The 44,069-nt window shown below is 42.6% G+C and carries 34 protein-coding genes, 1 tRNA gene and 1 rRNA gene; 3 read left to right on the forward strand and 33 right to left on the reverse strand.

Going from position 1 to position 44,069, the window contains the following annotated elements; all coding sequences use genetic code 11:
* Positions 1-9 precede the first annotated feature (9 nt).
* The 5 genes from PGY05_RS08850 to PGY05_RS08870 all read right to left on the reverse strand — a co-directional run bounded on the left by PGY05_RS08850 (position 10) and on the right by PGY05_RS08870 (position 5,927).
* Positions 10-1,540: ribosomal RNA gene (locus tag PGY05_RS08850) — 16S ribosomal RNA — on the reverse strand.
* Between the two features lie 419 nt (positions 1,541-1,959).
* The gene (locus tag PGY05_RS08855; RefSeq protein WP_270475703.1) at positions 1,960-2,871 is read right to left on the reverse strand and encodes a CvpA family protein; all 912 of its coding nucleotides are present in this window, start codon (positions 2,869-2,871) and stop codon (positions 1,960-1,962) included.
* Between the two features lie 9 nt (positions 2,872-2,880).
* Positions 2,881-4,059 carry a DUF5711 family protein gene (locus tag PGY05_RS08860; RefSeq protein WP_270475704.1) on the reverse strand — a complete coding sequence of 393 codons (1,179 nt, stop codon included), beginning with the start codon at positions 4,057-4,059 and terminating at the stop codon, positions 2,881-2,883.
* Between the two features lie 68 nt (positions 4,060-4,127).
* Complete coding sequence (locus PGY05_RS08865; RefSeq protein WP_195368277.1) at positions 4,128-5,261, reverse strand: LysM peptidoglycan-binding domain-containing protein; 1,134 nt, start codon at positions 5,259-5,261, stop codon at positions 4,128-4,130.
* A 66-nt stretch (positions 5,262-5,327) separates the two neighbouring features.
* Positions 5,328-5,927, reverse strand: a complete 600-nt coding sequence (locus PGY05_RS08870) for an HD domain-containing protein (protein ID WP_118219350.1) — start codon at positions 5,925-5,927, stop codon at positions 5,328-5,330.
* 193 nt (positions 5,928-6,120) lie between these two features.
* Between PGY05_RS08870 and PGY05_RS08875 the strand changes: the two genes are divergently transcribed.
* Positions 6,121-6,921, forward strand: a complete 801-nt coding sequence (locus PGY05_RS08875; protein ID WP_195370668.1) for a hypothetical protein — start codon at positions 6,121-6,123, stop codon at positions 6,919-6,921.
* A 171-nt stretch (positions 6,922-7,092) separates the two neighbouring features.
* Here the strand turns inward: PGY05_RS08875 and PGY05_RS08880 are convergent, their stop codons facing one another.
* From PGY05_RS08880 to PGY05_RS08915, 8 genes are all read right to left on the reverse strand, one after another.
* Positions 7,093-8,034, reverse strand: a complete 942-nt coding sequence (locus tag PGY05_RS08880) for a transketolase family protein (protein WP_022220697.1) — start codon at positions 8,032-8,034, stop codon at positions 7,093-7,095.
* Entirely contained in the window at positions 8,022-8,858 is an 837-nt protein-coding gene (locus PGY05_RS08885) for a transketolase (RefSeq protein ID WP_008370961.1), read from the reverse strand. The genes PGY05_RS08880 and PGY05_RS08885 overlap by 13 nt, the downstream gene beginning before the upstream one ends.
* Before the next feature lie 94 nt (positions 8,859-8,952).
* Positions 8,953-9,609, reverse strand: coding sequence for a fructose-6-phosphate aldolase (fsa, locus tag PGY05_RS08890; protein ID WP_008370963.1), 657 nt, complete (start codon positions 9,607-9,609; stop codon positions 8,953-8,955).
* 263 nt (positions 9,610-9,872) lie between these two features.
* The gene (locus PGY05_RS08895; RefSeq protein ID WP_044998858.1) at positions 9,873-10,973 is read right to left on the reverse strand and encodes a LacI family DNA-binding transcriptional regulator; all 1,101 of its coding nucleotides are present in this window, start codon (positions 10,971-10,973) and stop codon (positions 9,873-9,875) included.
* A 67-nt stretch (positions 10,974-11,040) separates the two neighbouring features.
* A complete protein-coding gene (recR, locus tag PGY05_RS08900) occupies positions 11,041-11,637 on the reverse strand; it encodes a recombination mediator RecR (RefSeq protein WP_008370967.1) in 597 nt (198 codons plus the stop codon).
* Positions 11,638-11,653: 16 nt separating this feature from the next.
* Positions 11,654-12,004: a YbaB/EbfC family nucleoid-associated protein gene (locus PGY05_RS08905; RefSeq protein WP_022220696.1), complete on the reverse strand. Its 351-nt coding sequence runs from the start codon at positions 12,002-12,004 to the stop codon at positions 11,654-11,656.
* Positions 12,005-12,025: 21 nt separating this feature from the next.
* Positions 12,026-13,594 carry a DNA polymerase III subunit gamma/tau gene (gene dnaX / locus PGY05_RS08910; protein WP_008370974.1) on the reverse strand — a complete coding sequence of 523 codons (1,569 nt, stop codon included), beginning with the start codon at positions 13,592-13,594 and terminating at the stop codon, positions 12,026-12,028.
* A 14-nt stretch (positions 13,595-13,608) separates the two neighbouring features.
* Positions 13,609-14,685: a 6-phosphofructokinase gene (locus PGY05_RS08915; protein WP_008370976.1), complete on the reverse strand. Its 1,077-nt coding sequence runs from the start codon at positions 14,683-14,685 to the stop codon at positions 13,609-13,611.
* Between the two features lie 306 nt (positions 14,686-14,991).
* Between PGY05_RS08915 and PGY05_RS08920 the strand changes: the two genes are divergently transcribed.
* A complete protein-coding gene (locus PGY05_RS08920) occupies positions 14,992-15,855 on the forward strand; it encodes a methionyl aminopeptidase (protein WP_270475706.1) in 864 nt (287 codons plus the stop codon).
* 73 nt (positions 15,856-15,928) lie between these two features.
* On the opposite strand, the gene PGY05_RS08925 is transcribed toward PGY05_RS08920, so the two are convergent.
* From PGY05_RS08925 to PGY05_RS09010, 18 genes are all read right to left on the reverse strand, one after another.
* A complete protein-coding gene (locus tag PGY05_RS08925; RefSeq protein WP_022220694.1) occupies positions 15,929-17,368 on the reverse strand; it encodes an MFS transporter in 1,440 nt (479 codons plus the stop codon).
* 98 nt (positions 17,369-17,466) lie between these two features.
* Entirely contained in the window at positions 17,467-18,993 is a 1,527-nt protein-coding gene (locus PGY05_RS08930; RefSeq protein ID WP_195548961.1) for a response regulator, read from the reverse strand.
* Entirely contained in the window at positions 18,974-20,665 is a 1,692-nt protein-coding gene (locus PGY05_RS08935) for a sensor histidine kinase (RefSeq protein WP_055249316.1), read from the reverse strand. The genes PGY05_RS08930 and PGY05_RS08935 overlap by 20 nt, the downstream gene beginning before the upstream one ends.
* Positions 20,662-21,885 carry an ABC transporter substrate-binding protein gene (locus PGY05_RS08940; RefSeq protein ID WP_243000058.1) on the reverse strand — a complete coding sequence of 408 codons (1,224 nt, stop codon included), beginning with the start codon at positions 21,883-21,885 and terminating at the stop codon, positions 20,662-20,664. Before PGY05_RS08940 ends, PGY05_RS08935 begins: the two co-directional genes overlap by 4 nt.
* Before the next feature lies 1 nt (position 21,886).
* On the reverse strand, positions 21,887-23,776 hold the full coding sequence (locus tag PGY05_RS08945; RefSeq protein ID WP_008370998.1) for a fructose-bisphosphatase class III: 1,890 nt from the start codon (positions 23,774-23,776) through the stop codon (positions 21,887-21,889).
* Between the two features lie 15 nt (positions 23,777-23,791).
* A complete protein-coding gene (locus tag PGY05_RS08950) occupies positions 23,792-26,305 on the reverse strand; it encodes a hypothetical protein (protein WP_270475707.1) in 2,514 nt (837 codons plus the stop codon).
* Positions 26,306-26,341: 36 nt separating this feature from the next.
* Positions 26,342-27,508: a class I SAM-dependent methyltransferase gene (locus tag PGY05_RS08955; RefSeq protein ID WP_270475708.1), complete on the reverse strand. Its 1,167-nt coding sequence runs from the start codon at positions 27,506-27,508 to the stop codon at positions 26,342-26,344.
* A 108-nt stretch (positions 27,509-27,616) separates the two neighbouring features.
* A complete protein-coding gene (locus PGY05_RS08960; RefSeq protein WP_270475709.1) occupies positions 27,617-30,223 on the reverse strand; it encodes a histidine kinase dimerization/phospho-acceptor domain-containing protein in 2,607 nt (868 codons plus the stop codon).
* An 8-nt stretch (positions 30,224-30,231) separates the two neighbouring features.
* Complete coding sequence (locus PGY05_RS08965) at positions 30,232-30,930, reverse strand: response regulator transcription factor (RefSeq protein WP_008371016.1); 699 nt, start codon at positions 30,928-30,930, stop codon at positions 30,232-30,234.
* Between the two features lie 236 nt (positions 30,931-31,166).
* Entirely contained in the window at positions 31,167-31,424 is a 258-nt protein-coding gene (locus PGY05_RS08970) for a hypothetical protein (RefSeq protein WP_022220688.1), read from the reverse strand.
* Positions 31,425-31,446: 22 nt separating this feature from the next.
* Complete coding sequence (locus PGY05_RS08975) at positions 31,447-32,517, reverse strand: galactose/methyl galactoside ABC transporter permease MglC (RefSeq protein ID WP_008371023.1); 1,071 nt, start codon at positions 32,515-32,517, stop codon at positions 31,447-31,449.
* Between the two features lie 30 nt (positions 32,518-32,547).
* Complete coding sequence (locus PGY05_RS08980) at positions 32,548-34,044, reverse strand: sugar ABC transporter ATP-binding protein (RefSeq protein WP_022220687.1); 1,497 nt, start codon at positions 34,042-34,044, stop codon at positions 32,548-32,550.
* A gap of 137 nt (positions 34,045-34,181) precedes the next feature.
* Complete coding sequence (locus PGY05_RS08985; RefSeq protein WP_055155997.1) at positions 34,182-35,315, reverse strand: galactose ABC transporter substrate-binding protein; 1,134 nt, start codon at positions 35,313-35,315, stop codon at positions 34,182-34,184.
* Between the two features lie 232 nt (positions 35,316-35,547).
* On the reverse strand, positions 35,548-36,567 hold the full coding sequence (locus PGY05_RS08990; protein WP_022220685.1) for a substrate-binding domain-containing protein: 1,020 nt from the start codon (positions 36,565-36,567) through the stop codon (positions 35,548-35,550).
* Positions 36,554-38,278, reverse strand: coding sequence for a sensor histidine kinase (locus tag PGY05_RS08995; protein WP_215651659.1), 1,725 nt, complete (start codon positions 38,276-38,278; stop codon positions 36,554-36,556). The genes PGY05_RS08990 and PGY05_RS08995 overlap by 14 nt, the downstream gene beginning before the upstream one ends.
* Positions 38,265-39,860, reverse strand: a complete 1,596-nt coding sequence (locus PGY05_RS09000) for a response regulator (protein WP_117835912.1) — start codon at positions 39,858-39,860, stop codon at positions 38,265-38,267. The genes PGY05_RS08995 and PGY05_RS09000 overlap by 14 nt, the downstream gene beginning before the upstream one ends.
* A 197-nt stretch (positions 39,861-40,057) precedes the next feature.
* Positions 40,058-40,546: a QueT transporter family protein gene (locus PGY05_RS09005; RefSeq protein ID WP_008371036.1), complete on the reverse strand. Its 489-nt coding sequence runs from the start codon at positions 40,544-40,546 to the stop codon at positions 40,058-40,060.
* 463 nt (positions 40,547-41,009) lie between these two features.
* A tRNA-Gly gene (locus tag PGY05_RS09010) sits at positions 41,010-41,080 on the reverse strand.
* Between the two features lie 148 nt (positions 41,081-41,228).
* Between PGY05_RS09010 and pepI the strand changes: the two genes are divergently transcribed.
* Positions 41,229-42,110, forward strand: a complete 882-nt coding sequence (pepI, locus tag PGY05_RS09015; protein ID WP_022220301.1) for a proline iminopeptidase — start codon at positions 41,229-41,231, stop codon at positions 42,108-42,110.
* A 224-nt stretch (positions 42,111-42,334) separates the two neighbouring features.
* On the opposite strand, the gene PGY05_RS09020 is transcribed toward pepI, so the two are convergent.
* Together PGY05_RS09020 and PGY05_RS09025 are read right to left on the reverse strand one after the other, a co-directional pair.
* Positions 42,335-42,916, reverse strand: coding sequence for a xanthine phosphoribosyltransferase (locus PGY05_RS09020; RefSeq protein WP_022220300.1), 582 nt, complete (start codon positions 42,914-42,916; stop codon positions 42,335-42,337).
* Positions 42,917-42,996: 80 nt separating this feature from the next.
* On the reverse strand, positions 42,997-43,875 hold the full coding sequence (locus PGY05_RS09025) for an aldose 1-epimerase family protein (protein ID WP_270475710.1): 879 nt from the start codon (positions 43,873-43,875) through the stop codon (positions 42,997-42,999).
* Between the last annotated feature and the right edge of the window lie 194 nt (positions 43,876-44,069).

Below are 44,069 nucleotides of genomic sequence, written 5' to 3' on the forward strand. Positions count from 1 at the left end.
CTTCCTTAGAAAGGAGGTGATCCAGCCGCACCTTCCGATACGGCTACCTTGTTACGACTTCACCCCAGTTATCGGTCCCACCTTCGGCAGCTCCCTCCTTACGGTTGGGTCACTGACTTCGGGCGTTACCAACTCCCATGGTGTGACGGGCGGTGTGTACAAGACCCGGGAACGTATTCACCGCGACATGCTGATTCGCGATTACTAGCGATTCCAGCTTCATGTAGTCGAGTTGCAGACTACAATCCGAACTGAGACGTTATTTTTGAGATTTGCTTACCCTCGCAGGCTCGCTTCCCTTTGTTTACGCCATTGTAGCACGTGTGTAGCCCTGCTCATAAGGGGCATGATGATTTGACGTCATCCCCACCTTCCTCCAGGTTATCCCTGGCAGTCTCTCCAGAGTGCCCATCCAAAATGCTGGCTACTGAAGATAAGGGTTGCGCTCGTTGCGGGACTTAACCCAACATCTCACGACACGAGCTGACGACAACCATGCACCACCTGTCACCGGTGTTCCGAAGAAAAGGCATCATTACATGCCGGTCACCGGGATGTCAAGAGCAGGTAAGGTTCTTCGCGTTGCTTCGAATTAAACCACATGCTCCACCGCTTGTGCGGGTCCCCGTCAATTCCTTTGAGTTTCATTCTTGCGAACGTACTCCCCAGGTGGACTACTTATTGCGTTTGCTGCGGCACCGAAGAGCTTTGCTCCCCGACACCTAGTAGTCATCGTTTACGGCGTGGACTACCAGGGTATCTAATCCTGTTTGCTCCCCACGCTTTCGAGCCTCAACGTCAGTCATCGTCCAGTAAGCCGCCTTCGCCACTGGTGTTCCTCCCAATATCTACGCATTTCACCGCTACACTGGGAATTCCACTTACCTCTCCGACACTCTAGCTGCATAGTTTCCAAAGCAGTCCCGGGGTTGAGCCCCGGGCTTTCACTTCAGACTTACACAGCCGTCTACGCTCCCTTTACACCCAGTAAATCCGGATAACGCTTGCACCATACGTATTACCGCGGCTGCTGGCACGTATTTAGCCGGTGCTTCTTAGTCAGGTACCGTCATTTTCTTCCCTGCTGATAGAGCTTTACATACCGAAATACTTCTTCGCTCACGCGGCGTCGCTGCATCAGGGTTTCCCCCATTGTGCAATATTCCCCACTGCTGCCTCCCGTAGGAGTTTGGGCCGTGTCTCAGTCCCAATGTGGCCGGTCACCCTCTCAGGTCGGCTACTGATCGTTGGCTTGGTAGGCCGTTACCCCACCAACTACCTAATCAGACGCGGGTCCATCTCATACCACCGGAGTTTTTCCCACTGAGCCATGCGGCTCCGTGGTCTTATGCGGTATTAGCAGTCATTTCTAACTGTTATCCCCCTGTATGAGGCAGGTTACCCACGCGTTACTCACCCGTCCGCCACTCAGTCACAAACCTCTTCATCCGAAGAATCAAAGATAAGTGCTTCGTTCGACTTGCATGTGTTAAGCACGCCGCCAGCGTTCATCCTGAGCCAGGATCAAACTCTCGTTAAAAATGTTTGTATCCGGGTCAGAATCGCTTGGCAATTCTGTTCCTGTTTACTGTTCTGGTTCGACATCTTTCGATGTCCGTTCTTGAAAAATCTCTTTAAAGAATTTTCAGGGTTTGTTGTCTATTGTTCAGTTATCAATGTTCTTTTTTGTTGTTGCCGTTTCATGCGACAGCTTTTATATTATATCAAAGCGTTTCATGTTTGTCAACAACTTTTTTAAATTATTTTTTGTCGCTTTTTATTTTTATCAGCGACAACCTCTATATAATATCATGTGTATCTTGTTTTGTCAACACATTTTTTGAGGTTTTTATTTTTATTTTCAAAGGCTACCTTACATCCCTTATTATAAATAAAAATCCATCACTTTTCCGTGACAGATTTTTATAATACCATTATCAGTTTCTATTGTCAATCCTTTTATCTCAACATTGTTGCAATTTTCATAATTATATTATTATCATATAAAAAACTAAGAATCTGATCTTCTCTGATCATTCCCATTGCCTGCTTTCCTATCGTTGTTGTATACAGAAGCGTAATTACGATAAACAGGATCCCTACTATAATAAATGAAATCGTCGACCCTACCAGAACTCCTGCCAGCCTGTTCAGAATTCCCAGAACCGGAAGTGCTGTCACAAAATCAAGCGCAAACACAACCGCTCTTATCACAATGGTTGCAAACAGGAATGTTACCAGAAATGCGACAATCTCGATAACCAGCTTTGCAAAATATTTGCTTACATATTCCGCAAATGTCGTTACCCCAAGCTTCTGATAAACTTCACTGTTATTATTTTCCAGAAGAAGATTCTTAAATACATCCGGAAGATCTGCCCCCTCGATTGCCACTATCTGCATTTGCTTTGGAACCTCAGCCTCCATGATCGACTGCTCTGCCTCTTCCGTTGACACATGTCCATCGAAGATATTTGGTGAAATTCCATACTGTTGCAGCATCTCATCTGACACATTACCATTTACAATATCTTCCACGGTAATTCCTGCTGCTTCCAATGTCTGCTCAGATACACCTGCCGCTGAGAGGATTCCCCGTACCTGCTCTTCCGTAAATCCCGAATTTGTATCCGCTTCTCCCGCGAAGGCTTTTGTCATCGTTTTTATACACTGCTGTTCTACCATCTCATCAATCGGTGTAAGCGAATAAATTGCTTTGCTGACATACGGCGTTGCAAAATACACAACCGCCAGCGTAAGGATCGTCGCCCCAAGCGATACAGCAATCCTGACAGCACCTTTGGCAAATCCTACAATGGCTCCTATTGCTATAATGCCCCCGACAATTACCAATAAAATATTTACTTCCATACTCTACTCCTATTTTACAAGCCGTACCTCTGCAAGTCCGTCTGCATTCATCACCAGGTACTTATTGATTCCGAAAATCGGAATTACTTCTTTTATCTCATATTCTGTCGTTCCTTCAAATTGCTTCACACCAAGCTTGGAATAAATCAGGCAGGAAGTCCCATCATACATGATAACATTTCCATCTGCAATCTTTACATTTCCATATTCCCCGGTAAATGTTTTAGATAATTTCTGATTTCCTTCCATATCATACAGGCGAAGCTCATATTCTCCGCTTTCTTCTTTCAGTATGAACCCAAGATATTCATCGTCATGGAAAAAGCTTTTAATCTGCTTATCCAGCTTTACTGTTTTAGAAAGCTTCGGCTTGTCCGTTTCCTTATAGATCATAAACGACTGGTCTCCGACCAGAACAGACTTCTTCTCATCTATAAAAAACGAAGTCGGAACAATTGTGTTTTTGTAAACATCATCAGCAACCTGATATTCTTTGTTTGCTTCTTCTGTATTATCAAAATTCAGGTATCCGACTCTTGTTGCCTCGACACCATCCGCTACACACAAATATGAAATCTGAAGTCTCGTTCCGTTCGGCGAAAGTGCGATTCCAATCGGGTATCCGGTTCCGGTAAGTGAAGCTCTGTGCTCTACCAGTACATTTCCTGTCGCATCATAGCACACAACCATTGGTGAATTTTCGTTATTTAAAATCGTACTGACAATTCCATTTTCCGCAACAGCTATCTTCTCGATCGGATAATTCGTATGGATTTCTCCCTTCGCGCCTTTTTCATCCATAACATAAATATCATTCCCACCGCGCTCTGCGACCGCCATCGCTTTTCCCGACACATTGATAACCGGATCCTTAATCTGATAAGACTGGTTCCACTGCTCTACACCTTTTTTATTGATATACGCAATTCCATCCCGTCCGTATTTGAGCATTCCGTCTGCATATTGCAAATATTTCAGATCACTTGATTCTGTCTCTTTATTTTTATAGCTTTGCAGAGTCCGTAAGCTTGTATATGTCTGCAATTTCACAAGCAGATAGCTGCTGATCAGTGCAAACACAAACGCTAAAATCGTTACCGCCGTCTTTATTCTCTTTTTTACTTTGTACGCCTTTATCTTCTCTTCCAGGTTTTCGTCCGGATCACGTACCTTTACTATCACATCCATAACCTGTCCTTTTCCTGTCGTTAGTTTGTTGTTAGTATACCACAGTTTTTATTCATATGTACAGAAAACTACGGCAGAATCAATTTCTGTCCGATAAAAATCAGGTTTCCGTCCGACAACCCGTTCATTCTGCAGATCGCATCTACATGTCCACTGTCCCCGTATACTTTCTTGCTGATTTTGGCTAGCGTATCGCCTTTTTCTACAATATAAATATCTTCACTCATTTCCTGCATTGTGCTCATCGAAGAATCATCGACCTTTTCTTCCTCTGTCGAAGCAGAATCAGAGCCCTCTCCCTGCTGTGGCATCGGATCCTGCTGTTCCTCTGTCTGCGGATCATTCGTCTGCTCTGACTGAACGGTATTCTCATTTTGTTGCTCATTTACTGCTTTTACTGCGCCACTGGTTTTCTGCGTTTTTTCCTCGCCCTGCTTCATGATCGAATTACGTATAAATTCCAGGGATGACTGGACACTTTTCATTTTCCCATAATTGTTCAGGGTTGTCACGCCCATGATCAAAACCACAATTACCAGAAACACGCTCGCCACGTATGTCAGCCTGGAAGTTTTCTTCTGCTCCTGCGCCTCAAATCTTTCTTTTACAAGGTTGCGAAAGTCTTTTGCAGCCTTATCTTCCACAACTTCGCTGGGTGTCACGCCAATCTTTTTCCGTGCCGTAATCATATAACTCTGCATTGCAGCATTTTTTTCATAATAAACATAATGCCCGCCAATCTGCATCAGCTCTTTATATTTGTAACAATAATACTGTTCTTCCATTTCTGCATTATCTTTTAATATGAAAATAGTATTTTTTTCGGAAAAATATTTTTCATGGGTATTGAATATCTTCGTATCTATCACCATTCGCGCGCCCGGTCTGCAGAGCATCCAGCCAATCATCGTACCCTCTTCAAAATATTCCTTTTTCTCCTGCTCTGCTTTTTCAAAATTCTCCTGTGAAATGATTTCATTTTCATCATCGGAAAATTCCATGCAGATCGCGCCAAAAATATAGAGACACTCCTGTCCTTCTGTTACTTCTTTTTTACCGACCAGAAATGCACCTGCCTGTTCCTTATCTGCTTTATCACAAATCTGATTCAGAAATGTATCTACATAATCTTCCACGTAAATCTTCGGAGTATCACTCACATTTCCTATCTGACGTACATTTTTTGGAAATTTGTTTTCCATAATACTCTCACCTCATTCTGCATATTTTGTAGTTTAGGCTATCGTATCATATGGAAAGCACACTTTTTATCGCTTTGTGTCTACTAAATAGGAAAATCGTTCGACAATCCTGTCCATTCCCCGTTTTTTCTTTATCGGATCGCTCTCCTTCCGCTGTGCAGTCTCAAAACTGCCGCAATACTTGTCAGCAAGTGTCGTAATCCATCCTTCTTTTGTCCGCGGCACAGAAAAAAGTGTGACCGGCCACATATGGTTGATGATAATATCCCGTTCGATGCTATTCAGATCAAAAAATTTCTCTGCGTTCATGAGCGCTCTTTTCGGATGTGTCATCCCATGAAAATGATCCCCTGTCCGCTTTGCATGGGTATGCCAGTCGTACAAAAACAAATCATGCAGCATTCCCGCACGCGCTGCTGACCTTGCATCCAGTCCAAGTGCCTTACACCAGATATAATTATAGTAAGAAACATGAAGACAGTGCTGATAACAGTTTGTCACTCCATGATGCGGATAAAGCTTCATTCTCAGCACTACCGGATGGGTTGCAATATCTTTGATGCATTCATAAAACTGTTCAAATTCTTCATCCTGCTCCTCCGGTGTTTTATTTTTCTTTTTTAATTTATCATTTAATTCAGTTATCGTTTTCTGTAATTTTTCCATTCTGGTTACCCTCTTTTTTCTGCCGTGTTCCTTTTCCCGGCATACTTTAAGTATACCAAAATTTCTTTTGTTCCACCTCATTCTTTTCTAAAGAATTCCTTATGATTTTGTGATGTTTCTGTGATTCATATTGTTTCTTTCAAATTCCTGGTATAAAATAGGGCGGAACAAAAATGAGGAGGCTGATTGTAACATGAAACAGATTTATGAAGACCTGTCAGACGATACTGACTTTGATATCATTGATCTGGATGACGTACCGGATCGGGATACCGTAAAAAGGCGTAAAAAGAAATCTCAAAGAGATGTAAATAAAACTAACAAAAGTGAGGAAGTAAAAAAGAAGGAACACTCTTCCACCGAAGATTCTTCAGAGGATTTACGAAAGGAGCGGTCTAAAAAAGCCCGGAAACGTACTTCCGGAAACTCTGGAAACGGCAGTTCAAAAGCTTCCGGGAAAAAGCGTTCCACTCCATCCGCTTCGATCATCACCACTCCGGTGAAAAAGACTGTGCAGACAGGCGCAAAAATAACCGGCAAACTCCTGCAGACCGGAGCCCGTGGCGTAACGCTTCTGATGATCGCCATAATTGCATTTAATATTTTCAAGAATTTCTGGAGTTGTTATCCGGTATATGGTTCACTTGCCACAGCGGTAAATGCCAAGAATTATACGCTCGGTGCCTTCCTTGGCGTCGCAGCATTTCTGCTGATTATGGAGATTATTTTCTTCCTGTGGGCGCTGACCGGACCATGTGCTTATGGAGACAGGGGAACAAAACGTGTCGATACCGGACGGGGGCTTTTCTCTTTCCTGTTCATCGGTATAACTGTAGTTGCTGCCGGAATGTTCTGGAATCTAATTCCTTCTTCTCCATCACCACTGACCGGTCTTGCCGGCGGTCTGCAGCTGTATGGAAGTCTGAAAGGAATCCTTCTTCCATTATGCGGAATTGGACTTGTAAGCTGTATTATACGGAAAATATTTTCCTAGAACGGGAAATATGCCACTCTCAAAATATAACTGGTTATAGTGCCACTGGTCTGGTGCTGTATCCTTCTCACTCCCACAGCGGATCAATAACTTTCATCCATAACAAAAATGCCAGTCCCGATTTACACCGGTTCTGGCATTTTTATTATAGATTCTCAGAATCCTTTTTTATTATTTTACAAATGCTTTTACTTTTTCGCAGATGCTGTCTGCATCAAGTCCGTATTTCTTGATCAGTTCAACTGCCGGACCAGATTCCCCGAACGTATCCATAACACCAATCTTCAGAACAGGTGTAGGAAGTTTTTCAGAAAGCACATCACATACAGCACTTCCAAGTCCACCGATAACAGAATGTTCTTCTACGGTAACAACTTTTCCTGTCTCTTTTGCTGCTGCAACAATAAGTTCTTCATCAATAGGTTTGATCGTATGAATATTGATTACTTTTGCATCGATTCCGTCTGCTGCAAGCTTTTCAGCTGCTGCAAGAGATTCGCTCACTTCAAGTCCTGTTGCAACGATTGTTACATCTTTACCTTCGCGAAGTACGATTCCTTTTCCGATCTCAAACTTATAATCCGGATTATCATTGATTACCGGCACTGCAAGTCTTCCGAAACGCATATATACCGGTCCCTGATGTTCATATGCTGCAAATACAGCTGCTCTTGCTTCTACATCATCTGCCGGGCTGATCACTACCATACCTGGGATTGTTCTCATAAGAGCGATATCTTCGTTGCACTGATGGGTAGCACCATCTTCACCAACGGAAATACCTGCATGTGTAGCACCGATCTTAACATTGTTCTTCGGATATCCGACAGAGTTACGAACCTGTTCGAATGCACGTCCTGCTGCAAACATTGCAAATGTACTTGCAAACGGAACTTTGCCTGTTGTAGCGATACCAGCTGCAACTCCGATCATGTTGCCTTCTGCGATACCACAGTCGATAAATCTTTCCGGGAATGCTTTCTTAAACATTCCTGTCTTTGTAGCTCCGGCAAGGTCAGCATCAAGTACTACTACATCATCATGCAGTTTTCCAAGTTCAACTAAAGCATTACCATAGCTTTCTCTTGTTGCGATTTTCTTTACTTCTGACATAATGCTTCACCTGCTTTCTCTAAATCTTCCATAGCGATCTTGTATTCTTCATCATTCGGAGCTTTTCCATGCCATCCAGCCTGGTCTTCCATGAAAGAAACACCTTTACCTTTTATGGTCTTGGCAATAATAGCTGTCGGCATTCCTTTTGTTTCTCTTGCTTCTTTGAAAGCAGCTGCAATCTGATCAAAATCATGTCCATCGATATTGATTACGTGGAAGTTGAATGCTTCAAATTTCTTGTCGATCGGGTATGGTGAGTTAACTTCATCAATACGTCCGTCAATCTGAAGGTTGTTATTATCTACAATTACTACCAGATTGTCCAGTTTTCTGAAGCCTGCTAACATAGAAGCTTCCCAAACCTGTCCTTCCTGAATTTCTCCATCTCCAAGAAGTGTGTATACACGATAGTCATCATTACTCAGTTTTGCAGAAATAGCCATACCTACTGCTGCTGAGATTCCCTGTCCCAGAGATCCGCTTGACATATCAACACCCGGGATGTGCTTCATATCCGGATGTCCCTGAAGGTAAGATCCTGTATGACGAAGTGTCTTGAGGTCTTCTACCGGGAAGAATCCTCTGTGTGCCAGTGCAGAATAGTATCCCGGAGCTGTATGTCCTTTGGAAAGAACGAAACGGTCGCGGTCTGCTTTCTTAGGATCCTTAGGATCGATATTTAACTCTTCAAAATATAAATATGTGTAGATGTCTGCTGCTGACAGAGATCCGCCCGGATGTCCGGATTTGGCAGCGTGTACTGCTGTCACGATGCTCTTACGGATTTCATTTGCAGTTTTCATAAGTTCTGACTTGTTCATGAAAATATGCCTCCTGAAATAGTTTATTTTTAGTCACTTTGTCGGAAGCGCAGATTGGTGCTCTTCCGACAGTAAATTATTCCGATTGTAAATTTTATTCTCCGAATACTGCTTTGTAATCAGCCTGGAATTTTGCGATACCAGCATCTGTAAGCGGATGATGTGTCATCTGTTCAATTACTTTGTAAGGAACAGTTGCAATATCAGCACCTGCAAGTGCACATTCTGTAACATGCATTGGGTTACGGACGCTCGCGCAGATGATCTGTGTATCAATATCTCCGGCCGCTGCAAACATCTCAGCGATTTCTTCGATCAGTTCTGTTCCACGTACAGAAATATCATCCAGACGTCCAAGGAACGGCGATACATATGTAGCCCCTGCTCTTGCTGCAAGAAGTGCCTGGTTTGCTGTGAACACCAGTGTTACATTTGTCTTGATTCCTTCAGCTGTAAGAGCTTTACAAGCTTTCAGTCCTTCTACAGTCATCGGAATTTTAACTACCATGTTCGGATGGATCTTAGCGATTTCTCTACCTTCTGCAATCATACCTTCTGCATCAGTAGTTGTTGCTTTTACTTCTCCACTGATCGGTCCGTCTACGATAGATGCGATCTCTGCGATAACTTCTTTAAAATCACGTCCCTCTTTTGCGATCAGTGACGGATTTGTTGTAACTCCGCAGATAACTCCCATATCGTTAGCTTTTTTAATGTCTTCCACATTTGCTGTGTCGATGAAAAATCTCATTTCGTTTTCCTCCTTATGAACATGAAAATTCGTATTTCCCGTTATCAGGAATCTCTCTTTTTATCTGATTGCCTGACTTGGTTAAATTATATCGCAATTTACTCTGACAGGTCAATAGCCATATGTTTTTATTAGTAATTTTTCACGTTAATATTAACTATTTTATTAGTAATTTTTTGATACCGTTTTTGGATAATCCTTTATTTTATAGCGTTTTCAGAGACATAAACTATGAAATATTACTAATATTTTTTGAATTTAAACTAATTTTTCCCTTTTTTTGTTTTCGCATAAGACGTCGTTCCACGCACGATCAGACGAGGTTCATATTCTACATGGTAGGTGCTGATCGGCTGGATCTCTGAATACTGGCTGTTCTGAGAAAGAATCTTTTTCATAATGATATCACAGGCATCCCGCCCTTTGAAAACGACAAAATGCTCGATCGTTGTCAGCGACACCTTATGCATCTTCGCAAACAGTGTATTATCACATCCCATTACGGAAATATCTGCCGGAACTTTATATTTTTCTTCGTGAAGTGCATCCAGGATTCCAAATGCGATCATATCATTTAATCCGACGATCGCAGTAATATCATTATGCTCTCTCAAAAGCTCTTTCGTCAGATCATATCCGATCTTATACTCCGAATCGATATTCGGGATGCTCATATCGATCGACTCATTTGCTGCCTTGATGATCACATTGTCTTTTAATCCAACAGCATCAAATTCTTTCAGAAATCCTTCCACCCTTTTGGAGCGCTGCTTCTGTCTGGTTGTAAGAGGTGGTGCAATATACGCTACTTTCCGATGCCCCAGATCCAGAAGATGCTTTGCCATCATCCTTCCGAGTTTGGAATTATCCAGTTCCACTGCATCTACATTCAGATGCTCATTCTGGTTATTGATAATTACGATCGGAATTTTTTCTGCCAACTCTTCTATCGTATCCATAAAGCAATGACTTGGATTGCAGGTATAGATAATGCCAAGCGGTTTCAGCTCATGCATCATCCTGAGATACCGCTCCTCCATCTTCAGATCCCTCTGGGTATTGCACACAAACAGTCCATATCCCTGCTCCTTTGCACGGGATTCAATCCCCTGAAGCAACATAACATAATAAGGGTTCGTGAGGTTGGAACAAAATACGACGATCAGTTTTTCTTTCCTGCTTTCTCTGCGTGTCTTTCTTTTCGGTACTTCGTATCCCATCTCTTCTGCGATCTGTTCCACTTTACGGATCGTTTCTTTTGAAAATGATACATTATATTTTTTATTCAGGATCATGGATACCGTTGCCTGCGACACACCTGCCGCATGTGCGATATCCGAAGAGGTTACTTTCTTCTTTCTCATATCTTTACTTCTTTCAAATGCATACGTTTCCGGCACTCCTCACAGTCCTTAAGTCACGTTAAGTCACTTAAAGTGCTGTACGTCCTTCCAGTGCACGCAGAAGCGTCACTTCATCAATATATTCCAGATCGCCGCCGACCGGCACGCCGCTTGCGATCCGGCTGACCTTGATTCCTGTCGGCTTGATCAGTTTGCTGATATACATCGCAGTAGTCTCCCCTTCCAGGCTGGAATTGGTTGCGATGATCACTTCATCCACATCCCCCTGAAGACGCTCCATCAGCTCTTTTAGCCGGATATCTCCAGGTCCGATCCCAAGCATCGGGGAAATTGCGCCATGAAGTACATGGTACACACCGTTATATTTTCCAGTCTTTTCATAAGCTGCAAGATCTCGGGAATTTTCCACAACCATAATCGTCTTATGATCCCGCTCCTCGCTGGCACAGATCGGGCATAATTCTTTGTCAGTAAGCGTGCAGCATTGCTTGCAGTATCTTACATTATTTCTTGCATCTACCAGTGTCGCTGCAAGCTGTTCTACCTGTTCCTTCGGCATATTAATGATATGAAAAGCCAGCCTTCCGGCTGACTTTGCTCCGATACCAGGCAGTCTTGATAATTCTTCGATCAGTTTACTGATCTGACTGCTGTAATAATCCATCTTTTACACTCCCGTTCTAGAACATTCCCGGCATTCCGCCAAGTCCGCCAGTCAGCTTGCTCATAGCGGAAGTATTTGCCTCATCGACCTGACGAAGTGCTTCATTGACTGCTGCCATGATCAGGTCTTCCAGCATCTCTACATCATCCGGATCCACAACTTCTTCCTGAAGTTTTACTTTCTGGACTTCTTTTTTACCACTTACGGTCACTTCTACAGCTCCGCCGCCTGCAGTTGCTGTAAAACTTTTCTCTTCCATCTCTTTTGCCTGCTCTTCCATCTGCTTCTGCATCTTCTGAGCCTGCTTCATTAAATTTGCCATATTTCCCGGCATTCCGCCTCCTGGAAATCCTCCTCTTTTTGCCATAACTATAAATCCTCCTAATTATTATTCATCTTCAATCGTGATCTCCATATTGATCACTTTTTCTATATCCACAAAACTGTCTTCAAAATGGCGTCCGTTCTCCACCTGACGCACATCAATCTCCACAGTCTTGCCGATTTTTTTCTCAATCAGATCTTTTAATTCCTGCTTATGTTCTTCGCTTCCTACCACGCTGGCGCTGATCTCATCCGGCAGAACGATCAGAAGTCTGTCCTGATTGTCCACGCTGAGTCTTGCCTGCTTCAGATAGCCTCTAAGCATTCCTGATGCTTCGTTTGCAATCTTCCGGAAATTGGATGTCACCTGCTTTACATCTTCCTTCAGTGCTTTCGGAAGCTGCGGTTTTGGCTGTGGCTTCGGTGCTTCACCATTTACATAAACAACCCTCTCCTGTGGCTGCGCAACTGCAAAACTTCCTTCTTCTACCTGTTTTTCCAGTGCACGGATCCGGTCCAGAAGACTGTCCTTCGTACTCTCCATCTGCGGTTTGCAAAGCTTGATCAGTGTTACTTCCAGAAGCACTCTTTTCTGTGTTGCGTATTTGAGCTGATTTGTCAGCTCGGAAAAAATACGGATATACCGGAGCAGCACCCCGGATTCGATCATCTGTGCTTCCTCTTTCAGCTGCGCCAGATTCTCCGTCGATACATCCAGCACATCTTCCATATTATCCGAAGTCTTCACCAGAAGAAGGTTGCGCAGATACCAGGTAAAATCTGCCGCAAGCTGCGTCAGTTCTCTTCCCTGCATCACAAGCTCTTCTACGGTAGCAAGTACCTTTCCCACATCCTGGCTGATGATCTGTCTGAGAAGCCGGCTGAATACATCCGTATCCACCGCGCCAAGAACCTCAAGAACATGATCGTAGGTCAGCTTCTGTCCGAGGTAAAACGCAATGCACTGATCCAGAAGACTTAGTGCATCTCGCATGGATCCGTCCGCCGCTTTCGCAATATAGCGGATTGCTTTTTCTTCTACCTCAACTTGTTCTTTTTTCATCAGTTCATCCAACCGCGCTGCGATCGTATCGATCGTAATACGCTTGAAATCGTAGCGCTGGCATCTGGATAAAATCGTGATCGGAATCTTATGTGCCTCTGTCGTTGCAAGAATAAAGATTACATATTCCGGGGGTTCTTCCAAAGTCTTTAACAGAGCATTAAATGCACCTATTGAAAGCATATGCACCTCATCGATGATATACACCTTATATCTTCCCTCCGTTGGACGGTAGGATACCTCTTCCCTGATCTCACGGATATTGTCCACACCGTTGTTGGAAGCCGCATCGATCTCAATGACGTTCATGGAAGTACCGGCTGCAATATTTTTGCACATGGTACATTCCCCGCAGGGACTTCCGTCTACCGGATGCTCGCAATTGACTGCCTTTGCAAAAATCTTCGCTACTGTTGTCTTTCCGGTTCCTCTTGTGCCACAGAACAGATATGCATGTCCGATCCTGTCCGCCTTTATCTGATTCTTCAGCGTTGTGATAATATGATCTTGTCCTTTTACGTCTTCAAATTCCGCAGGACGGAATTTACGATACAGGGCAGTATATGACATGTTAAATTACTCCTTTACTCATCGCCAAAACTGATTCCGACAATCTTGGCTTCTTTGATGATATCCGCTTTCGGATCTACCATCTTCAGCTTTCCGGCAACCTCTCCAAGCGGAACCTTGCGGATGTTGCCGTTCTTGATTCCTACCATATATCCGTAGTCCTCTTTTAAGATCAGGTCTGCTGCTGCTGCTCCAAGTCTGGTTGCAAGCACACGGTCATACGGACACGGGCTTCCACCTCTCTGCGTATGTCCCGGCACTGTGATACGAACCTCCTGATCCATACGGTTCTGGATCTTCTCTGCAAGCTCATATGCCACAGACGGATAGCCCTTCTTTTCCTGTTTTTCTTTTAATTTTTTCTTCGGAAGGGCTGCATCTTCTTTTGTGATCGCGCCTTCTGCAACCGCGATGATCGTAAAATGCTTTCCTGCCTCTGTACGGCTCTTGATCGCACGCACTACGTTATCCACATCATACGGGATCTCCGGGAGAAGAATAATATCTGCTCCGCCTGCGATTCCGGCATGAAGTGTTACCCATCCTACTTTATGCCCCATAACCTCTACAATAAATACACGGCTGTGTGAAGTTGCAGTTGTATGGATTCTGTCAATTGCTTCCGTTGCGATATCTACCGCACTCTGAAAGCCAAATGTCATATCTGTTCCCCACAGATCGTTGTCGATCGTCTTCGGAAGTGTAATCACATTCAGTCCTTCTTCTCTTAACAGATTCGCAGTCTTATGTGTTCCATTTCCTCCCAGTACTACTAGGCAGTTCAGATTCAACTTGTGATAAGTATGCTTCATCGCTTCGACCTTATCGATCCCATCCGGTCCAGGTACGCGCATCAGTTTAAACGGCTGTCTGGATGTTCCGAGGATTGTTCCACCCATCGTCAGTATTCCCGAAAAATCTTTTGCTGTCAGCATCTCAAAGTTCGAATAAATAAGTCCTTTATATCCATCCTGAAATCCATAAATTTCCACATCGTTTCGTTTTGAACAAAGTCCTTTTACGACACCTCGCATGGCTGCATTCAGTGCCTGACAATCCCCACCACTGGTAAGCATTCCAATTCTAAACATAATTGTCCATCCTTTCCCTGTTCATCTTTTCCAGATCAGTCTGTTATTTTCAGTTATAATCCCTTTGTATTATAACCGATTCCCGAGTCCTATACAAGCAATAGTTCTACTGCAAAACCGATACATACCGCATCCTGGTCTGTCATTTTGAATCACATCTGGCGAAATGCACAGCACAGATTGACTTTTTGTTCCGGAATGGATATATTATAGAAGTGAAACAGTTAGTGCAGGCATACATCTGATTTTTTGTGATCACATCAGACTCTGCACGTAAAAATTTATAAAAGAAAGTCAGGTATTCTCATGGAAAGAAATGAATTGTGCTGGTGTGGCAGCGGAAAAAAATACAAAAAATGCCATCTTATGATCGAAGAAAAGATCGCATATCATGCAGATAAAGGAGAAATCGTTCCGACAAGAGATATGCTCAAGACCATTCCTCAGATTGAAGGAATCCAGAAAAGTGCAGATCTCAATACTGCCGTACTTGATCATGTAGCTGCTCATATCCACGCAGGCATGAGTACAGCCGAAATTGATAAATTAGTTTATGACTATACAACCGAACACGGCGGAATCCCGGCACCGCTTAATTATCAGGGATTCCCAAAGAGTGTGTGTACTTCTATTAACAACGAGATCTGCCATGGTATTCCGGATGAAAATATTATTCTGGAAGAAGGCGATATCATCAATGTGGATGTATCTACCATTCTGGACGGATATTTCTCAGATGCATCCCGTATGTTTATGATCGGCAAGGTCAGCGAACGTGCCGAAAAACTGGTTCGTGTCACACAGGAATGTGTCGAACTTGGACTTGCGCAGGCAAAACCATGGAACCATCTCGGAGACATTGCAGATGCGATCAATTCACATGCAAAAGCAAATGGCTATTCTGTTGTAGAGGAAATCGGCGGACATGGTGTTGGTCTTGAATTCCACGAAGAACCTTGGGTAAGCTATGTTACACCAAAGGGAAGCGAAATGCTTCTGGTTCCGGGTATGATCTTTACCATCGAACCAATGATCAACGAAGGCAGTCCGGAATTCTTTGTTGATGAAAACAATGACTGGACGGTTTATACCGAAGATGACGGACTTTCTGCTCAGGTAGAATACATGGTCCGCATTACGGATGATGGCGCTGTCGTTATGACAAAATAATTTTCTATTACAAAAAGGACCGAATGGCGAACTGCCATCCGATCCTTTTACTATTACTATTTATCTTATATTTCTAATTCTGTTTTGCGTTTTTTCTACGTTCATCCAGTTCTTTTCTGACTGTCGGATATACCTTATCGATTCCCATAAATAAATACCAGATGATTAAAACAACGACTGTGATAGCCAGTGGCAGATATAAGAACAGACTCTTAATTGCAAAAATCGCACTGTCCGGCTGAACAGCTGCCGTTCCATTATAATTTCCTGCCGCAAGGATCCATCCAAGTGCTGCTGTCCCAAGACCTGTTCCGATTTTCTGTCCAAAGCTGGTTACACTGTAAGTAAGTCCTTCTTCTCGGATTCCGTCTTTCCATTCACTGTAATCCACTACGTCTCCAACAATTGCGAACAGGCAGGAATACAATGCCGCATGACCAATTCCCTGTAAAACCAGTCCTCCATAAATCATCGGAAGATTGACCGGTCCTGCAATTTCAAGAATAAGTCCTGCTCCATAGAACAGGAATCCCACAAATAGTGCTTTAATCTTTCCAAATTTTTTTGCAAAAATAGGGATCAGCATGATCGTAAGGATCGTTGGGATATAGTTAAATAATGTCATTGTACTGTTGATCATCTCATTGCCAAGTACATATTTTGCATAATAAATTCTTGATCCACCGGTAAGTCCGAGTGATGTATAAATAATTGCAAATGCTAATGTGATCAGAATAAAGTATTTATTGCTGCAAAGAATTTTAATAGTCTTAATCGGGTGTTTTTTCTTCTTTTCAGTCACTTCCGGTTTGATCGGTTTATATCTTTCTTTTGTTCCGGCAAATGTTGTAATAAACATTCCAAGTGCTACGATCGCATAAATAATACTCATGCAGGTCCAGCCCTTCTGGCCGTTTCCAAGGAAATGTACCAGCGGAATCGTAATCACATTGATTACCAGCTGTGCGATCATTGTAAATTCAAACCGGATTGTATTCATTACATTTCGGTCATGCTGCTCGGTTGTTACCAGCGAAAGCATAGTATTGTAAGAAAGATTTGATGCAGTAAAACAAACTGCTGCAAGGAAAATATATACAAGCAGCATATAAATTGCTTTTCCGTTTGCTCCGATATTCGGAACTGTAAAAATCATAATCAGACTAACAACAAGCGGAGGTGCACTCCATAATACCCACGGACGAGCCTTTCCCCATCTGGTATTTGTCTTATCGATAATAACACCCATAAAAAGATCGGATACTCCATCAAACAATCTTGCGATCAGCATCAGGGTTCCGACTACTCCTGCTGCAATTCCTGCCACATCTGTACAGTAAATCGTCAGGAATGAAGCTACCGTTGTCCACACAAGGTTTGCTCCGATATCACCAACTCCGTAACAGACTTTTTCTCTGGTGGAAACCCGCATACCTTCTGCTTCTTTTTTGACTGCTTTACTTTTTGTTTTTTCTTTAATTACTCCGACGGAAATTTTTTCGGCTGCTTCCATCTTACTTCCTCCTCTTCTCAATTTCTGAACCTACTATAGCAAATTCAGATTTTTAAAAAGGAGAAATTTTTTATAAAAAGAGGAATTTTACAAACTGATTATGTATTCATCCTCCGATATTCGTTCGGAAGCATCCCTACTTCCTGTTTAAACACCTTACTCATGTACTTGGGATCCGAAAAACCTGCCATTGAAGCAATCTGATTCAGCTTTAATTCCGTATCCAGAAGTAATTGTTTTACATGTGCGATTTTATATCGCCTTATGATCTCCGTAAAAGAAGAGCCTGTTTCTTTTTTTAACTGTGTACCCAGATACTGTTCGGTAACATGCAGTCTCCTGGCTGTTTCCTCCAGATTAATTCCGTCACTGTAGCATTCTTTAATAATAGAAAGAGCTTTCTGTACCAGAAGCTCTGCCGAAGTCTGTTTTTTTTCATCATTTTCTATGCAGACAAATAATTCCAGCATTGCATCCATGATTTCTTCCCAGAAAACAGCATTTAAAATCGTATGTAATATTTTTTGGACAAGCAGATCTTCATCCCGTAATGTTCCACACTCTTTTGCCGTATTGATCACAGCGTAAGCAAAACGGATACAAACCTCTCTGATTTCCTGCGGGCTGTGGACTTCACGTAATCCTGCCTCCATAAATTGCTGAAAGCACCGGGTAAACGCAGGATAATCCAGATGGATTACCGCACTCCTTGCCTGATTCTCCAGATCTGCCGGATAAGTAAAACGATTTGTCCTCAGTTGCGCGATTTTTTTGCACTTGATCAATACCCGGTTGCCAAGTATTAAATGCCATCCGCATGCTTCGGTCAGCGCATTTTCAATCTCCGCCAGTTCTCCCAGCCCTTGACACTCTTTTCCCGCAAATGCCCCATGATCATGGATTCTCATAGAAAAAGCCGGTACTACCGATTGCTTCAAATACTGTATAAAATTTTTTTTTGCTTTCACATCATAAAAACAGATAAAAACAGACTGCCTCTTCTCTCTCCATAACCAGCACATTTTTTTGTCCGGATTATGTTCCCGGAATTCTTCTAAAAAAAGCTCTGCTTCTTTTTGTTCGGAATCATAATACTTTCCCATAAAAAGATACATACAGTAAATTTGTTTTCTGCCGGAGAACCCATATTTCTCCAAAAGCGTCTCCTCTAACCTAGAATCCTCTTCATACTCGCCTTCTAACGCATCTTTTATGACCGTTTCAAGTGAAAGAGAATTTTTCCCTCTCTGTTCTACGAATATCTCTTCCTTGATTTTAGAAAGGGTGTTCTTCAGTTCCGTAAGATTAACCGGCTTTAGCAGATAATTTTCTATTCCGAGTGCAATTGCCTTTTTTGCATAATCAAAGTCAGAGTATGCCGTAAGAATCACAACCTTAGTCATACTTCCTCTTTCTCTTGCTTCTTTTAACATCTGCAGACCGTTCATATCCGGCATCTGGATATCAAGCAGGATCAGATCCGGATCCTGTTCTTCAAGAAGAATTAAACCTTCTCGCCCATTTTCCGCGCTTCCTACCACCTGGTATTCCGGACTGATTTTATTCAAAATATGTACAAGCCCCTCACGAATCGGTCTCTCGTCTTCAATGACTGCTATCCGCATCGTCATTTCCTCCCTGTATCGGAATAAATAAATGTACTTTCACGCCACCCGAAAGAATATTTTCAAAATAAACTGCTGTATCTTCTCCGTAATAGAGTTCCAACCGCTTTCTCACATTGGAAATTCCGAGATGATTCTTTATCTTCGTTCCTTCATTGAGTTCTTTTAATCTGACTTTCTCAATACACTGCCCATTATTTACAATGATCAGATGTAATTGTTCTTCTGCCTTCACAGCTTCGATGGTAAGCCGGTGTTCGCCCTTACATCCGCGGAAACTGTACTTGATCGCATTTTCCACAAAAGGCTGAAGTAGCATTTTATGAATTTTATAAGTTTCCAATTCCTCCGGTATTTTAAATATCAGCTCGATTTTTTCTCCTAATTTTTCCTGCTGCAGAAGAATATACTTTTCCAGCCATACCTTTTCCGCTTCGATCGTTGTCAGTTCCCCTGCATCATTAATGGCATAACGCAGGATTTCGGCAAGCGCCACTAACATCTCACTGATTTCATACTGCTCATTTTCAATGGCTTTCCAGTTGATGGTATCCAGGATATTATATAGAAAATGAGGATCGATCTGTGCCTCCAACGCTGAGATTTCTGCATTCTTCTGCTCCAATGCAGATTGTTTCACCTGACCGATCAAATGATAGATCCGTTCAGTCATATCATTGAAGCCTTCCGATATCTTCTGTATTTCTATACTGTCATTTTCTTTGATTGCAAGCTTCTCCCTGAAATTATCTTTCTCCAGATTTTTCATCGCATCTACAATCTCATTTACCGATACCATGACCGGTTCTGTAACTTTATAGATCAGAAATACAAAAACAAGCAGCACTGCCACTGCCAGCAGCAGCCAGAATACGATCTGTTCTCTGATTGCTCTCTGATATTCACTCAGCGACTGGCACAATACGATTTTCCAGCCGCTCCGGGTATTTGTAATGGATTTTTGACTGACCCTTTTCGTCTCTAAAATATCTTCCGTCCTGCCCAGTAATTTTTCATTTTCCGCTCCGACGATCCTTCCGTCATCTATCAGATATATTTCCGATCCTTTTCCAACATCCAGCACGGAACTCAGTTCATCTGCATCGACTGACAGAATCACTTCTCCCAGATCTTCACTGATATCCCAGTAATTTACTACCTTACGGCTGATATGAAACATCCTTTCCGGATTTTCATTCTCTTGATCCATCGTATAAGACAGCATCTCTTCTGTCTCCGGAACTGCAACCTTTTCAATCCAGGAACTGTTCACCGAAGAAGAAGAAAGCCTGTCATAAAAGATTCTTTTTCTATCTGCCAATACCAGCTGAATCCCGTCCACACCCTGATTCCTGTTACAGATATGTGAAAATTCACTTCGCATATTATAGGCATCTGTCTCCATAATATCAGCAGATTCTTTCGCGGTAACCGCAAGATTTAAAAAGTCTTCAGCCGTAGTGATATCATACAGAATCGTCTCATACTTATCCAATGTCATATTCAGACACTGATTTGACTTCTGAAGATCTGCCTCTGCCTGATTGTTCATATTATCAAGGGTGCTTTTTTTCAGACGTGCCTGCGATATCACTGTAAAAATAGTGATCGGAATGCATGCCGTAATAATAAATGCAGGAATCAGAATCTGTCTCAGATTTTTCTTTTTCATTTCTCTGCTCCGATTTTCTCTATCTTTTCTGCACTTTTATTCAATATTGTCTGCGGATCCTCTTCCTCCACCAGTATCTGTCTCAGAGTATCGGAAAGGGTCAGGGAAATCCGTGGCCATTCCGGAGAAATCTCACGAATCCCGGCAGCCTTATACATTTTTATAAATGTTCTCTTTTCCGGATCTTCGGCAAATTGTTGTTCCATAATATCCTGACGCGGTGCAAGAAAACCAAATGCATCAATATATTCTTTCATTCGGTCTTTATCTGCCAGAAACTTTAAAAAACGGATTGCATACTCTTTCTTTTCATTCTCCGCTACTGCCAGAATTTCTCCTCCGGCTACCGAAACCGATGTCTCTCCTCCCGGAATCGGTGCAACACCGAATTCCAGATCCGGATTTCCTTCCCTGATACTGTCAATCGCCATAGAGGAATTGAACATGATCCCAATTTTTCCTTTTAGAAACTGATTTGTCAGATCTCCCATGGTAAGAGAAATGCTCTGCAGACTCAGACTTCCTTCTTTTTCCATCTGATCCAGCAGAAGAAATGCTTTTTTACTGTTTTCTTCTGCAATTCTATACACGTCCCCTCCCATTGACCATAAGATCGGCAGAAATTCATACATACTTTCTTCTGTCTGTAAAGCAGTGATCGCAAACCCTTTTACATCTTCATTGCTGATCTTCGCCGCTGTCTCTTGAAATTCTTCCCAGCTTTCCGGAACTTCGCATCCATTTTCTTCCAGGAGTTTTTTATTATAGAACATCCCTGTACAGTTCACACCAAAAGGCTGCCCATAAATTCTTCCATCTATCGTACATGGTTCCAATGCTTTTTCGTTATATTCCTTTAATTCCGGAATAGCATCTGTAAGATCAGCAAACGCTTTCATATGATGTAGAAATTGAAAGTCCGAGGAGTCCACTACGGCAATATCCGGCATCTTTTCTTCCGACATCGCCAGGGCAAGCTGTTTTTTAAAATCTTCATCCGGAATATAAGATACTTCTATCTCAATATCCTCCTGCATCTTATTAAACTGCTCTACCAGCTCTTCCAGATGTCTCTGATTATCCGGTATATCCCAGTAATGCCATAATTCAATGGTTTCTTTCTCTTTCGCTTTTGTTTCTTCCTTTTTCCGGCATCCTGCACAGCTGCATAAACTAACTGTCATGACAACACATAAAGCGCATGCAAAAATCTTTTTCACTCTATTCCAACTCCCCTTCACGGTATGCACGGAGCAGCATTTTAAGTGCCTCAATATCCTCCTTGATCTTCTTTCCGCTATCTGTATCCCGCACCATCAAACGTTCTTTTTCGGTCTCGACCAGTTCTGATTTTGACTCGATATCCTTATTTTCCGTAAGTGCCGCATACACACTCAGGAAAGGCTGGTGGGATTTGATCCGGATACCATGGGAATTGAAGATCAGTGTATACCCGGCAATTCCGGTAGTCTTATGGTAGCTCTTGCAGAAACCTCCATCAATGACCATTAATTTTCCATTCGCACGGACCGGATGCTCTCCTTTTGAAGTTCTGACCGGTGTATGCCCATTAATGATATGAGCACGCTCGGAATAAAGACCAAACTCATGCAGAATCATATTGCAGACCTTTTCTTCTTCGTAAAATTTATAATATGGATTTGATTCTTCATACCATGTCGACTCATCCAGCACATAAGTACGCTCAAAGGTTTTCGTATTTCTTCCGGAAAGTGGAGACTTTCTTCCGCACCATAGATACCACATAAAGTCTCTGTCTTTTTCTTTCGCCTCCTTCGACCAGGCTCTTCTGGCAACATGCTCTGCATAGTCCAGATATTCTCTTCCTCGATAGCATCTCTTCCCAAATACAACGCCGTCAAAGTTTCCGCTCTCATCCAGCGGCACACAGCCGTGATACAGAAGATTATCGTTGAAGATCCGGTACATACTTCCTTTTTTATACAGGAAATCTATATGCTGTCGCAGACGGATACTGTTCACAAAAGCCATCTGAAGACCTTCCATTACATTTTCTTCCTCTTCGGTCAGCTGATAGACTTCTTCCACGCTTTCAGCTGCAAAACTTACAGTTGGAAATTCTTCCTTCTTGATCTTATATTCTTTTCCGCCAATTTCAACAACCTGACGTTTCACATCCACTTTATGAAGCAGCAATTTATCTTCCATCTTGTAATCCGGATTACGCAGGATCACCTGGCCTTCCAGCTTAAAAAGAAGTACAGAAATTGCTTTCAGTGCCGCTTCCATCGGATCGATCTGCGGGTATATCTTTTCTGCAAATAAGGTCAGATTTCGCAGACTGATCCCATAGCTATTCTCCATGATCTTCATATTATCATATTTCAGATTGTTACGGATAACTGTTGCGATGCAGGCTCTGCTTCCTGCCGCTGCCCCCATCCACAGGATATCATGATTTCCCCATTCAATATCAATGGAGTGATAAGTCGTAAGCAAATCCATGATCCGGTCTGCACAAGGACCTCTGTCAAAAATATCTCCGACAATATGTAGATGATCGACTGCCAGCCGTTTAATCAATCCGGCAAGCACCTCGATAAATTCATCTGCATTCTGTAGTTCAAGGAGCGTATTCAGGATATTGCGGTGATACACCAGCTGATTATCATCTTCATCCTTCTGTACATGGATCAGTTCATCCAGAATATAGGCATATTCCTTCGGCATCGCTTTTCTTACTTTTGAGCGGGTGTATTTGGATGAAAATAATCTTGCGATATCGATTAGTTCTCCTAAGATCACACGATACCACTCTTCATTATTTTTTCCTTCCTTTTTTATCATTGCAAGCTTTTCAACTGGATAATAGATCAGCGTACAGATTTCTTCCCGGTCCAAATCTGATAAAGTATCTTCAAACAACAGATCTACTTTTTCCCGGATCACACCGGAGCAGTTATTTAATATATGGCAAAATGCCTCATATTCTCCATGCAGATCACTCATAAAGTGCTCTGTCCCTTTTGGCAGGCTGAGGATTGCTTTAAGGTTAATAATCTCTCGGCAGACCGCCTGCTCAGTTGGGTATTTTTCTGCCAGAAGTTCTAAATATTTCTCGTCTCTCATTTGCGTCCTCCAAATTTATTTTACATAACCAAAAAATACATTTCCGCTGCCACTTACCATTTGCGCCATCTCTTCAGGCGTAGCCGAATGACGTTCTCCGTCAGCCGGATCAATATAAGCATATTTTTCACTGGTATAGCCGATTACCAGTACTGCATGATCTGCACTTAACATGGCAACGACCGGTGTCTCGTGACTGATGGTATATTGAATTTCTTCCGGTGTACATCCTGTCAGATCAAAACCTTCTCCACCGGTTGCTTCTGTCAGGATTTCTGCCGGCGACTTTCCGTTTTCCAGCTCTGTTGATGCATTTATATCTTCTGCGCCTTCCAGCTTCAGGATCCGGTTCAGGCACGCTGCAAGTGTACTCTCACCTTCTCCTGTCCGGAACTCATCCATATTATTTACTTCATAAATATCCGGCGTATTTCCGGACTCCCATACATATTCCTGTGATGAAGAAATGACCACACCTTTTATCTTCTCCGCTTCCTGGATCGCATAAGATGCTTTTTCATACACCCCCTGCAGACTGCCAAGTGCATATACATAATACTGATTCTTTACCTTCGGTTTATCAAAGCTGACAACCATCGGTTTATCAAACAGTACCTGCTTTGGTTTTAAAATTTTTGCTTTGCTGTCTTTGATCCCATTTTCATAAGTAAGACGAACCAGAGTTCCCCGCAGATCATCATTGTAGGTCTCAACTGTGATATTGCTCTCTTCCTTCTCCTGATTGTTGGTAATATAATCTGCCGTTGTTGAAATATAGGTATTCTCATTTCTGTTCACCCGATTAAGTGTCATCATATTGTCTGCCACATAGCCATCCAGAATGTAAAAATCCTGTACCTCATAGGTCTTGGCTATCTCCTGTTTCTGCGTGATGATATCCACTTTATACATCGGGTACACACTCTGTCCGGATATATTGGTTCCTGCATCGCTTCCACGCAGCATGCCATAGGCAAAATCATTCCGGATAAATCCGATCGGTTTGACATATTCGTCTCCTTCGGATGTAATATCAAAGGATTTGCCCGTCTTCAGATTCAGCACGATAATTTTCTGCGACTCATTGATCTTTCCGCCCTCACTCTGGTAAGCAAGCAGATGTCCGTCTGGTGAAACCTGATACTGCCCTTCCTCCAGATCTTTCACCAGCACCTCTCTGGTGTTGTCCTTCAAATTCACAAGATACAATGTACCATCTATCATTACATAAAGATTTTCATCAGAATTGCTGTAATATACAAATTTACCCAGATCCTCTTTCATCAGATAATATCCGTCTTCGCTAGGGACAAATGCTTTTTCCGTAACGGAATTTTTTTCTGCGTCAAAATAATAGACTGCTACACCTACCTGCCCTTCATGTACACCGCGATTCATATAACCCACTACAGTAAATGTGGTATTGCCTTTTTCATCTACTGAAATCAGGCGGATATCATGCAGGTCGCATAATGTACGCACATCCATGTTTTCCGCATCTGCGAAGCCGAATACCAGTGACATTTCATCCTCTTTTTTATCATAATGCCAGAGTTGGTTATCCTCTATAAATGCTACAATGGTTCCATCTGTATTAGTCTCATACTCCAGGTCCGTCGGCGCAATCCCAACAAGAACACCTTTCTGGTTCAGCGCAGTTGTCTTACCATCAAATCTCTGATTCATCGTGCGATCATAATCAAGCAGATACTGTTGTGCATCTTCCCCGGTGCGGATCCGGAAGAATTCCTTTACACTGTAAAGCCGATCAGCATAATCAGTATCCCCGGTGCACTTTACCTGGTATTTGAGGACAAGTGATGTGTAATTCTCATTGCATTCCTTAATTTCCCAGTATACATTTCCCGATACCTGCGGTGCAAGCGAACCCCATGTCACCTGTGACTGTGTCGATGCAAGTGTGACCTCCTGATAGGTGGAGCTGTCCTCACTGGAATCTGTTTCCAAATAGCTTTCGACCTTATCACCCTGATTTTCGAGTGCCGCATTGTGGAAATCATTTGCGAAATCCAGGCTTTTCTTATAGTTGCAATCTGCCGAATTCTTGATCCTGGTATAAAAATAAATATTCTGATTATCTAGGTACAAGGTTACTTTCAAAATCCTCTCTTCTTTCAGGATCTTCGTATTCTTGAAATTTAAAGTTACTGTATCCTGAACATCTTTAATGGTTCCCTCCTGGATACATTTTTTCCCATTCAGTGTATATACCTGCCAGTAAACCTTCTGGATCTGATTATCATATTTTGCAATGTTCATATCCAGCTGGTTATTTGTGACGGGTGTCAGTGTATCACGCATTGAAGTAAGCGTCATATCGCTTTTATATCCCGGCAGTGAGTTCACTTCATATCCTTCTGTCGTAAAGGATATTCTTGGCAGTGTCGCACCTCCCATATCTGCACTCATATCAGTGTTGCCTCTGTTCGTCACATAACTGGATACGATAACTGCAAGAATAAATACAGTAGTCAGTACCCCTGTCTTTATTGCTATCTTTTTAAACATTGTAATTATAGTCCCCTTTATCTTAATCTGCTAAATTTATACTCCTTTTTCTCCCTCTTCATTCTGCTGATCCAATAATCTCCCCAGCATTGGATCGATGTGAAGCATTTCTTCACATGTGCGGATTGCCTCTGTATTTTTTCCTTTATTTCCCGTGTAAATGGCCCGTATCAAAATATTCTTCGGTGTATGCTCCATATCGATAAACTCCAGGATCTGTGTGTCATATCCCTCCCTCTTGAGATATTCTGCACGTATCGCATCTGTGACAAGAGCTGCCATTCTTTCCTTTATCAGTCCATAAGAAAATAACGGTGCTAAAGTCTCATTTTCCATCTGGCGATTCAGCTCATGTTGACAGCAGGGAACGGAAAGAATGACTTTCGCTTTCCACCCAACTGCCTTTGCCAGTGCAAAATCAGTAGCCGTATCACAGGCATGCAGCGTCACGACCATATCCACTTCATCAGAGCCGGTATAATCTGCAATATTTCCTTCCATAAACTTCAGTTTTCTATAGCCATATTTTTTTGCAAGCTGGTTGCATGCATAAATGACATCCGTCTTCAGATCCAGTCCGATGATCCGGATATCATAACCTTTTAACTCATGCAAATAATAGTATATTGCAAATGTCAGATAGAATTTACCGCATCCAAAATCCAGAATCGTTACTTCCCTGTCCTTCGGAAGCTCCGGAAGAACATCCTCGATAAACTCCAGAAAACGGTTGATCTGGCGGAACTTATCAAACTTTGTCCGCACGATTTCCCCTTCTTTTGTCATAACTCCCAGATCCTGTAAAAATGGAACTGCTTTTCCTTCCTCCAGGATATAATGCTTCTTCCGGTTGTGTGACAGATCAATCTCTTTGAACCTCCCGGTCTGAAGCCGTCTCTGAATCGTCATTTTCCCTTTTTTGCTGACCAGAACCTGATAGCGGAATTTTCTGGTCTCCATCTGCATCTGTTTGAATTCCTGCATGGCATTTTCAATATATCCTGCTGCTTCTTCTTCATTCAGATTGTGGTGAAATACCTGATTGTTCCGGTGTTCTTCGCACTGGTACAAAATATTGTCTTTATGCTCCACAGGGCGGATCTTAATCTTTACAATTCCGCCTTTTTCACGTGGATTGCTGATTATTGCTGATAAAAATTCTTTATTTAAACTCTTTTTTAAGATATTATTCAATGATTCCATTTTAATTTCCCCTTACATTTTAGGTTATATGTACGAATCCAGTTTTTATTGTAAAGCGAAATAAAATAGAGCGCAAGGGAAATTTCCCTTACGCCCCATATTTACCTGTTACTGTTCGACTTCCTGATAGACATCTTCCGTTTCTTTTGGAACCGGGAAACGGATCAGTACCTTGAACAGATCTCCGTCGAGATATAACTCGAATTTTCCCCCTTGAAGCTTTGTCAGATTCTGTGCAATCGAAAGACCAAGCCCGCTTCCTTCCGTGCTTCTGGATACATCTCCGCGGATAAATCTTTCTGTCAGCTCATCTGCCGAAATATTCAGCGGCTGCTCTGATACATTCTTGATCGTAAGCTGTACTTCCTCACCTGTCTGAACCAGATCCACGTATACACGGCTTCCCTCCATTGCATATTTTGCCGCATTGTTAAATACATTTGCAAGAACTCTCCACATTCGTCTGCCGTCTGCGTAGATTGTTGCCGGTTCGGTCGGAAGATTCATGATCATTTTCAGATTCCTTGCCTCAAATTTTTCTTCAAACTCTGCACTGGTCTGGTTAACCAGCTCAACCAGATTCAGATTCATCATTTCCAGGCTGATATTGCCACTGCTTACCTTGGAAGCTTCTACCACATCCTCGGTAAGTGTCTTCAGACGATATGCTTTTTCTTCCAGAACCTGAAGATAATTCCGGATCTTCGGATCCTCAAAATCCTCTCTCTTTAAAAGGTCCACATAATTAATGATTGATGTAAGCGGCGTTTTGATATCATGGGATACATTTGTGATCAGATCCGTTTTGAGGCGTTCATTTTTTACGCTCTCTTCTACCGCCCGGTCCAGTCCATCTCCGATCTTATTGATGCTGACTGCTGCTTCAAGCTGTCCGCCTTTGAGTCCATTTAACGGAATCTGATAATCAACCTGACCGTCTGCGATTGCTTTTACCCCTTTGATGATCCGCGCTCTTCCGATGGCTCTGCGCATCAGGCAGAAAAATGCCCCCGCCTCTGCCGCAAGCATTACGAACAGCCAGATTCCCGGCTCCCACATGGCGATCGCGATCCAGTGAACTACAACCAGTACTCCAAACAAAATCGCAGCTTTCCAGACCTCCCCCAGATGCCGGATCCCAATCCGGATGTATTTGATGATCAGACATAAAATACTGTTCTTCCACAAGGTCTTTGCCTTGATCCTTCTTACCATTCCAAGCCAGAAAGTAAGTCCTGTCATGCAAACGCTTACCGCAACAATCCCTGCAAAAATCAGTACCGATGTGCCATTGAAACCATCTCCGCTAAACCAGACTCCGTTCAGCAGACCGTAACTTAAACTGATTTCCCCATAAATACATATCACCATAACTGCAACCGACAAAAGAATAAAGATTTCTGTCTTCATTTTATCGACCCGATTTAACACAATGCCTTCTTCCCGGTTTGATCTGCCTGCAACAATTGTCAGCCATGCCAGAATTACAAGCATTGCAAATCCGGTTGCAATCGCAATCCAGAAAGTAAATCTTACCTGCGGTGCATACTCCTGATAAATCTTGCTCTCCTGATAAAAGTCATCCTGGATTGGATAGGATGTATCTACCGCGAACACGCATTCGTAATTATCCATCCACATATTGCCACCGATCAGTGATTTCCACTGTGATCCGTCCATATCAATATCACTCTGGTACTCAGTAAGCTTTGGTGTGGCAACCGCATATACTCCCAGCTTTTTCATACTTTCCAGATTCTTTTCCCATTCATCAAATCTCTGATATGCAAGACGGTTGGTATAAACTTTTTTATTGTCCAGATCTACAATCATATATGCAAGATTGGTATTACCTTCTTTATATTCTTCCGTTACATACTGCCACGTCAAAAATTCATTCCGTACACTGTCCACAGTATTTCCAAGCAGGGACATCGCATCACTTAACTTGCCGTTCCATCTGGAATCCTTGTTCACAACTTCCAGAAGATTCTTCGCGCCCACCGGTGCACAGTTTTCGGAAACTTTTTCTCCGTCATACCGCCAGCACTTTGTGTAGACCTGGCGATTTTCACTGTCCAGAATATTGCGGTAAATACTTGCGGAGCTCTCGATCCAGTCATTGATCAGAGAATCGATCACTTCTCCGGTGCTTTCCAGTGAATATTCATCTTTTGCCTCATCCATATTACCAAACTGAAGGTTCCCGTTTTTAAATTCCCGACGAAATTCTTTTTCATAGTAATAATGGTAGGTTCCGTCATCCTTCTGGCAGACGATGATCTCATCATCATTGTCTCCATCTGCCATCTTGGTCCCGTCTGCGTAGTACATCTCCTGATCGTTTTCCCAGTAATTCACAAGATCACCAAGACGGTATGCAAGCCCATTTACATTTTCATTTGAAATCTTACGATCTGAATCATATTCTTTCAGATCTACAATTCTGTTTTCATCATATTCTCCTTCTGTTTCAAAATTGCTGTCGTATCCTTCCGCAGCCGTAATATCATTTGCAGCACTCATCAGCTTGTCGGTAAACCCTTTTGACTGTTCATACTTCTTATGTGGCTTTTCAAACAGGATTCCTGCCAGATTATCGCCCGGATAACTGAATGTAAAAACCAGACATGTGATCATCACCACCGCTAAAATATGCTCCAGTACGATCAGGATTCCTTTACATGGTGCGCTCTGATACCATTTGTTATTCATAAGACCTCCTAACCGATCTTCTCTACCTTATATCCGACACCCCATACTACCTTCAGGTAACGTGGCTCTTTCGGATTGATTTCGATTTTCTCCCGGATATGGCGGATATGTACTGCAACGGTATTGTCCGCTCCGATCGCTTCTTCATTCCAGATATTTTCGTAAATCTGATTGATAGAGAACACCTTTCCCTGATTTTTAACGAGTAACAGTAATATATTGTATTCAATCGGTGTCAGCTTCACTTTTTCGCCGTCCACAGTCACTTCTTTCAGATCATCCCTGATCACAAGTCCCCCGGTCCGGAACTCACTCTGGTTGTCAGATCTCGCCGTACTTCCAAGCTGGGTGTAACGTCTGAGCTGGGATTTTACCCTTGCTACCAGCTCCAACGGATTGAACGGTTTGGTCATGTAATCATCTGCACCGATATTCAGTCCTAAAATCTTGTCCGCATCCTCTGATTTGGCGGATAAAATAATAATCGGGAGGCTCATGTTTTCCCGGATCTTGAGTGTCGCCCGGATTCCGTCCAGCCGCGGCATCATCACATCCATGATCAGAAGATCAACTTCATTTCTTTTCAATACCTTGATTGCTTCGTCGCCATCATACGCCTTCAGGACTTCGTATCCTTCCTGCGTCAGGTAAATATCTATTGCTTCTACAATGTCTTTATCATCATCACATACTAATATTTTCGCCATCTTTTTTCACCTCCTCTATACTATACAAGATTAACAGAGATTTTTTAAGAGATAGGGCGGGATTTTCTTAAGAATTTTTTGAGATTTGAAAATGTGGTGCGAGATGATCTATATTTGTCAGATACAGATTCTTGTGCAAGCACCAATCTGCACCTGACTCATCATATAAGCAAAAAAACTCCCGGCAAGTTTTACTTTACCGGAAGTTTTCTCTTGTGAGGTAATATTTATGATTTCTACTTTTCGTCTTCTCTGTGATCTGCTTTTATATTGCGGTATCCTGCGATCAGTCCAAATCCGATCAGTCCAACACCTACGATCAGAAACAGAATCGTCGCCACAATCATAACAAGCTGTTCATTACCATGACTCGTGGAAATCGCCCTGAACATCTGATATGCCAGTGTCAGCAGATAAAACCCGGCCATTGCATAAATCGCCAGTCTTGCATTTTTCTTCCATCCGTCATTCTCCGGCATCTTATTCTCGTCCATAACATTTCCCAGCCTTTTCTTTTTATTTTCTTACCAGATATTTTCTCATATCAATTGCACATGCGATCAGAATAATCAGACCTTTGATCACATACTGCATATTCTGACTTACTGCCAGGAACTGCAGTGCAACGAAGATGATTCTCAGAATGAACACCCCTAAAACAACGCCGCTAATCTTACCGGTACCACCTACAAAAGATACACCACCGATTACACAAGCAGCAATCGCATCACACTCGTAGTTCAGACCTGTATTTGCCTGGTTGGAACCGATACGTGCAGATTCAATGAATCCAGTGATACCATACATGCATCCTGCAAGTGTATGTACCAGAATGGTTGTTCTCATAACATTTACACCAGATACATTGGCAGCTTCCGGGTTGGAACCAACTGCGAACATATTCTTTCCAAATGTTGTCTTATTCCACATGAACCACATGAATACAACTACGACACAAGCGTACCATACATAGTTCGGTATCGGAACGCCACGGATCTTTAAGAAACTTCCTGTTACAAAATTCTTAAAGGATTTGTCCAGTCCGGAAAGTGGCTGTCCGTTGTTACCGTTCAGCATAATGTACATCAGAAGAATTCCGTATACAATCAGCTGTGTTGCCAGTGTTACAATGAATGGATGTAAGTGGAATTTCGCTACGAAGAATCCATTTACCCATCCAACAATACCTCCGACTACGATTACGATCAGAATAACCAGTGGTATCGGAAGAACCGGAAGATCCGGGAAAATTTTGGTTGCATAAGTTACTGACTGCAAAAGTGATGCAGAAATACATGCTGTAAGACCTACAACACGTCCGGCTGAAAGGTCTGTACCGGTAAGTACGATCGTTCCTGCAATACCACACGCGATCGGAATGTTCGCTGCAGACAGCGAGATAATGTTAACAATAGATGCCACGCTCAGGAATCTGCTGTTCTGTGTGTAAGTGTAAATAACTGCGATAATGATCAGAAGATAAATCGCATTATTGATAAGTCCTTCTTTCCACGCTTTTACCTTGTCTGCGGAATCCAGTGCTTTGTATTCTGCATAGCGTGATTTTATATTTGCAAATGCTTTCATCTGGGAAGCCTCCTTCTTTTTGTTTGAAAATTACACATACTTTGCTGCGTAAGTCATGATCAGTTCCTGTGTCGCCTCTTCTGCGTCAATCTCTCCGGCAAGTCTTCCACCGGACATAACCATGATACGGTCACAGATTCCGAGAAGCTCCGGCATTTCTGAAGAAACTACGATAACTACTTTGCCGCGGTTCGCAAGATCGATGATGAGCTGATAGATCTCATACTTTGCACCGACATCGATTCCTCTTGTCGGCTCATCCAGAAGCAGTACTTCCGGATCGGTAAGAAGCCATCTTCCAAGGATAACCTTCTGCTGGTTTCCACCGGAAAGTGCACGGATCTTTGTCTCCTGCGACGGTGTCTTTGTCCGCAGCGCATCAATATATTTCTGCGTATCTTCTTTCATGGATTTTTCACTCAGATAAAATCCTTTTTTGTGTCTCTTTAAGCTAGAGATAACGGTATTTTCACGAATGTTCAGGATGCCGAAGATACCGGTTGCTCTTCTCTCTTCTGTCAGAAGTGCAAATCCGTTCTTGATCGAATCCTGTGCATTCTTATTGCTGACTTGTTTTCCGTCAAGTTTTATCGTTCCTGATTTCCTGGTTGCAATTCCAAAAATTGTCTCCAGAGTTTCTGTACGCCCACTTCCGTCAAGTCCGGCAATTCCAAGAATTTCTCCTTTTCTTGCTTTGAAGGAAACATCATTCAGGATCGAATACATTCCGGAAAGGTGTTCCACTTCAAGCGCTACATCGCCCGGTTTATTTGTCTTTGGCGGGAACTGATTGGTAAGCTCACGTCCAACCATCAGGCGGATGATATCATCCATCTCCAGATCATCTGCTTTCTCGGTTGCTACCCAGGTTCCGTCACGCATGATCGTGATTTCGTCTGAAATCCGTTTGATCTCTGCCATTTTATGTGAAATGTAAATGATTCCGCATCCTCTCTTTTTCAGCATCTCAATGATATCAAACAGATGCTCTACTTCCTGCTCTGTAAGGGAAGAAGTCGGCTCATCAAATACGATGACTTTTGCATTCACAGATACTGCTTTTGCAATCTCTACCATCTGTCTCTGTGATACCGGCATCGTACTCATGATCCTTTTCGGATCTACATCAATTTTCAATTCTTCAAATACTTTTTTTGTGTCGTCATAGATTTTTTTCTCATTTACCATGACGCCGCCCACTTTCGGGTAACGTCCGAGCCAGAGATTATCCATGACGTTTCTTTTGAGCGCCTGGTTCAGTTCCTGGTGAACCATTGCAACTCCATTTTCAAGAGCTTCTTTCGAATTCTTGAAATTAATCTCTTTTCCCTCCAGCTCAATCTTGCCACTGTCTTTGTCATAAATTCCAAAAAGGCATTTCATCAGTGTTGACTTTCCGGCTCCATTTTCACCCATCAGTGCATGGACAGTGCCTGCTTTAACTGTCAGGGACACATGATCTAATGCTTTTACGCCCGGAAATTCTTTACAGATATCCGTCATCTGCAGTAAAACATCCTGTTTCATAGCTGTCCTCCTGTCTCTCATCTTCTAATCTCGCATACCTTTCGAACCTGCCGCTATGCAGTTCCATCCGGCTGCGTCACAACTTTAGAAAAGGTGGCTGGCCAACCACCTGGCCGCCACCTTTATTTTTTACATTTTTATTTTCCTGAGTATTCCTGGTAAGGAATGAAGATCTTGTTGCTTACTTTTTCGGAAATATTGTAAGAATCTGTTCCATCCATCAGATCTTTTCCACCTGCTGCATTCTTAGCAAGGTCTGCGATACAAGCTGCCATACCATCTGCATCCTGTTTAACAGTTGCTGTCATCTTGCCATCAGCGATCAGCTGTTTTGCTGCGTCTGTAGCATCAACACCAAATACCGGGATCATCTTGCAGTCTTTGCCTGTTCCAAGGTTGTATCCCTTATCATTCAGAGCTGAGACTGCACCCTCTGCCATACCGTCATTGTTGCAGATAACAAGTTCGATCATGTTATTGCTTCCTTCGTTGTACTGGGAAAGGTTGGTTGTCATATAGTTGTTAGCTGCTGTTGCACTCCAGTTACCATCCTGGTCAACCTGATATTTGTCACTGTTAGAAGCGTCAAAGTATTCCAGTGCCGGTTTGCCGGCGTCTGTGATGATCTTATCTGCATCTTCTACAGCAAACTGTGTACGATAAATAGCTTCTGCATTTCCGAGCTGTCCCATGAACATTGCGTAAGAGATCTTTCCATCTCCGTTGAGATCCATTTCATCAAAATGTTCTACTACATAGTTACCGATCATTTCGCCCTGCATATGTCCTGCTTCCGGAGCGTCTGTTCCTACAAATGCACACTTGTCATAGCTTCCAAGTACATCGCCTTCTGTCTTGTCATCTTCGATCGCACGGTTAAAGAAAATAACCGGGATTCCTGCTGCTTCTGCTTTTTCAACGATCTGAGAAGAAGCATCTACAGAACCAGATGTAACGATGTTGACGATCAGTGCTGTAGCACCTGTCTGGATCGCTGTATCAATCTGTTCGTTCTGTGTTGTCTGGTTGCTGTTTCCATCATAGTCCTGATATTCAACACCCATCTCGTCAAGTTTTGCATCGAGTGCTGTACGGACAGATGCGATATAAGTATCAGAATAGGTATAGTAGAATACTGCGATATTAGCGTCTGATGATTTCTTATCACTGCTTCCACCATCACTGTCACTCTTACCGGAGCCCCCGCATCCTGCAAGCATTCCAAGTGCCATCACACCTGCGAGCATCGCTGCTACAATTCTTCTTTTCATAATTTCGTTCCTCCTTGTATAACGTTTACTTGATGATACGAGTATAACAAGAAGGGAATAAAACACCCATGTGAAAAACTACGAGGAGTTTGTGAATTTCAACGTTTATATAAATTTTTACTTAATTTCGTCCATAAATGTTTCAAATGCCCAATTCTTTAAAAAGCTGTAGTCCAAATATTTTTCAGACTACAGCTTCTATACTTCCGAGCAGCTACAAACATTCCACCCGTTACTTTTCTTCAAATGAAAACAGCGCCTTCTGGCTCTTATCATCATACATATTTTCTCTTGTCACCAGAATACTGCTGGTTGCCGTCTCTTTCTTTTCCGGCTTCTGACCATTCAGTAGTGTATTGATCTGCTCAATCCCCAGGTATCCCATCGCATATGGGTTCTGGACGATCAGCGCATCTACATTTCCTTTTTCCAGCATTCCAATGGATTTTACGTTACTGTCAAACGCAACAACCTGCGTCCGCTCTCCGGCGCCAAGTGCTTCTACCGCATCCCCGACTCCAAGTGTTGTCCATTCATTAAATGTCACGATCACATTGATCTGCGGATTGTCAAGCAACATCCTCTCGGTGCCCTCTCTTGCGTCGGTGATCGTAGACTTCACATTGATGGACGCCGTAATATTTGCCCGGTCATCATTAAGAACCGTATCCCGGAATCCCTTTTCACGAAGCTGCCCGTTCTCCGTACTCTTATCAAAATTTACGATTCCGATATTTAGATTTTCCGCCGGATTACCAAGCACTTCTTCTCCTGCCATACATCCGGCTTCATAATTGTCTGTACCAATATAGCATTCCACAGCCTCACTGTTTACCGGACTGTCCACAACCACAATTCTGATTCCTGCCTTTGCCGCACGGTCGATTGCTTCCGCATTCTTTTCAAAATCAATGGCAGAGAACAGAAGTGCATCTACCTGTTCCCGGATTGCCCGGTCTATCATTTCATTCTGCGCCTCATAATCTTCCTCACCGTCTCCATCCGGTCCTTCGCACACCAGATCCAGATTATATTCCGCACTTGCCGCACCGGCTCCCGCATATGCAGACTGCCAGAAAGAAGAATCCATGGATTTTGTCAGAAACACTACTTTTTTCTTCTCGATGACGCTATTTGTACTGCCTTCTTTTCCTTCCCCAAGTCCGTCACCCGTCAGGACAAAAAACAGAATTGCAAGTAGGATCACACCTGCATCAATTGCAATAAATGGTTTTCTTCTACTTTTTCTCATATTCTTCCTCCCTGACCTTCGGCATACGGATCGTCACACAGGTTCCTTCATCCAGCTCACTTGTGATATTCAGTCCATAATTGCTTCCAAAATAAATCTTGATCCGGTCATTTACATTCTTGATTCCGATTCCGGTACGGTCTCCCGGCTCTTTGCGCAGAATCTCCCGGCACTGTTCTTCCGTCATACCGATTCCGTTATCCTCCACCTGGAAAATAATATCTTCTCCGTCCTCAAAAATACGAATCCAGATCTCACCCTCATCGATCATCTGCTTTACACCATGATAAATTGCATTCTCGATAATTGGCTGCAAAGTAATTTTGTTACAAAGATACGAAAGACACGACTCTTCCACCTCAAATGAATAGGTAAATTTGTTCTTATACCGATAATTTTCAATCTTCAGATAACTCTTTGCATGTTCCACTTCTTTTTCGATCGGAATCAGCTCATGCCCTTTACTGATACTGATACGGAACAGCCTTGCAAGTGCCGTAACCATCTCTTCTGCATCTTCATTTTTCCCGTCTTCACACATCCATGCAATCGCATCCAGTGTATTATACAGGAAATGTGGATTGATCTGCGCCTGAAGCGCTTTCAGCTCTGTTTTCCGCAGTGTGATTTCTTCCTGTCTGACCTGCTCCATCAGCTTCTGGATCTTCACAACCATGTGTTCAAACGAGTTGGATAAAGTCGTGATCTCTGTAGTTCCCGCCATCGGCTCAAATACAAAATTTTCAGCATTTTTTTCAAACCGGTGCATGTCATCAGCAAGCTGCCTTACCGGTGCTGAGAACAGTTCTGAAAATGCCCATCCGAGAAGAAAGACTGCTCCCATAACCAGACACAGGACGATCAGAAGTCTGGATACCGCACTGCTTACCTTCTCCGTAATCATTTCATCTACATAGCAGACACCTACAATTTTCCAGTCACAGTTCTCCAGATTTTTCACAGTATAGATCGCCTGTTCCTGAATATGTGTCCCTTCTTTTAAATCCATTCCCTTCTCTTCTTTTAACCCGGAATAAATGAGCTGCTGCTGTGGATGATAGATCAGATTGCCTTTTTTGTCCGCAATATAGACATAGCCGTGCTGCCCGATCCCTACATCATCAACATAATTGGCAATGTCAGAAAAACGGATGTCAATATTTACCTGTATACTGGTTCCGTCTTCTTTCTGAATCTTCTGGTAAACGGTTACAACCCATGGATAATATCCCTCAAACAAAGATTCTACATATGGTTTGGTTATACGCAGCCTGCCATCGTCATCTTCCATTTCGGTACTCTGAACAATGCGATAATTCTCTTTCAGCTTCTGCCCTCTGTTCCAGTAACGCAGAAGCTCCCCATCTTCACCACAGATTGTTACCGCTACTACATCGGAACGGATATTTACCAGATTCTGGATATATTCCTCAGAATGATTATTCTCATGACGCATTCTCGCCACGATCCCTTCCAGTATGATCCGCATATCCTGTGTATAATTCTCAACCGTATTCTGTACCTGTTCACAGCTCTGGGAACTGCTTGTCACTGCACTTTGCTCCATTGCATTCCGGTAAATCTGAACAAAAATAAGCGTTGCAGCCACTACCGAAATCAGGACGATTCCCATTACCATTGCAATAAACACACCGGAAATAGATATATTCCATCCCTTGTGCTGATCTGCTTCTTTTTTACGCCTGTTCATGTTCCCTCCTGTATTTGTTCGGTGATACTCCAGTCAGCTTTTTGAAGCAGTGGCTGAAATAATACTGATCCTTATAACCACACAGCTCTGTAATCTCACCGATCTTCATACCGGTACACTGCAGAAGCTCCATTGCCTTTTCAATTCGTTTTTTCGTCAGGATCTCAACCAGTGAACTGCCTGTCGTCTTTTTTATCAGACTGCTGAGATAATTCGGCGACACCCCGATCTCTTCACTGATGATCATAACAGACAGATCCTGTTGGGCATAGCGGTCCTGTATGATCTGCACTGCCTGCTCGCAGATCACCTCGCTGCTCTTCTTTCTCTGATCCATAAGCATTTTTTTAGCCTCCATACACAGCATTTTTATGATCTGAAAATTCTCTGCCATACGTTCCATTTCACGCATCTGCTGCATGGAATATTTTTTCTGAAGAACTTCTACACCACATTCCCCGATTGCCATATAAATAACCTTATATACTGCCGCCCCGATCTCGGTCAAAAGTATCGTACTAAGTACCAGTGTATTCTTGCCTCCATTTCGCAGCTTCTTTTCCAGATCATCCAGATAAATCTCCAGATCCTCTGCCATTCCACCACGTAAAAAATTCTCCATCGTTGCTGTAATTTCCTGTATTTCTCCCTGTTCCAATCCCGATCCGTGCTCTGCATCGGAAATGAAATAGACACTGCTTTTATCCTTTCTGGAATAACTGAGCGCATTCATTGCCTCCAGATAGCTCTCTCTGCATTTTCCAAGAGTATTCACACTCCTGCTTACCCCGACCTGACAGCAATATCCCATAATACGCTCCACACTCTGAACAATTTCTTCTACAATAATATGTAAATACTTACCCATACCTCCCGGAGTCGTCGCGATCAGCGATACCACTCTTCCTTCCAGATGGCAACTTACATAATGAACATATTTTTTCAGGATCATATCAACTGCATTTACACTGCTATAGCTTGTCTGATCCTTTCCATTTGCATCACGGATTCCGGTTACAAGCACCACATACTGCATATTATCCGGCTTTGGATTACGGATCAGCTCACATTCCTCTGCCCGCTCAAGAAGTGCCTCTTCGGACACCCGTTCATTCTGAAAGCTGTCGAGCAAAAGCGGAATAAGGAATTGCGTCTTGCGGATGTCCAGCTTCTCTTTTCTTTCTTTGGTAAATTCTTCCACTCGCTGATCCATGGCTTTTTTAATCTTTATCAATTCCGCCTCGATCTCTTTTGCTGAAATCGGCTTCAGCATATAGCTTACAATATTATATTGAATTGCCTGCTGCGCATAGGTAAAATCATCAAATCCACTTAAAAATGCGATCTGTACCATCGGGCGAACTTCCCTGACCGCCCGTGCCAGCTCAATCCCCGATAAAAATGGCATCTTGATATCGGTAAGGAGCAGATCTGGTTCCAGCTTTTCAACCAGTTCCAGCGCGTCTGCACCATTTTCAGCTTCCCCGACCACTTCAAAACCAATCTCTTCCCACTTTACCCTGCGAACAAGACTTCTTCGGATTTCCTCCTCATCATCAGCAACAACAACTGTATATTTCATATTTCTCCTTTTTTCACTTACTGTCAAACTTTCATCTGGTTACAGTTTCTCTTTTTATATTATAGAAGATTCTTATCCACTTTTCCATAAATATATCTCCACTCAAATTTGTAAAATTCTACGATTGTATACACAACAATAGTATAAAAAACGGACAGGCTGAATAGCTTTTCAGTCTGTCCGCTTTTTACATCTTCTTATGCTGTTTTAAAAATTACATTTTTATAACGATTCAATGCAGTATAAAGGACTAATCCAAGCACACCACATCCGACAACTTCTCCGACACCAACTGTCAACATCATAAACGGAATCGGAAGTGCTACTCCATATCCGTAACGAAGTACAAACGGAACGATTACTGTGTTAGCAATAATCGGTGGTAACGGTGCAAGGAAACGGTTTTTGTTACGAAGCTGATAAGTAAAAAATGCTCCGATCAAAGTTGCAATGCTTCCGAAAATGATATCCGGCAGGATTGCTCCTCCGAGAATGTTTCCAACAATACATCCAACGAAAAGTCCAGGAATCGCTGCCGGTGTAAATACCGGAAGGATCGTAAGTGCTTCTGCAATACGTATCTGTACTTCTCCGAATGAAAATGGTGCAAATACATAAGTAAGCACCACGTAGATTGCAGCGATCATCGCTGCCTGAGTCATAAATGCTACATTCTTGTTCTTCATATGAAATTCTCTCCTCTAGTTTTGTTTTACGAGTGGAAGGTCACGAACACTCGATTCATTTTCGCGCAACAATGAGTCTGGCGACCATGCTTGCATGGACATCTGACGAATGCCGCGGAAGGCACATACTGTAAGTATATGACCTTACGCCGGAAATCGGCGGAACCCCTTGTACGACCTTGTTTTTCGGGGTTTTGTAACGGGTGTTAGTATAGCATGGGACGGATGAAAAATCAAGATTTGTCCAAAATTTGTCCAAAATTCATTTTAGGTCTCAGAAATAATATGATACAACAGCTTCCTTGTCTGCTGGCAGCAGGACGCAAGGGGTGACCGAAATGTTCACCCTTATAATCGAGCCGACATTTTAATGTACCAGTCAAAAATGACTAAATTTTTCTCTATAAATCAGGAGCCCGGTCACCACTTTGGCGACCGGGCTCCTGATTTAAAACATAACAAAAGCGGGTGATGGGAATCGAACCCACGTATCCAGCTTGGAAGGCTGGTGTTCTACCATTGAACTACACCCGCGTGACTCTTATTATTATATTCATCATTCAACTGTTTGTCAACAATTTTTTTGTTTTTTTTATTTTTTTATTTTTCCACTTTTTCTTTCCCTTACTTCATTCTGATGTTATAATGAAGAGACTCAGTATACTGATAGGAGGGATTAAATATGAAAATTACAGAAGGCTACATGCCTTATCTTGGATACAAAACCTACTACCGTATTGCAGGCGAATGCTCCGGCAATAAAAAACCACTCATTCTGCTTCACGGAGGACCTGGTTCTACACATAACTACTTTGAAGTACTTGACCGGCTTGCTGATGAAGGTCGTGCAATTATTTCCTACGACCAGCTCGGCTGCGGTAATTCTTATGTAGAAGGACATTCAGAACTCTGGTGTTCTAAAACATGGATGAATGAACTGATCGAACTCAGAAAATATCTCGGACTTAATGAACTTCATCTTCTCGGACAGTCCTGGGGCGGAATGCTCTCAATCGAATACTTATGCGATCACAAACCAGAAGGGATCAAATCCGTTATTCTTTCCAGCACCCACCCATCTTCCAAATTGTGGGCCCAGGAACAACACCGTATGATCAAATTCATGTCCCAGGAAGATCAGGACGCCATTGCCAAAGCTGAAGCAACCGGCAATTTTGACGATCCGGCATATCTCGCAGCCAATGAACGCTTTATGCTTCTTCATGCCGCCGGCGTACCAAAAGACACCGATCCTGAATGCCTGCGCCGTCCAAAAAAAATTGGAACAGACTCTTATATCACCGCGTGGGGACCAAATGAATACACGCCAATCGGAAATCTCAGCAACTATGAGTACCGTGACAAACTGAAAAATATCAAAGAACCGGCACTTATCATCAACGGAACCAACGATCTGTGCACTCCACTGGTTGCAAAGACCATGTATGACAGTATCCCGAATTCACGCTGGGAACTTTTTGATGACTGCCGTCATGTATGCTTCGTTGAAGATACCGACCGCTATTGCAGGCTTTTAAATGAATGGATGGAGCAAAACGACTAAACCTGCTCAGCGTGATTGGATATATTGTTATCTTTGGCTCTTCACTTTCCATGTTTTTCTATAACCGCTCGTGGGCCAGCTAAAACAAATATCACTCTCTTTTTGTATATCAAAAAGTGCAGATCCCTGTGAAAATACAAATCTGCATTTAGCTCATCATATACGCAAAAGACGCATATTCCCGACAAAATTTTTGTTCAGGCATATGCGTCTTTTTGCACTTTTTACTGCTCTCTGAAAGTGATCTCACCCGTCTCACTGTCCATAGCTTCTACAATCGCAAGTGATTCCAGCGGATATCCAAGGTTGCGGATGATTCTTCCGCCGGACTGGAATCCTTTTTCGATCACAATTCCAATTCCCTCTACAGTTGCACCTGCCTCTGTAACCAGCTGAATCAGCCCCTGCAGCGCACATCCATTCGCAAGGAAATCATCAATAATGAGCACATGATCTTCCTCTGAAAGAAATTTCTTTGCTACAATTACCTGGTTCTTGCATTTGTGGGTAAATGATTCGACTTCTGCTACATACATCTCCCCTTCCAGATTGATGCTCTGTGTCTTTTTTGCAAATACAACCGGTACATGAAAATGCTTGGCTACAATACAGGCAATCCCGATACCAGAAGCTTCGATTGTCAGGATCTTGTTGATATTCTTATCTGCAAATCTCTTCTTGAATTCCGCTCCGATCTGGTCAAATAATTCAATATCCATCTGATGATTCAGAAAACTGTCCACCTTAAGAACATTTCCCTCTTTCACGATTCCATCTTTGACAATACGTTCTTCCAAAAAGTTCATCTTACGTTCTCCTCTTCCTTTAATATTCCATGTATTTTTTTCATTGTATCAGTCTGAGCCATGAAACGCAACCCTCTGCGCTATTTTACCAGAATCTTATAATCCTTTTCAAAAATATCGCCCGGTTCCAGTTCATTCCCCCACTCCCTGTTTTCCAGAATATGGTCAAAATCTTCTCTGTCACTTCTTCCATACCATGGCTCAATGCATACGAAAGGTGCGTGTTTTTTTGCCGGAGACCAGATTCCAAAAAGCGGTGCATCAAATTCTACTTCCAGATAAACCTTTCCATCTGCATCCGCAAGACCGATCCTCTGTGCCTGATGATTTTCAATAATAAGTGCATCCTCATCAAATAAATGTTCCTTAAGCTTCAGACATTTTCCGAAAAGATTTAAGATTTTTGTCCGTGGACAAAGTGCACCTTCTTCATTCAGGATGCTGCTCGTGAGCGGTCCTTCTGTATCAAATACCAACTGACAATCCTCCTGCTTTTCTCCTTCTTTCAAAGGACAGTTAAATGCCGGATGCCCTCCGATCGAAAAATACATCTTCTTATCATTTGGATTTTCTACTTTCCACATTACTTCCACCTGACGTCCGGAGAGTCTGTATCCTACTTTCAGAATAAAATGAAATGGATATTTTTCCAAAGTACTTTCTGTATCTTTCAGTACAAACCAAATCTCTTCTTCTGTCTGGCTCTCCAGATCAAATTCCATGTCTCTTGCAAAACCATGCTGTGACAGCGTATATGTCTTTCCTTCGTATACCGACTGCTTCTGCACATAATTTCCTACGATTGGGAAAAGAACCGGTGATGTTCTTCCCCAGAACTTTGGATCTGCCTGCCACAGATATTCCTGCTCTGTCTTATTGTCTTTTAGCGATTTCATTTCTGCGCCTGCTGAAATAACAGTCAGTGTAAGTTCTTCATTTTTCAGTTGATATGCTCCCATTTTTATGCCTCCATTCCTTTCTGTATCTACTTTTCTGCCTCTACGCCGGCAAATTGCGTATTTAACAGAATCCCGGTTAAACAAAAAGCAGGAGAAATGCTGTAAATTCAACGTTTCTCCTGCTTTTCAAACACTGCCGCAGACCGGAATCGAACCGTTTTTCTTAATCTCAAATACTGATAGAAAGGGGCTTT

The sequence above is a fragment of the Coprococcus sp. AF51-11b1 genome, assembly GCF_027682785.1.
In the GTDB taxonomy this organism is placed as follows: Bacteria; Bacillota; Clostridia; order Lachnospirales; family Lachnospiraceae; genus Allocoprococcus; species Allocoprococcus comes.

Bases quoted from the DNA above. Each gene is read 5' to 3' on its own strand.
- PGY05_RS08855 (WP_270475703.1), bottom strand. From the start codon at position 2,871: ATGGAAGTAAATATTTTATTGGTAATTGTCGGGGGCATTATAGCAATA.
- PGY05_RS08860 (WP_270475704.1), bottom strand. From the start codon at position 4,059: ATGGATGTGATAGTAAAGGTACGTGATCCGGACGAAAACCTGGAAGAG.
- PGY05_RS08865 (WP_195368277.1), bottom strand. From the start codon at position 5,261: ATGGAAAACAAATTTCCAAAAAATGTACGTCAGATAGGAAATGTGAGT.
- PGY05_RS08870 (WP_118219350.1), bottom strand. From the start codon at position 5,927: ATGGAAAAATTACAGAAAACGATAACTGAATTAAATGATAAATTAAAA.
- PGY05_RS08875 (WP_195370668.1), top strand. From the start codon at position 6,121: ATGAAACAGATTTATGAAGACCTGTCAGACGATACTGACTTTGATATC.
- PGY05_RS08880 (WP_022220697.1), bottom strand. From the start codon at position 8,034: ATGTCAGAAGTAAAGAAAATCGCAACAAGAGAAAGCTATGGTAATGCT.
- PGY05_RS08885 (WP_008370961.1), bottom strand. From the start codon at position 8,858: ATGAACAAGTCAGAACTTATGAAAACTGCAAATGAAATCCGTAAGAGC.
- fsa (WP_008370963.1), bottom strand. From the start codon at position 9,609: ATGAGATTTTTCATCGACACAGCAAATGTGGAAGACATTAAAAAAGCT.
- PGY05_RS08895 (WP_044998858.1), bottom strand. From the start codon at position 10,973: ATGAGAAAGAAGAAAGTAACCTCTTCGGATATCGCACATGCGGCAGGT.
- recR (WP_008370967.1), bottom strand. From the start codon at position 11,637: ATGGATTATTACAGCAGTCAGATCAGTAAACTGATCGAAGAATTATCA.
- PGY05_RS08905 (WP_022220696.1), bottom strand. From the start codon at position 12,004: ATGGCAAAAAGAGGAGGATTTCCAGGAGGCGGAATGCCGGGAAATATG.
- dnaX (WP_008370974.1), bottom strand. From the start codon at position 13,594: ATGTCATATACTGCCCTGTATCGTAAATTCCGTCCTGCGGAATTTGAA.
- PGY05_RS08915 (WP_008370976.1), bottom strand. From the start codon at position 14,685: ATGTTTAGAATTGGAATGCTTACCAGTGGTGGGGATTGTCAGGCACTG.
- PGY05_RS08920 (WP_270475706.1), top strand. From the start codon at position 14,992: ATGGAAAGAAATGAATTGTGCTGGTGTGGCAGCGGAAAAAAATACAAA.
- PGY05_RS08925 (WP_022220694.1), bottom strand. From the start codon at position 17,368: ATGGAAGCAGCCGAAAAAATTTCCGTCGGAGTAATTAAAGAAAAAACA.
- PGY05_RS08930 (WP_195548961.1), bottom strand. From the start codon at position 18,993: ATGCGGATAGCAGTCATTGAAGACGAGAGACCGATTCGTGAGGGGCTT.
- PGY05_RS08935 (WP_055249316.1), bottom strand. From the start codon at position 20,665: ATGAAAAAGAAAAATCTGAGACAGATTCTGATTCCTGCATTTATTATT.
- PGY05_RS08945 (WP_008370998.1), bottom strand. From the start codon at position 23,776: ATGAGAGACGAGAAATATTTAGAACTTCTGGCAGAAAAATACCCAACT.
- PGY05_RS08950 (WP_270475707.1), bottom strand. From the start codon at position 26,305: ATGTTTAAAAAGATAGCAATAAAGACAGGGGTACTGACTACTGTATTT.
- PGY05_RS08955 (WP_270475708.1), bottom strand. From the start codon at position 27,508: ATGGAATCATTGAATAATATCTTAAAAAAGAGTTTAAATAAAGAATTT.
- PGY05_RS08960 (WP_270475709.1), bottom strand. From the start codon at position 30,223: ATGAATAACAAATGGTATCAGAGCGCACCATGTAAAGGAATCCTGATC.
- PGY05_RS08965 (WP_008371016.1), bottom strand. From the start codon at position 30,930: ATGGCGAAAATATTAGTATGTGATGATGATAAAGACATTGTAGAAGCA.
- PGY05_RS08970 (WP_022220688.1), bottom strand. From the start codon at position 31,424: ATGGACGAGAATAAGATGCCGGAGAATGACGGATGGAAGAAAAATGCA.
- PGY05_RS08975 (WP_008371023.1), bottom strand. From the start codon at position 32,517: ATGAAAGCATTTGCAAATATAAAATCACGCTATGCAGAATACAAAGCA.
- PGY05_RS08980 (WP_022220687.1), bottom strand. From the start codon at position 34,044: ATGAAACAGGATGTTTTACTGCAGATGACGGATATCTGTAAAGAATTT.
- PGY05_RS08985 (WP_055155997.1), bottom strand. From the start codon at position 35,315: ATGAAAAGAAGAATTGTAGCAGCGATGCTCGCAGGTGTGATGGCACTT.
- PGY05_RS08990 (WP_022220685.1), bottom strand. From the start codon at position 36,567: ATGAGAAAAAGTAGAAGAAAACCATTTATTGCAATTGATGCAGGTGTG.
- PGY05_RS08995 (WP_215651659.1), bottom strand. From the start codon at position 38,278: ATGAACAGGCGTAAAAAAGAAGCAGATCAGCACAAGGGATGGAATATA.
- PGY05_RS09000 (WP_117835912.1), bottom strand. From the start codon at position 39,860: ATGAAATATACAGTTGTTGTTGCTGATGATGAGGAGGAAATCCGAAGA.
- PGY05_RS09005 (WP_008371036.1), bottom strand. From the start codon at position 40,546: ATGAAGAACAAGAATGTAGCATTTATGACTCAGGCAGCGATGATCGCT.
- pepI (WP_022220301.1), top strand. From the start codon at position 41,229: ATGAAAATTACAGAAGGCTACATGCCTTATCTTGGATACAAAACCTAC.
- PGY05_RS09020 (WP_022220300.1), bottom strand. From the start codon at position 42,916: ATGAACTTTTTGGAAGAACGTATTGTCAAAGATGGAATCGTGAAAGAG.
- PGY05_RS09025 (WP_270475710.1), bottom strand. From the start codon at position 43,875: ATGGGAGCATATCAACTGAAAAATGAAGAACTTACACTGACTGTTATT.